General features: G+C 44.1%; 44 protein-coding genes and 1 pseudogene. 24 read left to right on the top strand and 21 right to left on the bottom strand.

Annotation, left to right across the window (positions count from 1 at the left end; translation table 11 throughout):
- Positions 1–18: 18 nt before the first annotated feature.
- The 4 genes and pseudogenes from BCT49_RS13405 to yghU all read right to left on the bottom strand — a co-directional run.
- Positions 19–273: pseudogene (locus BCT49_RS13405) on the bottom strand (metal ABC transporter permease); the annotation flags it as partial.
- Entirely contained in the window at positions 273–1,178 is a 906-nt protein-coding gene (locus BCT49_RS13400; protein ID WP_102435819.1) for a metal ABC transporter solute-binding protein, Zn/Mn family, read from the bottom strand. The gene BCT49_RS13400 and the pseudogene BCT49_RS13405, both read right to left, overlap by 1 nt.
- Before the next feature lie 16 nt (positions 1,179–1,194).
- On the bottom strand, positions 1,195–2,331 hold the full coding sequence (locus BCT49_RS13395; protein ID WP_102435817.1) for a hypothetical protein: 1,137 nt from the start codon (positions 2,329–2,331) through the stop codon (positions 1,195–1,197).
- Positions 2,332–2,712: 381 nt separating this feature from the next.
- Complete coding sequence (yghU, locus tag BCT49_RS13390; protein WP_102435815.1) at positions 2,713–3,570, bottom strand: glutathione-dependent disulfide-bond oxidoreductase; 858 nt, start codon at positions 3,568–3,570, stop codon at positions 2,713–2,715.
- A gap of 275 nt (positions 3,571–3,845) precedes the next feature.
- Between yghU and BCT49_RS13385 the strand changes: the two genes are divergently transcribed.
- Positions 3,846–4,190 (top strand): YajD family HNH nuclease, encoded by a 345-nt coding sequence (locus BCT49_RS13385; RefSeq protein WP_004730279.1) that lies wholly within the window; start codon positions 3,846–3,848, stop codon positions 4,188–4,190.
- 171 nt (positions 4,191–4,361) lie between these two features.
- Here the strand turns inward: BCT49_RS13385 and BCT49_RS13380 are convergent, their stop codons facing one another.
- Positions 4,362–4,742, bottom strand: a complete 381-nt coding sequence (locus BCT49_RS13380; RefSeq protein WP_102435813.1) for an NADH:ubiquinone oxidoreductase — start codon at positions 4,740–4,742, stop codon at positions 4,362–4,364.
- Positions 4,743–5,336: 594 nt separating this feature from the next.
- Between BCT49_RS13380 and BCT49_RS13375 the strand changes: the two genes are divergently transcribed.
- The 3 genes from BCT49_RS13375 (at position 5,337) to BCT49_RS13365 (ending at position 10,824) form a co-directional block, all read left to right on the top strand.
- Positions 5,337–6,575, top strand: coding sequence for an L-lactate MFS transporter (locus BCT49_RS13375; protein ID WP_102435811.1), 1,239 nt, complete (start codon positions 5,337–5,339; stop codon positions 6,573–6,575).
- 57 nt (positions 6,576–6,632) lie between these two features.
- The gene (locus BCT49_RS13370) at positions 6,633–8,315 is read left to right on the top strand and encodes a VRR-NUC domain-containing protein (protein WP_102435809.1); all 1,683 of its coding nucleotides are present in this window, start codon (positions 6,633–6,635) and stop codon (positions 8,313–8,315) included.
- Positions 8,316–8,469: 154 nt separating this feature from the next.
- Positions 8,470–10,824: a fatty acid cis/trans isomerase gene (locus BCT49_RS13365; RefSeq protein ID WP_102435807.1), complete on the top strand. Its 2,355-nt coding sequence runs from the start codon at positions 8,470–8,472 to the stop codon at positions 10,822–10,824.
- A 121-nt stretch (positions 10,825–10,945) separates the two neighbouring features.
- Here the strand turns inward: BCT49_RS13365 and BCT49_RS13360 are convergent, their stop codons facing one another.
- Positions 10,946–11,884, bottom strand: a complete 939-nt coding sequence (locus BCT49_RS13360) for a LysR family transcriptional regulator (protein WP_102435805.1) — start codon at positions 11,882–11,884, stop codon at positions 10,946–10,948.
- A 105-nt stretch (positions 11,885–11,989) separates the two neighbouring features.
- Here BCT49_RS13360 and BCT49_RS13355 point away from each other — a divergent pair, with 105 nt between their 5' ends.
- Genes BCT49_RS13355 through BCT49_RS13345 form a run of 3 tightly spaced genes read left to right on the top strand, consistent with a single transcriptional unit; the run spans position 11,990 to position 16,018 of the window.
- Positions 11,990–13,303 (top strand): cytosine permease, encoded by a 1,314-nt coding sequence (locus BCT49_RS13355; protein ID WP_102435803.1) that lies wholly within the window; start codon positions 11,990–11,992, stop codon positions 13,301–13,303.
- A 5-nt stretch (positions 13,304–13,308) separates the two neighbouring features.
- Positions 13,309–14,433: a DUF917 domain-containing protein gene (locus tag BCT49_RS13350; protein ID WP_102435801.1), complete on the top strand. Its 1,125-nt coding sequence runs from the start codon at positions 13,309–13,311 to the stop codon at positions 14,431–14,433.
- Between the two features lie 4 nt (positions 14,434–14,437).
- Entirely contained in the window at positions 14,438–16,018 is a 1,581-nt protein-coding gene (locus BCT49_RS13345) for a hydantoinase/oxoprolinase N-terminal domain-containing protein (protein ID WP_102435799.1), read from the top strand.
- Positions 16,019–16,169: 151 nt separating this feature from the next.
- On the opposite strand, the gene torS is transcribed toward BCT49_RS13345, so the two are convergent.
- Positions 16,170–19,175, bottom strand: a complete 3,006-nt coding sequence (gene torS, locus BCT49_RS13340) for a TMAO reductase system sensor histidine kinase/response regulator TorS (RefSeq protein WP_102435797.1) — start codon at positions 19,173–19,175, stop codon at positions 16,170–16,172.
- Between the two features lie 93 nt (positions 19,176–19,268).
- Between torS and torT the strand changes: the two genes are divergently transcribed.
- The gene (gene torT / locus BCT49_RS13335) at positions 19,269–20,297 is read left to right on the top strand and encodes a TMAO reductase system periplasmic protein TorT (RefSeq protein ID WP_102435795.1); all 1,029 of its coding nucleotides are present in this window, start codon (positions 19,269–19,271) and stop codon (positions 20,295–20,297) included.
- A gap of 60 nt (positions 20,298–20,357) precedes the next feature.
- Positions 20,358–20,813 carry a methylglyoxal synthase gene (locus BCT49_RS13330; protein WP_017105060.1) on the top strand — a complete coding sequence of 152 codons (456 nt, stop codon included), beginning with the start codon at positions 20,358–20,360 and terminating at the stop codon, positions 20,811–20,813.
- Between the two features lie 117 nt (positions 20,814–20,930).
- Here the strand turns inward: BCT49_RS13330 and BCT49_RS13325 are convergent, their stop codons facing one another.
- Together BCT49_RS13325 and helD are read right to left on the bottom strand one after the other, a co-directional pair.
- A complete protein-coding gene (locus BCT49_RS13325) occupies positions 20,931–21,281 on the bottom strand; it encodes a VOC family protein (RefSeq protein WP_102435793.1) in 351 nt (116 codons plus the stop codon).
- 87 nt (positions 21,282–21,368) lie between these two features.
- Entirely contained in the window at positions 21,369–23,444 is a 2,076-nt protein-coding gene (helD, locus tag BCT49_RS13320) for a DNA helicase IV (protein WP_102435791.1), read from the bottom strand.
- 177 nt (positions 23,445–23,621) lie between these two features.
- Between helD and yccS the strand changes: the two genes are divergently transcribed.
- From yccS to BCT49_RS13300, 5 genes are all read left to right on the top strand, one after another.
- Positions 23,622–25,826 (top strand): YccS family putative transporter, encoded by a 2,205-nt coding sequence (yccS, locus tag BCT49_RS13315; RefSeq protein WP_102435789.1) that lies wholly within the window; start codon positions 23,622–23,624, stop codon positions 25,824–25,826.
- A gap of 334 nt (positions 25,827–26,160) precedes the next feature.
- Complete coding sequence (locus BCT49_RS25890; RefSeq protein WP_198595860.1) at positions 26,161–26,322, top strand: hypothetical protein; 162 nt, start codon at positions 26,161–26,163, stop codon at positions 26,320–26,322.
- Between the two features lie 121 nt (positions 26,323–26,443).
- Positions 26,444–26,764 carry a hypothetical protein gene (locus BCT49_RS13310; RefSeq protein WP_102435787.1) on the top strand — a complete coding sequence of 107 codons (321 nt, stop codon included), beginning with the start codon at positions 26,444–26,446 and terminating at the stop codon, positions 26,762–26,764.
- A gap of 186 nt (positions 26,765–26,950) precedes the next feature.
- The gene (locus tag BCT49_RS13305) at positions 26,951–28,210 is read left to right on the top strand and encodes a hydroxymethylglutaryl-CoA reductase (protein WP_102435785.1); all 1,260 of its coding nucleotides are present in this window, start codon (positions 26,951–26,953) and stop codon (positions 28,208–28,210) included.
- A gap of 53 nt (positions 28,211–28,263) precedes the next feature.
- Positions 28,264–29,175, top strand: coding sequence for a LysR family transcriptional regulator (locus BCT49_RS13300; protein ID WP_102435783.1), 912 nt, complete (start codon positions 28,264–28,266; stop codon positions 29,173–29,175).
- 58 nt (positions 29,176–29,233) lie between these two features.
- On the opposite strand, the gene BCT49_RS13295 is transcribed toward BCT49_RS13300, so the two are convergent.
- The 3 genes from BCT49_RS13295 to BCT49_RS13285 form a co-directional block, all read right to left on the bottom strand.
- Complete coding sequence (locus BCT49_RS13295) at positions 29,234–30,148, bottom strand: YjjW family glycine radical enzyme activase (protein WP_102435781.1); 915 nt, start codon at positions 30,146–30,148, stop codon at positions 29,234–29,236.
- 47 nt (positions 30,149–30,195) lie between these two features.
- On the bottom strand, positions 30,196–31,761 hold the full coding sequence (locus BCT49_RS13290) for a YjjI family glycine radical enzyme (RefSeq protein WP_102435779.1): 1,566 nt from the start codon (positions 31,759–31,761) through the stop codon (positions 30,196–30,198).
- A 345-nt stretch (positions 31,762–32,106) separates the two neighbouring features.
- Complete coding sequence (locus BCT49_RS13285; protein WP_102291844.1) at positions 32,107–32,706, bottom strand: class I SAM-dependent DNA methyltransferase; 600 nt, start codon at positions 32,704–32,706, stop codon at positions 32,107–32,109.
- A gap of 161 nt (positions 32,707–32,867) precedes the next feature.
- Here BCT49_RS13285 and BCT49_RS13280 point away from each other — a divergent pair, with 161 nt between their 5' ends.
- The gene (locus tag BCT49_RS13280; RefSeq protein WP_009845583.1) at positions 32,868–33,746 is read left to right on the top strand and encodes a LysR family transcriptional regulator; all 879 of its coding nucleotides are present in this window, start codon (positions 32,868–32,870) and stop codon (positions 33,744–33,746) included.
- A gap of 61 nt (positions 33,747–33,807) precedes the next feature.
- On the opposite strand, the gene BCT49_RS13275 is transcribed toward BCT49_RS13280, so the two are convergent.
- A complete protein-coding gene (locus tag BCT49_RS13275) occupies positions 33,808–34,158 on the bottom strand; it encodes a hypothetical protein (RefSeq protein ID WP_102338679.1) in 351 nt (116 codons plus the stop codon).
- Positions 34,159–34,519: 361 nt separating this feature from the next.
- Between BCT49_RS13275 and BCT49_RS13270 the strand changes: the two genes are divergently transcribed.
- A complete protein-coding gene (locus tag BCT49_RS13270) occupies positions 34,520–35,416 on the top strand; it encodes a cation diffusion facilitator family transporter (protein WP_017105073.1) in 897 nt (298 codons plus the stop codon).
- Between the two features lie 25 nt (positions 35,417–35,441).
- Here BCT49_RS13270 and yddG read toward each other — a convergent pair whose 3' ends face one another.
- Both yddG and yjjG read right to left on the bottom strand, forming a co-directional pair.
- Positions 35,442–36,368, bottom strand: coding sequence for an aromatic amino acid DMT transporter YddG (yddG, locus tag BCT49_RS13265; protein ID WP_102435777.1), 927 nt, complete (start codon positions 36,366–36,368; stop codon positions 35,442–35,444).
- Positions 36,369–36,541: 173 nt separating this feature from the next.
- Positions 36,542–37,216: a pyrimidine 5'-nucleotidase gene (gene yjjG, locus BCT49_RS13260; protein WP_102435775.1), complete on the bottom strand. Its 675-nt coding sequence runs from the start codon at positions 37,214–37,216 to the stop codon at positions 36,542–36,544.
- A 223-nt stretch (positions 37,217–37,439) separates the two neighbouring features.
- Between yjjG and BCT49_RS25885 the strand changes: the two genes are divergently transcribed.
- The 3 genes from BCT49_RS25885 to BCT49_RS13250 all read left to right on the top strand — a co-directional run bounded on the left by BCT49_RS25885 (position 37,440) and on the right by BCT49_RS13250 (position 40,135).
- Complete coding sequence (locus BCT49_RS25885; RefSeq protein WP_198595859.1) at positions 37,440–37,616, top strand: hypothetical protein; 177 nt, start codon at positions 37,440–37,442, stop codon at positions 37,614–37,616.
- A gap of 238 nt (positions 37,617–37,854) precedes the next feature.
- The gene (yiaY, locus tag BCT49_RS13255) at positions 37,855–39,003 is read left to right on the top strand and encodes an L-threonine dehydrogenase (RefSeq protein WP_102435773.1); all 1,149 of its coding nucleotides are present in this window, start codon (positions 37,855–37,857) and stop codon (positions 39,001–39,003) included.
- Between the two features lie 208 nt (positions 39,004–39,211).
- On the top strand, positions 39,212–40,135 hold the full coding sequence (locus BCT49_RS13250; RefSeq protein WP_102435771.1) for a hypothetical protein: 924 nt from the start codon (positions 39,212–39,214) through the stop codon (positions 40,133–40,135).
- 120 nt (positions 40,136–40,255) lie between these two features.
- Here BCT49_RS13250 and BCT49_RS13245 read toward each other — a convergent pair whose 3' ends face one another.
- Positions 40,256–40,690: a YccF domain-containing protein gene (locus BCT49_RS13245; RefSeq protein WP_017075771.1), complete on the bottom strand. Its 435-nt coding sequence runs from the start codon at positions 40,688–40,690 to the stop codon at positions 40,256–40,258.
- A gap of 247 nt (positions 40,691–40,937) precedes the next feature.
- On the opposite strand from BCT49_RS13245, the gene BCT49_RS26290 reads away from it, so the two are divergent.
- Positions 40,938–41,063: a hypothetical protein gene (locus BCT49_RS26290; RefSeq protein WP_017060906.1), complete on the top strand. Its 126-nt coding sequence runs from the start codon at positions 40,938–40,940 to the stop codon at positions 41,061–41,063.
- A gap of 124 nt (positions 41,064–41,187) precedes the next feature.
- Here BCT49_RS26290 and BCT49_RS13240 read toward each other — a convergent pair whose 3' ends face one another.
- Positions 41,188–42,264 (bottom strand): threonine aldolase family protein, encoded by a 1,077-nt coding sequence (locus BCT49_RS13240; protein ID WP_102435769.1) that lies wholly within the window; start codon positions 42,262–42,264, stop codon positions 41,188–41,190.
- 303 nt (positions 42,265–42,567) lie between these two features.
- Between BCT49_RS13240 and BCT49_RS13235 the strand changes: the two genes are divergently transcribed.
- From BCT49_RS13235 to BCT49_RS13225, 3 genes are all read left to right on the top strand, one after another.
- A complete protein-coding gene (locus BCT49_RS13235) occupies positions 42,568–43,182 on the top strand; it encodes an NAD(P)H-dependent oxidoreductase (protein ID WP_102435767.1) in 615 nt (204 codons plus the stop codon).
- A gap of 3 nt (positions 43,183–43,185) precedes the next feature.
- Positions 43,186–45,108 carry a monovalent cation:proton antiporter-2 (CPA2) family protein gene (locus tag BCT49_RS13230; RefSeq protein WP_102435765.1) on the top strand — a complete coding sequence of 641 codons (1,923 nt, stop codon included), beginning with the start codon at positions 43,186–43,188 and terminating at the stop codon, positions 45,106–45,108.
- 528 nt (positions 45,109–45,636) lie between these two features.
- A complete protein-coding gene (locus BCT49_RS13225) occupies positions 45,637–46,860 on the top strand; it encodes a DUF819 domain-containing protein (protein ID WP_065112819.1) in 1,224 nt (407 codons plus the stop codon).
- A gap of 101 nt (positions 46,861–46,961) precedes the next feature.
- Here BCT49_RS13225 and BCT49_RS25700 read toward each other — a convergent pair whose 3' ends face one another.
- The 4 genes from BCT49_RS25700 to BCT49_RS13210 form a co-directional block, all read right to left on the bottom strand.
- Positions 46,962–47,099 carry a hypothetical protein gene (locus BCT49_RS25700; RefSeq protein ID WP_157938613.1) on the bottom strand — a complete coding sequence of 46 codons (138 nt, stop codon included), beginning with the start codon at positions 47,097–47,099 and terminating at the stop codon, positions 46,962–46,964.
- Positions 47,100–47,382: 283 nt separating this feature from the next.
- A complete protein-coding gene (locus BCT49_RS13220; protein WP_102435763.1) occupies positions 47,383–48,243 on the bottom strand; it encodes a hypothetical protein in 861 nt (286 codons plus the stop codon).
- A gap of 177 nt (positions 48,244–48,420) precedes the next feature.
- Positions 48,421–49,452 (bottom strand): L-threonine 3-dehydrogenase, encoded by a 1,032-nt coding sequence (gene tdh / locus BCT49_RS13215; protein ID WP_009845596.1) that lies wholly within the window; start codon positions 49,450–49,452, stop codon positions 48,421–48,423.
- Between the two features lie 110 nt (positions 49,453–49,562).
- Positions 49,563–50,756: a glycine C-acetyltransferase gene (locus tag BCT49_RS13210; RefSeq protein WP_017094962.1), complete on the bottom strand. Its 1,194-nt coding sequence runs from the start codon at positions 50,754–50,756 to the stop codon at positions 49,563–49,565.
- A 376-nt stretch (positions 50,757–51,132) separates the two neighbouring features.
- Between BCT49_RS13210 and BCT49_RS13205 the strand changes: the two genes are divergently transcribed.
- Complete coding sequence (locus tag BCT49_RS13205; protein ID WP_241908083.1) at positions 51,133–53,490, top strand: hybrid sensor histidine kinase/response regulator; 2,358 nt, start codon at positions 51,133–51,135, stop codon at positions 53,488–53,490.
- The last annotated feature ends 16 nt before the right edge of the window (positions 53,491–53,506 follow it).

Genomic DNA, 53,506 nt, shown 5'->3' with positions numbered 1-53,506 from the left:
CTAAGCGGAGAAGAGCCGCGCGATTAATCCGCAAAGCAATAATGACATAACCCATGGGCCAATCATTTCTGCAAGCCAAGAACCGCTAAACAACGCATACCGGCTCAACCAATATTGGCTCAATGCCGCGCCTAACGCAGCGACTTGTGCAACCGCCAGATCGATAAAGATAATCTGGCGCTTGAGAACTTGCTCCCCAAGTACAATGTTACCGATTAATGCAATTAATCCACACAACACAGCAGGTGCCAGCCAGCTATATTCCATCAACATCACGATCTCTGAGACGTATCTGAATCTACCAAGGCATCCAACAGCTCATCAATCACTTGATCGTACATCTCATCTAAGCTTTGTCCTTCAGAAACCGTAAGAGGTAACTTAATCATAGGCTTACCGGTTTGTTGGTTAAACCAATTAGCTGGACGCTGATCTTGATGTGATGAATACACAATCGCTTCAAACGAGGCAGAGTCTAATTTCGTCAGTGACTGAAGGTGTGATGTAGTTGGTGATATCCCCGGTTTAGGTTCTAAGTCAGCCACCTGTTCCATCTCTAGCCAATCAAATAGATAACGGTAGGTAGCATGGTAACCAACCACCTTCTTTCCTTGTAATGGTTCAACCTTGCTTTCCCAATCCGCAAGCTTTTGACGCCAATGAGCTCGAAACTTCATGCCACTTCGCATATAAGTATGCGCATTCTCGGGATCGATGGCTTGCAGGCGTTTAGTTACTTCTCTGGAAATAGGAATTATGTCGTTAGCAGCAAAATGTACGTGAGGGTTACCGTGTGCATGAATATCGCCCATACTCCGATCAACATGATCATGAGTATCTAACATTCGTACAAAGTCACTCGCGTACAGCATGCTCGATGCGTTATTTTGTACTGCGGGGTTACCACTTCGTATTTGCAACATCGGCAACCAACCCACTTCCAACTCAGCACCAGAACACATCGCCAAATCGGCTTGTCGCATCTTAGCAATCAGTGAAGGTCGAGCTTGCACATAATGAGGGTCTTGCTTCGCAGTGGTGGCTGAGTAAATATTAGCGTCAGGAGCGTGGCTATGTATCAGTGCCTTCCACTCTGGCTCACAGACGAAGATATTCAACGCCATCGCAGGCGAAGATACCATTATAGATGAGGATACAACGGCAACACCTGTTGCCATTGTTAGGAGTGAATTCCTAGAAAGCATGAGCACCATGTGCTCCAAAGGTCATTACGTATTGTAAAGTGAAGACATCATCAGTCTCTTTACTTTGATTTTCGACGCGAGAGTATTGTGCTCTAACTGTGCCAAAATGAGACGAATCCCAAGCGACCATTACGTCCGCTTCTTTGTCGTTCATTGCAGTAAAGTGCATGTGGTCTCCGTGTGCATGGCCATCGTAGCTTTCCGCTTCACCGTAACGTAGGCCTGCTGACCAACTAGGGCTGAATCGGTAGACACCCGATACATAGTAGCCTGCTAGCGTATCTGGTGATTCCGCGTCATTTTTGAATTTGTCATCGACGATGCCATCTAACAACATGTATTCAGCGGCGAGCGTGAAGTTTTGGTATTTGTAGTTACCGTTTGGAGCCCACTTCCATACAAAGTCAGCACCGTATAAGTTTGAGCCCGTTACCGCCGCGCCGTGGCTATGATCGTGGTCATGGTCATGCCCGTGATCATGATCTCCAAACTCACGAACTTTACCATTTTCATTGCGTAAGTAGCTCAAACCAAACTGCCAGCTTGATGACTCTGAAAAGTCGTCACCCAGTTTAAGAGTTGTAGTGTAAACACCCACATCTGATGCATCATCAACTGACGACATCTTGCTGCCGCTTAAGGCTTCAACACCAAACTTCACATACAGATCCGTAGGAAGAACGATGTTTGCACGAACACCATCATCGTAATAATGCGAACCCAAGAAAGTACGGTAAGCAGCAGGACGCTCGACAAAGCTATCGGTATGCATGTGTTGGTTATTCAGGTAACCAAAATCAGACAAGAAACGTCCGCCTCGAATGCTTAAACCATAAGGCATCGTCAGTGTTTCAATGAAAGCTTCTTCTAATAACAACTCCGTTTCATCATCATGAGTTTCAATTACCGTCGTTAACGATCCATAAAACTTATCATCAATATTCGCGGACATATTAAGTTCAGTATGACCTAGACCGAAACCTTCCTCTCTTTCAGAGTTATTGCGTTGTCCATCTTGATAATAACCATCAAGAACAACACCAATCTGAGGATTCGACAGCGTGTCGGCAAAAACAGGGGAGACAAGAATGCTACCAACCGCCAGAGAAACCAATTTCTTATTCACAACTTCTTCCTTTTTATAAGTACATAACCAACCAACTAAAGTTATGTTATAACATAACAATAATTTGTTAATCGTTGAAATGTAACAAAGTATTAGAAAGCAAAACAACCAGACGGGAAAAACAGGTTAAGGCCTAATTAATCAACAACTTAAGATAATTCAAATCAGAGGTATTGGTTAGAAATTGAGAACGATCGGAGAGGATACTTGTAGAAAAACGGATTAGAGAACGGACAAACGGAAATACAAAAACGAGCAGATTGAAAACTAGAGTCTGTTACCCGAACGAATCGAAAACAAACTCTAGTGATGTGTTATCTAGTAATGCTTTAAGTCACCAAAGGCTTAACTTTAAGTTACTACAGGCTTAGCTTTAAGTTACTAAGGGCGTAGCTTTAACACACGATCGATATCTTCTGCGCTGTGGCGCTCGGGTACTTGCTCCCACTCTTCGCCAAATGAACGGTTCACTACTCGGCCGCGCTGAAAACCTTCACGAGCTTCAAGTTGCTTCGCCCAACGAACAACATTGGTGTAAGACTCCACTTGTAAGAACTCTGCAGCGTCGTAAATTTTGCCAAGCACTAAGTTGCCGTACCAAGGCCAAATCGCGATATCTGCAATAGACAGCTCTTCGCCCGCAACGAAAGTGCTGTTCGCTAACTGTTTGTCTAACACGTCTAGTTGGCGCTTCGCTTCCATCGCAAAACGGTTAATTGGGTATTCTTGCTTTTCATCAGCGTAAGCGTAGAAGTGACCAAAACCACCACCAAGGAAAGGTGCCGAGCCTTGCGCCCAGAATAACCAGTTAATGGTTTGCGTTCTTGCCGCCCCTTCTTTCGGTAAGAAGTGACCAAATTTTTCAGCCAGATGCATCAAAATAGACGCAGATTCAAAGACATTTACATCTTCATCGCCAGACTTATCAACAAGCGCTGGAATCTTCGAGTTTGGGTTTACATCAACAAAGCCAGATGAGAATTGATCCGACTCACCAATATTGATCAAGTACGCATCATATTCAGCTTCTTTAACACCTAGTGCTAATAGCTCTTCCAGAAGAATAGTCACCTTCTGGCCATTAGGTGTTCCAAGAGAATACAGCTGTAAAGCATGCTCACCAACGGCAAGATCTTTATCAAACCGAGCGCCAGATTCAGGACTGTTGATATTCGCCCATTTGTTTCCACCATCGGTATCGTTAACCCAAACTTTTGGCGGAGTGTATTGTTCTGACATGATATTTCCTTATTAATATGGGGTAGCTTTAACTGATATTAGGTCACCGACTCCGAGTTAAAACCCCTGAATACGATTTATTTTCAAACTGTTAAGCATGGCTTATTCCAGAAAGACATAACCTGCGTGAAGAGGTTGATTACGTAAAAGACAAGTGATCGCTCAAGCCCCCAATTTAAGTTGGTTAGTGCAACGCATGATTTAGCGACGACATTCCTACAGCTTCAAGAAAGCTGTGATAAAATCGGAGGATTACAATTGATAAGGATTTGGCAATGTCTTCTGATTACACAGGCTCGAGTGCAGCGTACGCTCGCCAAGAGAAAGGCTACCGCGAAAAAGCACTAAAACTGTACCCATGGGTTTGTGGTAAGTGCGCGCGTGAGTTTGTTTACTCGAACTTAAGAGAGCTGACCGTTCACCACGTCGATCACGACCATACAAACAACCCTGAAGACGGAAGTAACTGGGAACTATTGTGCCTGTACTGTCACGATCATGAACACTCAAAATACACAGACCATGACCGTTACGGCGTTGATGCTAAAGCTCGTTTAGACGACCACCAATCAGCGACGCACAACCCTTTCGCCGATCTTGCGAAGTTGATGAAGAAGTAAACGCTTCCTTCTTTGTAAAACGAGTCGTTCGAATAATAAGAAACCCCAGTATGTCACCATACTGGGGTTTCTTTTATCTGCCGTCATAACCAAAGATAGAGTTCAGGTAGGTAGGATCAAAAAGAGCCTTCCGAAGAAAGCTCTTTTTAGAATTCTGTATTAGTACTGCAATTAAGCGGCTGCTTCCTTGCGAGAATCTTCTACCTGCTTAGCACGTTTTTTTAGAATCAACTTATCGCGGTATGTAAACCAAACGTAAGACACAACCACTAAGAAGAACAGGTATGACAATGAGAAAATGAACGGCGATTGAATAATATCGTTCGAGATACCCCAAGAAACACCGACAACCGTCACTGCAATTTTAGCGAAAAAGCCACACATCAATAGCATTAAAGCCAACTGTGGGAAACGCGTGCTACGGAAAGCTAACCAATAGCAACTACCCACTGCCAATGCAGCAATATAGAAGCCAAACAAGAAAGAGTGGATATGGTCAGCTGCCGCTAAACCACCAGAAATTGACATCAATAGAATTAAAAACAGTTTCATAATACTCGCCTCGCCATAAGTTGGAAACGCATCCTTTCAAATTTGGAATCTCAGTTTGCGTACTATTTTCCCACTTTTTCTCAACAACACAACCCCTTCAATCGAACAAAATGTAAGCAAAAGTGCCACCAAAAACCACCATTAACAACTGGTTAACATTTTGTTTTTCATAAAACTCCGTTACTCCTTGTCTCATATGGACAAAGCTCGATTTTGATTTATTTTGTTACACAAAATTAACCTTAGAAAATATTTAAAATAATTCGTAACTCTGTGATATCCGCACGGAATACGTGGCCATTCAGAAATACTTATCGAAGAATCCCTTAAAAAATAAGCCCGTCACGTGAAAAAGAACAAAATAGAAAGGTATTAAACACAATTGCAAAACCAATAAAAAACAACCCATTAACAAGTTTGAGTTTATTTACCAAAAATGGAAAAAGAGATTCCAATCACATTTTTATTGGTTATAATCCGCGCTCTTTTGCGCTGTCTGTTGATAAACGCAAACTAATTTTGAAGAAACAATCACAATAACCCGTCTTTAGTTAAGTGGCTCACCACTGACCAACGACAAAACTGAGAATAAAAATGAGCAAGATTGATAAAGCATCACGTATCCTGCTAGCAGGCTTCTGTATCAACCTTTGTCTTGGCATCCTGTATGCTTGGAGTGTATTTAACAAGGCGCTAGTCACTGAAGCTGGTTGGAGTGCTGCTGAAGCATCTTCACCTTACGCTATTGCAACTATCACATTCTCTGTTTGTCTTCTTGTTGCAGGCATCCTACAAGACCGTATGGGTCCACGTAAGATCCTTATCTTAGGTACAGCGCTTACTGGCCTTGGTATGATTGCTTCTGGTTTCGCTACCACTCCTATGATGCTAAACCTAACGTTTGGTGTGATGACAGGTGCTGGTATCGGCTTCGGTTACGCATGTCTTTCTCCATCAGCAATGAAATGGTTCCATTCTTCTAAGAAAGGTATGGTTAACGGCCTAATCGCTGCAGGCTTCGGTCTTGCTGCTATTTACCTAGCACCACTAACTTCTGCGCTTATCGATAGCATGGGTATCCAAACAAGCTTTATGATTCTTGGTGTTGGTGTACTTGCAATTGCAGTACCTCTAGCAGCAACGATCAACAACCCACCAGCGGATTACACGCCAGCTGAGCCTAAAGTAAAAGAAGGCCAAGCACCTAAAGCGGTTAAGAAGACTGAAGACCTAACTTGGAAAGTAATGCTGAAGACTCCTCAGTTCTACTCTCTATGGATCATGTACGCATTTGCTGCTTCTGTTGGTCTTATGATCATCGGTAACATCACTACGATTGCTAGCGTTCAAGCGAACCTACCAAACGCAGTTTACCTAGCGTCTATCCTTGCTGTATTCAACTCAGGCGGCCGTGTTGCTGCGGGTATGCTTGCAGATAAAATCGGTGGCGTACGTACTCTACTTCTAGCGTTCATCCTTCAAGGCGCGAACATGGCTCTATTCGCTACGTTCAACTCTGAATTCACGCTAATCATCGGTACGGCTATCGCAGCTGTTGGTTACGGTACGCTTCTAGCAGTATTCCCAACACTTACTGCTGAGTTCTACGGCCTGAAAAACTACGGTACTAACTACGGCGTGCTTTACACGGCATGGGGTATCGGCGGTGCTATCGGCGCAGCGGTTGTTGGTTACTCAATGACAAACGGCGAAGGTTACGGCCTAGCTTACACAATCTCTGCAGCTATGATGGCAGTGTGTATTGTTCTAGCAATCATCACTAAGCCTATCTCTGAAGCTAAAGTGTCTGAACTAAAAGCATCTCAAGCTTAATCGTCAGAAAAGATTGAATTTGTTACTGAAGAGCTTAACCTTAGGGTTAGGCTCTTTTTGTATCAAGCGACTAACCCATTGACGATAGAAACCAATCCTCAGCTCTCCCCTACTTATTATCTCGACAACTTCAATCGACTGATTGAACACGCTCAAACGCTCTACCCCGATCTTCTGAGTGATGATGAATGCCGTTGGTTGTCTAAATACAAACGTCTTTCAGTTGCAAGCCAGTGTCTAATGGTTCGTTTGCTTTCTCGCAAGGGCTGTTGGTTTCGAAGTGATAAACTCAGTTATGTTGAGATTCCAGATCTAAAAAGCGCCCTGCAAGAGCTAAACGCGTCGAGCTTCATTACGTTAAGTCACCCAACTGAACCACATAACCTCGTCATCAGTCAGCTCGAATTAGGATTGCATCTACTCACTAAACCAGAGCTGTTGAGCGCATTCCCATCTCTTAAGAACAATAAGACGGCAAAGAAAGACGAACTCTTGGCTTTGCTCGATCACCAACCTTTTGATCAGTTCCAAAACTTGTCGTTCGATTGTATTTACGTTGTTGAATCTGAAGTTATTGATGTGTTGCTGCTGATCTTCTTCGCCAACACTTATCAAGATCTAAGCCAATTCGTTCTTAGCGATCTTGGAATCAACACCTTCGAAAACTACCCGTTAAGCAAACAGCGCCGTTTCTTCACCTCTAGAGAACAGCTCAATCAATTGCTTCAGATGCGTGATATTCAACGCCAATATTCTGAGGGTGATCGTAAAGACCCAGAGTTTCTTGAACTCCTTTTACAATCAATACCCGCAGAATCTGAGCACAGGAGTATAGCCAGAAAACGATCGCGTTTGATCAACGATATCGCTCGCGATCTAGAAAGGCTCAACCAAAACGACCAAGCTATCTTTTGGTTCAAACAATCTGTACTTCCTCCGAGCAGAGAACGACTTGCACGCATCTATGACAAACAAGATGAGTTAGACTTGATGTGTGACATTGTCACGCAAATGAAAGCGAATCCATCGGATGTATCAGAGTTAGAGGTCGCCGCTAAGCTTGATCAGAGGCTATTTCGCAAGCAAATGTTATCTACAAAGAAAGGCCACAAAGTGCCACGCGCTTCAAAACCAAGTTGTACGCAGATAAAACTGGAGTTAGACCTAAGCCAAATGCGAGTCGAACTTGCGGTAAAGCAACACTTTGAAAGCCAAGGTTGGGATGTCTACTTCTCAGAAAACAGTTTTCTATGTGGCTTGTTTGGTTTGGCTTTCTGGGAGGTGATTTTCGCAGATGTTGAAGGCGCGTTTATCAACCGTTACCAACATCGACCGCTGGATCTGTACCACTCAGATTTCGTAGACAAACGAGCAGAGCAGATCGAAGCCGTTTTCCAAACCCTATACAAACACGGGCTCAACCAATTGCTTGATATCTACGACCAAAAAAACGGTATCGCTAATCCCTTCGTTCATTGGAGTCATTTCCCTAAGTCGCTCATCGAACATAGTTTGAATTCAATTCCAAATGCACTAGTTGTCGACCTCCTCAAGGTGATATTGAGTGACCTAAAACTATTCCGAACCGGGATGCCGGATTTGATTGCGTTCAAGAACGATGAATTTCATTGGATTGAAGTCAAAGGGCCAGGAGATAAATTGCAAGATAACCAGTGGCGATGGATCAAAGAATTTGAACGATTGTCTGTCCCTTTCTCGGTTTGCTACGTCAATCAATAGCCTTGGCTAAGCTTTCTATATCCTGATCTGAGTAAAGGGTTCACGCAACCAGTCACACCGTCCTATCAATATCTTGTCTACAAAATTGTTAGAACATGAGCATTTTCAATCATTTTCGATATAATTATAGAAAATACCTAATATTTAAATACGTATGAATTTGAAAAAACTCTTCATTTTAGCTTTAGTTAGCGTCTTCTCAGGTTGTGCCGTGTACGCGGGCTTAAACTTTGACGAGCTGTTTGGTAAGCCACAAGTACGTGATCGCCAAGCGCCGATTCTTTCAGCTCAAGCTCAGCACTTCATTAATGAAGTAAAGCCCATCATTGATAACCGATGTGTGGTTTGTCACGCCTGCTACGACGCGCCCTGCCAGTTAAAGATGTCTTCTGTGGAAGGAATCGACCGTGGTGCAAGCAAGGTACTAGTTTACCAAGGCACACGTTTGACGGCTTCTGCCCCAACTCGCCTATTTGAAGATGCGATAACCACACAAGAATGGCGTGAAGCTGACTTTCATCCGGTACTCAACGAGCGAATTCAAACTCCCACGGCTAACCTCGATGCGGGTCTTGTCTCTCGAATGTTGATTCAGAAAGAGAACCACCCTCTTCCCGATCAAACTCAGCTCGAAGGTTTCGATTTTTCAACCGACCGCGACCAACAGTGCCCGACCATCGAAGAGTATGCTCAATATGAAAGAGACTATCCGACTTGGGGAATGCCTTATGGGATGCCTAATTTGGACAAAACGGAGTACGCGACATTGATGAGTTGGTTGGAAAATGGCGCGCTCATGAATGACCACATCCCACTCAATGAAAGTGAACAAGAGCTGGTCACTATCTATGAAGATCTTCTCAATAAAAGCGACCTTAAAAGCCAACTTTCAGCTCGTTACATCTACGAGCACCTGTTTTTGTCGCATGTCTATTTCTCAGAATTAGAGCAACCGATACGTTTCTTTTCAATCGTTCGCTCAGCAACTCCTCCAGGTCAAGCCGTAGAACGTATCAGCACCCGTCGCCCTTACAGCGACCCAAAGGTTGACCGTGTTTACTACCGACTCATTCCCGAACAAGGCACAATTGTCGACAAGACACACATGCCATTTGCTCTAAACAAAGAACGACTACAGAAATGGAAAACGTGGTTTGTTGATGCAGATTATGAAGTAAAACAGCTGCCTAGCTACAAGATTGATGTCGCCGCGAACCCAATGACCTCATTTGAAGCCCTACCGGTGAATTCCCGCTTTAACTTCATGCTGGATAACGCACAGAACACCATCATGGCCTATATCAAAGGACCGGTGTGTCGTGGTCAACTTGCCTTGAACGTGATTAACGACCGTTTTTGGGTTTTCTTCATCGACCCAGAGAAAGCCGATGTCCCAGAAATTAACGCCTTCTACGCAAGCCAAAAGAAAAACTTAAAGCTACCTAGCGAACTAAAAAGCAACACGGTTCCAGTGACGCACTGGGTAAGGTATGCGAAGCAACAAGCTCGATACCTAAACGCGAAATCAGACTTCACCAACCAGTGGTTTGAGAGTGGTGTAAACCTAGACACAGGAATCATTTGGGATGGAGATGGCATCAACCAAAATGCTGCTCTCACCGTCTTTAGGCATTTCGATAGCGCATCTGTTGTACAAGGGTTAGTTGGCACACAACCTAAGACTGCGTGGATTCTTGATTATGCCCTTCTAGAACGTATTCATTACCTTCTCGTTGCGGGCTTCGATGTTTACGGTAACTTTGGCCACCAGCTGATGACTCGTATGTTTATGGATTTCTTGCGTCTTGAAGGTGAAAGTAACTTCTTAACCCTTCTTCCTAAAGACGTTCGCCACATCGAACATTCAAGTTGGTACCAAAACCAAAGCGCACAACTGAGCGACTACTTACAGCGAAACATTGCACCTTTTGATCAGCCTACCAGTGTGGTTTACAAAACGGCCGATCCTAAGCGTGAACTGTTGAATATGATCAAAGATAAACTCGAGCCTATTCTCGATAACCGCTTTGATATTGTCGAAACAGGTTTTGGTAGAAAGAATGAAGCACTGCTGAATCAAGTGAGTTTGATTAAAGGAGAAGGCCTACGTCATGTTCCTCAATTAGTAATGATCATGATTGAAGGCGAAAATGGCGAAGATCAACTGTTCACCATGATTCACAACAACGCTCACAGCAACATTTCGAGCTTGTTTAATGAAGAAGGTAACCGTGATTACGCCAACGACGACTTAACGCTCGTTCGTGGCGTTGTGGGTAGCTACCCTGCCGCTTATCTGTCATTAACCGAGAGTGAGATTCCGGCTCTAGTTAAAATACTACAAAGTTTGAACACAAAAGAAGACTACGTGGCGCTGCTGGATAAGTTTGCGGTACGACGCAGCTCTCCGGAGTTCTGGCCATTCAGTGACCGTGTTCATCGCTGGTATCGACAAAACCAACCGATTGAGTTCGGCCTGTTGGATTACAATCGATTTGAGAACCGTTAATTCTCACTCATAAAGCATAAAAGCAAAAATCCTCTGTCTTGGCAGAGGATTTTTTGTATATGGGAAAGTATCTTAAGTGCTATTGAGAAGCGAGAAGTGCTCTTGAGAAGCGAAAAGTTCTTTATATTGAATCCAGATCTTCCTGTGGATTTAGCTCATCAAAAAACGCACGAGCGGCAGGAGAAAGAGAATCCAAAGGCTGCTTTAACACCAGATAGAACTGACTTTTCAAGCTCCACTTCTCCGGTTGAAGCGGTATCAAAGCCTGATCATAATGACCACGATCGATTAAGTGGGAAGGCAGGAAACTCAAATGCGTTCCTGCTAGCGTTAGAATTACGCCCGACTCGACATGCCAGCCATCAAAAGGCTTTACCGAATCGTACTGTTCAATATTGAGCAATCGGAACATCTCATCTTTGGCATAGCCCCCCATGTTGATACGACAGCCATTAAGGGAAAAATCGTTGTCCATGATCTTCTCGGCCAGATCTTTACGCGCATATAAATAACTGTGCTCTTCAAACAGTGGGTATTTATGTTGAAAGGCTGATTTTTGATGTGACCCCAGAACGACTATCATCATATCTATCTGGTTCTTTGCCAGCTTCTCATTCAACTGGGTGAAATCGCCCACATCAACACTCACCTCAACACTGTTACTGCGTTGGTAAAATGTCTCAATCGCTTTTGGAAGTGGGTTGTAGGGTAAAGTCACCGTGTTGTCCAAACAGCCGATTCGTACGTGTCCAGAGAGTTCGGTCTGTACGCCTCGCAACTTGTAAGCAAAGTCGGTTAATGTTGATTTTAGTTGGTTCGCATATTTATACACTTGCTCACCTTCGTGGGTGAGCTTAAAACCACGTCGACCACGTTGGCATAATGTTAATTCTAAGCTTTTTTCCAAGGCAATAAGTTGATTACTGAGCACAGGTTGGCTAATTCCGGTGCTCGCGACCGCTTGATTGATGCCTCCCTGCTCAACAATTTCACAAAAAAGTTCTAATCTTCGTAGGTCTCTTTTATCTAACTTATTGTTTGGGTTCACTTTGCCACTCACATTTGGATTTTGTTATGTTTACATCTAATTATATTCATTTATTAACAATAAATACATCAGTATGCTTTATTCACACTTATGGAATAACAATGCACGGATGGCGCTATGGCGACAGAAGCTTACATGAATAAACCCGAAGCAACACGCAGCCACAAAAAGATAGATGACTTCGAGTTGGAACCTGTTCCCGAGAAAGCCAAGCGCTCTTGGTGGGTGATCAGCCTTATCTGGTTGGCTATCGGCATCGATATCTCAGGCTTGTTCCTTGGTTCGATTCTGAGCAGCGGGATTGGTTTTGAGGACGCATTGCTTGCCACGTTTATCGGCTCCGGCTTACTCGCAGTGATTGCGATGTTGTGTGCCAACATTGGTTTTCAAGCGGGTGTATCTACCCCACTCGTGAGTAGCGCAGTGTTTGGTCGTAACGGCGGTAAGATTCTTGGTTTCATCAATGGCATCTCGCTTGTAGGTTGGTTTGCTTTCCAAGCTGATTTCTTTGCTTTCATCATGGTGGATGCTCTCGCAAAATGCGACATCGTTATTTCTCACTTAACTGCTCTGATTGGCGGCAGTGTGTTAATGATGATGACCGCCATCTATGGCGTTCGTGCCTTAGGTAAACTCAGCACCTATTCTGTTCCTCTGATGGTGACGCTGATTACCATTGGTTTGTTCATGGCTGCCGACTACCAAGGCGGCGCAGCACCCACCATTGAAGATCCTCTAACACTTGGCCAAGCCATCTCTTTCGTTATGTCTATCTGGATTCTTGCAGCAGTTGCCGCACCTGATATTGCTCGCTACGCCAAAACACGTCGTGACGCAATTTTAGGGGCTGGTATCGGCTTTCTAGTCGGCAACAGTGCCATCATTCTTATCGCATTAATCTTGACCAAAATGACCGGCACCGACGATCTCGTTGAAGTCTTCTTCACGCTTGGTTTAGGTATGGCTGCCATCATCGTACTGGTGTTTGCTCAATGGACGACCAACAGTAGCAACCTCACTTCTGGTGGCTTATGTATGTCGATGGTACTGCCTAAGATTCCTCGTCCAGTGTTGGTTGTGATCATGACCATCGTAGGCATCGGCATTGCTCAACTCGGCATGGTGAACAAGTTTACTGATTTCTTAATGCTATTGAGCGTAACTATCGCACCTGCTGCGGGGGTCTACATCGTTCAATACTACGTTTTAGATTCAACAAAGATGAGCTTTGAGAACATCCAACAGGTTCCAGCTTGGATGTTCAAAGGCCTAGCTTCTTGGGCATTTGGTACTGCATTCAGCGCTTGTACCGCACCAGAGTTTTTCAACCTGTTTTCATTAACCAGCATCTCGGCATTAGACGGCATTCTTGCAGCTGGCGGTATTTACCTAGCCCTAATGAAACTTTCTCCTTCAAGTGATAAGGAATAGTAGTTGTGATTATTACTGAACAAATGATTGATGATATCGCGCTTGGTGCGACTGTATTAGGCACGGGCGGCGGTGGTGACCCATACAGCGGTGCATTGATGGCGAAGGTCGCTATCGCAACGGCAAAACAACCTGTACGCATGATCCCTCTGGAAGAGGTGCAAGACGATTGGATGACAGTGCCCTCTTCTATGATTGGCGCGCCAACCGTCGCAGTAGAAAAACTCAACTCAAAAGATCAGATGCTGGTTGCATTCGAAGCGATGGAAAAGGCGCTCGGCACGGAAGTGGCGGCGACATTTCCTATCGAAGTGGGCGGATTCAACTCACTGATTCCAATTCTCGTTGCAGCGCAAAAGAACATTCCTGTGATCGATTGTGATGCGATGGGGCGAGCGTTTCCTGAAGCTCAGATGGTGACCTTCTTCCTCGACGGTTTGCCTTCAGCACCTAACACGTTGGCCGACGAGCGTAGCAATGTAGTGACGCTTTACCCTATAGACGGTATTTGGTCTGAAAAGTTTGCTAGGCCAATTACAGAACAAATGGGTGGCTCGGCAGCAATGTGTGACTACCCAATGAACGGTAAGAACCTAAAACGCAGCGCATTGCCTGCGACACTGACCCAAGCAATGAAGATTGGTGAAGCGATCAGACTCGCGAACGACAACAACCAGAGCGGAACACAAGCCGTGTTAGACATTGTCGGCGGCCACACACTCATCAGCGGCAAGATTGTTGATATTCAACGTGAAACCGACGGTGGTTTTGCAACTGGTGGCGTCGTGATCGAGAAACTGGCTCAGTTTGAAGATACTGGCGTAGATAACGTATTCGTACAGTTCCAAAACGAATTGCTTCTGGCGCATAAAGGTACAAGCCGCGCAGACATGAACCAAGACAATCTATTGGCTTCAACACCGGATTTAATCTCAATATTGGATCATGAAACCGGTAAGCCAATCACTACCGAGCAGCTTCGCTACGGACAGCGTATCGACCTTATCGCCTACCCTTGTGACCCGAAATGGCGCACTGGCAAAGGCATCGAAGTCGCAGGGCCAGGTTACTTTGGCTACACCGTAGAATACCAAACCATTGAACAATTAAAGTCTGCATTGAAGAGGTAGTAGCATGACAAACATTACACTTGATTACTGCCGTTTAGGCATTGACGTTGGTGGCACGAATACCGATGGTGTGTTGCTCGGCGCAGACTTAAATGTGATTGCCAAAGTAAAAACCGCAACCACACATGACATTTCAACGGGTATCGATAACGCGATTTCTGCACTACTAAGCCAAGCGAACATTGACGGTAAGCAAGTAAAACACGCGATGCTTGGCACCACGCAGTGCACCAATGCAATTGTAGAGAGAAAAGGCTTAGACAGAGTTGGCATGATTCGTTTAGCCCTTCCCAGTGGTGACAGCGTCCCGCCGCTTTGTGGTTGGAGTGAAGCGTGGCAAAACCTGCTTGGTGAACACTTCTACCAAGCACACGGCGGCTATGAATACGATGGCCAATTGATTGCCGACATTCAAGAGTCTGAGATCCGCGAGCTTTGTCAGAAAATGAAAGGTCACGTCGATTCAATTGCTATTTGCGGTGTGTTCTCTCCCGTCAATGGCGACCAAGAGCTTCAAGCCGCAGAGTGGATTCAACAAGAACTTCCGGGCGTGAATCTATCGCTATCCCATAAAGTCGGCAGCTTGGGGCTTCTAGAACGTGAGAACGCCACGATTCTGAACGCAGCCTTACAAGGCACAGCAAAGCGATTCGTTGATGGTTTCTGCAATGCGCTAGTGAACCATGAGATCCACACCACACCGTACTTCGGTCAGAACGATGGAACATTAATGTCGCAGCAGTTCGCGTTGATGTACCCGATTCTCACTGTCGCTTGTGGGCCAACAAACTCGATTCGCGGTGCAAGTCACCTAACTAAGCTCAAAGACGCGGTTGTGGTCGATGTGGGCGGCACTACGTCTGATATTGGTGTGCTCACCCACGGTTATCCGAGAGAATCGAGCTTAGCGGTAGAAATTGGCGAAGTGAGAACCAACTTCCGCATGCCTGACATCCTAGCCCTAGCCATTGGTGGTGGCACAAAAGTTCGTTTTGAACAAGAGCGTATCCAACTAGGGCCAGAAAGTGTTGGCCATACCTTAACGCAAACGGCACGCAGCTTTGGTGGTGATGAACTTACGTTAACCGACATCGCACTCAAAACAGGTCAATTGCAGTGGCAAGCAGAGCATCAGCTAAGTGATGAGATTGGTATCTCGACCGAGCAAGCAAGTCAGGTTTATCAACAAATGGTGACTGACGTAGAGGAAGGCATCGATAAGATGAAGACTTCTGCAGCGAGTGTTCCAGTGATCATGGTTGGTGGTGGCAGTGCCCTATTCCCCGACCACTTTGAAGGCGTAAGCCAAGTGGTTCGCCCCGAACACTTTGAAGTGGCTAATGCGATTGGTGTTGCGCTGGGTGAAATATCAGGTCAGTTCGATAAAATCGTATCGATTGATCCGGCTTCTCGAGAGCAAACCTTAAAGGGCTTAGAAGAGCAATCCAAGCAAATGGCGGTTGAAGCTGGCGCATGCAGTGACAACGTCGCCATTATTGAACGTAGCGAGATCCCGCTAAGTTATCTTCAAGGCAACATGGTTCACGTGAAGATCAAAGCCGCTGGACACATCAAAATGATTTAAACCGAATCAGTGACAGTTGTATTCAACCAAACCCCATAACGAAAAAGCAGCCAATTTTTTCATACGAAAGCGAAGAAATTGGCTGCTTTTTTATGTTGTGACTTTTGGCTTCTAGCTCACGATATGTTTCTATCGCAACCTAAGGTTTGTTTTAGAATTGCTCTTGCAAGGCCTCAAGCGACTCTTGAACCAACGTCGACAACTCGCTATTTTTGCCTCGATATTCACCTAATGGATCGCTGCTCGCCTCTATCACTTGGCAAGCATTGTAAAGTTGCAACAACCCTAAACTGCCCGCGGAGCCCTTCAGTTTATGAGCGAGAGACTTCACCTCACGTCCATTGTCCGAATTACTCGCTTCGACCATTTCGCTTAAAGTGACGCGGCTACTCTCTTCAAACAGTCCCACAATCTGTTTCATCTTTTCTAAGCCAAGAATGGACAAGTCACCTTTGATGACATTGGAATCAATCAATTTCACAGGAGTCTCTCCTTCGTCTTCAGTTTGCGAAGCCTTGATGGCTAGATCAGAGACGACACTCGCCATCTGAGATGAGTACAACTCGTTAGCTTTATTGCGTTGAGGCTTATTGTTTTGACTGCATATAGAATCATTAGGATCAGGCTGTGGCAGTACCAAAGTCTTGCCATCAAGCTGAGTCACAATGAGTTGAGCGAGTGCCTCTTTTTCTAATGGCTTAGGTAAAAAACCATCGAACCCAGACGCTAAATAGTTTTCAACTTCCTCATTGAACACATGCGCCGATACCGCAACCATTGGCGGCGCGTACTGCTCTGGAACATCTGATGAAACCACAACAATGTCTTTTAGTTGCTGGATTAACTCCACGCCATCGCAGTCAGGAAGGTTAATATCGACCAACGCAATGTCGAAGGCCTGTTCGCTAAAAATAGTCCGAGCTTCTTGGCCCGTTGTCGCGATCACAACCTCATGCCCTAAGTTATGTAAGAACCCTTCCGCAACGATGCAGTTAACCGGATTATCTTCAATTAACAATACCTTGGCTCGAATACAGGTTTCAACAGCCACAACCTTGGTTTCAATCTTCTCACCCACTTGCAACGGTAAAGAGAACCAAAATTGACTGCCATCTCCTTCTTCTGAGTGAACACCAATATCGCCATTCATTGCCAACATAATGCTTTTACTGATCGCTAGGCCTAGCCCTGTACCGCCCGTTTTATTGCGACCGCTATCGGTTTGGCTAAACGCATCGAACAAACACTTCTGTTCAGCTTCATGGATACCAACGCCGGTATCTGACACCTCAAACATGACGCGATTTTCATCTTCGACATCCAAACTTATGAAGATATCAACAGCGCCACTGTCGGTAAATTTGATGGCGTTGCCGACGAGATTATTCAAGATCTGGCTGATTCGAGTTACGTCGCCACGCCAATAACGGTGAACATCGCTTTCAATATGGAAGTTAAAATCTAGCTTCTTCTCGGCGGCGCGACCTTCCATTAATTGATAAGTATCTTGAACCATCTGATGCAAGTCGAAGGAAGCAACACGAATCTCAAGATGCCCCGCCTCAATTTTTGAATAATCGAGTACATCATTCAGGATCGCCAGCAAGTTCTTACCACTGCGGTTAATAATATCTGCATAGCCCGACTGCAGAGGGTCTAACCCTGTGTCTTTAAGCAGTCGTGCGGTACCTAACACGCCGTTCATAGGTGTTCTAATTTCATGGCTCATGGTTGCCAAGAAAGCAGATTTAGCGCGGCTTGCTTGCTCGGCAGCACTGCGAGCTTTAGCGTGGTTCCCGACTTCAACATTCAACTTCTCGTTTATGTCTTGTAACTGGTAAGTACGCTCAGTGATCAGCTCTTCAAGGTGTTCTTTATGCTCTTCAAGTTCTCGTTTTGCTTTGGCTTCACCGACCGCGACCACTTGCAGAGCTTGAGCAGTGTTTCTCGCCGTAATAATCGCTTCGCCCATGTGCGCGAGTTCATCATTACCCTTAACAGAAATATCGATATTGAGTCGCCCTTGAGCAATCGACATCAAGGCAATCGAATACTCGCCTAAGCGTTTAACTACGGAGATGTAAACCACTCGCCACACAATAAACGCCACGATAATCAGGCCCACGATTGAGATAACCGATAGCGACCATTGAGCCAAGTTCAAGGTTGACGTTAGCTCATCAACCGCCTTTTTTGTGCTCAAGTTCGAGTCATCAACAAGCTGATTGACGGTGGTGTTAAGTTCGGAGAATAACTGCAAAGTATTCTGCATTAAGAATTCCGACTTTTGCGTGTTTTCATACTGCTCTAAAGAGATATCAAACACGACCTTACGTCGTTGTAATTCTTCAAGAAGCTGAGACATTTGAGCGGAACGAGTCGGATCTTCCACGGCTTTAACACGACGCGCCATGATTCTGAGATTCGCCTCGAATTCCGTTTGAATTTGGTGAATACGCTCAACGTTAGTTACGGTCTGAGTTTCTTCGATTTGATTGAGCATTTTGAAGGCCAACAGATGCAATTCGTGCAAGCGTTCTGACAGATCAAGATCGACTTCAACCAGCGCATCTAGCGCTTGATAAGCCTTGTCTGTTTCTTTGGTTTCCAGTAGGTCATAGATATGTGTAACATTGGCAACCGCAATTGTGGCTGTGTTCAAAACTTGTGTGCGGGTTAACTGTTCAAGTTCTTCAGCAAGCAAACGCATTTCTTCTACACGTGACGAAAGCTCCTTGGTCAGCCATAGCTTGCGTTCAACAGATACCCCTAGCTCAGCCAGTGTATTGATAACGCTCTGAACATTGTTTTCAAGTTTATGCAGCAGTTTAGAGTCGAAGCTATCGACGCCCAAATCTTTGATGTGCTGAAGAAGCGACTCAAGTTGGTCAAACAGTATCGTGCCGGCTTCCTTTCTTTCGGCTTCGTTTCTCGCGCTAGAGAGTGTTTGCACAGACGATATAATACGATTACTCAATTCAGAAACCTGACGAGCTTCAATCATCGCGGGTAACGCTGAGTCAACAACGTTTCTCTCTGTTTTTGCTACGAAACTGAATCCAGAAACACCAATCAATGCAGACAAAAGGACCAGCAATGCCATCACTAAAAATGAGGCCAGTAGCTTGCGTCCAATACTTGCTGTGGCTAACAACATAAACCCTTAACCTTAAAAACGTTCTTCTTTACCCATGCAGAATACGCTATATTTTGCAGTGTTTCTTATCTAAAACCAATAAAACGGCAATTCATGCTATCTAAACCCTTTGCTTCTAAATGTCTTCTTTCGTTACTAGCTATCATGGCTTCGTCGACGTATGCCAGTAAGCCAATAAACTCAGAAAAGCCTTCTGACTCTACACCTAAGAAAGAGAAAATCTGTGCCATTTATCCACATCTTAAAGACTCGTATTGGCTGTCGGTCAATTACGGTATGGTCTCTGAGGCTGAAAAACAGCAGGTTGAATTAAGAGTATTAGAAGCCGGCGGATACCCAAACATTGGCAAGCAAGCCTCTCAACTTGTGCTTTGTACTCAATGGGGCGCTGACGCCATTATTTTAGGTACCGTGTCCCCTGATGCTTATCACGATAATCTTTCTGATTGGGTTGGGAACACACCCATTTTTGCCACAGTAAACGAACTCACTGTGAGTAAAGAACAACAAAAAGTACTCAAAGGTACAGTCGGTGTCGATTGGCACCAGATGGGATTTCAAGTGGGCGAGTTTCTAGCTAAGCGACATCCAAAAGGTTCTGGTAAAACACCTATTGCCCTGCTGCTTGGCCCTCAGTCTAGCGGAGGCACAAAACCTGTCGCATTGGGCTTCTATGATGCAATCAAATCAAGTGACGTAGAGATTGAAATCAGCTATTGGGCCGATAACGATAAAGAGCTACAAAGAAACCTTGTACAGCAAGTGATTGAGCAGCCAGATATTCAATATATTGTGGGTAGTGCAGTCGCAATCGAAGCGGCGATCAGTGAATTAAGAGCCGCCGGAAAAACCAAAGAAATAGGTTTGATCTCAAGTTATTTGAGTCACGGAACTTATCGAGGGCTGCTGCGTAATAAGGTGTTGTTTGCGCCAACAGACAAAATGGTTGAACAAGGCCGATTATCCGTTAAACAGGCCGTCAGTTATTTGCGTGATCAGCCATACGAGAAACACAGTGCACCCACTATCGAAGCACTGACACCGGCAACGCTCAAAGATCAGATTATCGCCGACTCTTTGTCACCTTCTGAGTTTCGTCCGGTATTCAGTGTGAATCCTTAGTGCTATATTGGCTGAAGAACTCAAAACAAAAAAAACGAAACAATCATTTAGGGAACATTCATGCAAAAAACAACGCGTACTATGCCAACGCATAAGAATATCGCTTTGGTCGCTCATGACCATTTCAAACCTGAGCTACTAAGATGGGTCAAAGAGAACAAAGAAAAACTACAAAAGCACTTCCTTTATGCAACGGGCACGACGGGTTCTCTACTAAGTAAAGAAACAGGCTTAGCGATTAAGAGCATGATCAGTGGCCCTATGGGCGGTGACCAACAACTGGGCGCGCTTATCTCTGAAGGCAAGATCGATATGATGATTTTCTTCTGGGATCCATTGAATGCCGTACCACACGACCCGGACGTAAAAGCATTGCTTCGTATCGCAAGTGTTTGGAACATCCCAGTGGCAACCAACCGCGCTACCGCTAACTTCTTATTTAACTCTTCACTGCTTGAAGAAGAAGTGGTCATCGAGATCCCAGACTACGAAGCGTACCTAGCTGAGCGCACTTAAGCCTTAGTTTCGCCGACTGATCTGTTCGCTTTCTTAGCGGATAGGAAATCAAACACAAAAAAGCCTGCTTAGTTGCAGGCTTTTATTTGTCCGAAGTTTTTGAGCTCATAGCGCTGATTATTTATCGCTCCACACAGCCATCTCATTGCCACTCGGTTCAAGGAAATGGAAACGTCGTCCACCGGGAAAGCTAAATATTTCACGGTTAATCTTGCCACCAGCATCAATCACATCACGCTCAGTTTGCTCAAGATCTTGACTGTAAAACACCATCAGTGCAGCACCATTATCCGTACTAGACGCTAAATCCGCCAAATAGAAACCGCCCATTAAGCCTTTACCTTCAAAAGCAGAATACTCAGGTCCGTAGTCTTCAAAGCGCCAAGCAAACGCTTGAATAAAAAACGTTTTGGTTGCCTCAATATCGCGAGCAGGAAATTCTATGTAATTGATAGAGCCGTGTTCCATATCAGCATCCTCTGGTTAACTGTTTTTCACGTTTGGTGTTTTCAAGCTTGGTGTTCTCAAACTTGTAGTCTGAAACCTTTTTCTGGCTTATTTTTTACGAACGACAGGATAATCTGAACCATGCAGTTCTTGTACGAAGCCTGACCCGTCACCACTATGGGTAATCCAAACCTTCTCTTTTGCACGTGTCATTGCCACGTAGAACAAACGTCGCTCTTCAGCATAAGGGAAGACATCTGACGATTCCGTCAAAGCACCATCAATATGAAGTTGCTTCTTCTTCGCTGGGAATTGACCTTCGTCTACACAAAGTATAATCACAAAATCCGCTTCTTTACCCTTACTGGCGTGGCAAGTCATAAATTTCAGGTCGATCGAGGTGAAGATCTTTTTCCAATCTTCCAGAAGCTCTGGCTTGTGATAGTGATTACGACCTAACAACATAACCGACTTGTTTTGCTTGCCTTTCGCCTGCCTGTTCAGCTGATCGAGAATCTTCTCAATATCTTTGCTTGATGTGCTGTAAACCGCCTTCTGTTTCTGTTGCTTAAAGCTGTTCAGTTCTTTTGGTAATTGAATCGGGTTTTCTTGCACAAAGCGATTGGCAACCGCACCTAACTGATTGTTAAATCGATAAGTGGTATCTAAATGGTGGATCGTCGAGCTTTCAAATCTATCTTTAAAGCCAGTTGTTAAATCAACATCGGCACCCGCAAATTGATAAATAGACTGCCAGTCATCACCCACGGCAAAAATAGAGGCTTGATGCTCGGCTTTGGATTGATTACACAAGGCTTCAACCAATGCTAAACGGTCTGGAGAGATATCTTGATATTCATCGATCATGATGAACTTCCAAGGAGAGACAAATTTGCCCTTCTCGACATATTGAGTCGCACGGCTGATCATGGTCGAGAAGTCGATATGATTCTCTTCTTTTAACGCTTTCTGCCACGCGGTCACGCAAGGCCAACACAGTGATAATTCACTATTAAGACGCGTGTAGTCTCTGTGGTCGATCAGCTGCTGTTGCACTTCTTTCTTTGATAAACCCGATGCATTCAACTGCTCAAGCTGTTTCTCTAGCCAACCTATAAGCTTCAGGTTTGAAACGTGGCTTCCGAGTTCATCATCACCCGTTAAATAGGCGATTGGCCATTTAGATAAGTGCTTTTGCCAACGCTTGAAGTTGGTTGGCGTCATCCAATGTTTTTTCAGCCAATCAATGCACCACGCTTGGCGTTGATTGTCATCTAAGGCCAATGGAGAAATAACAACACGTTCGGTTTCAACCTGATTCAGGATCTTCAAACCTAACTGGTGGAAGGTATTGACTTGCACCTTCTCGGCTGACAAACCAATTTTACTATCGAGACGCTGTTTCATTTCTTGAGCCGCTTCACGACCAAAGGCGAGCAACAATAACTCTTCAGCTTGCGCTTGATGGCTTTGCAATAAGTACGCGACACGCGCTGTCAGAACACTGGTTTTCCCCGAACCCGCACCCGCAAGAATCAAGTTATGGTCATCGTTCATCAACACCGCATATTGCTGCGACAAGTTCAACGGAGACGACTCACATTGAGCAAACAACACTTCCCAGTTCTTTCTTTCAGTCTCTAGCCATTGTTGGTTTCTGTCGGCTTGCTTAATCTCGGTTTCAGATAACCATGGCTGCATTCTCGCGACACGTTTAGGCATACGCTGAGCGGCTTCTTCCAAAGTCATGTTCATGTTTTCTAAGCCTGAATTCACAATGTCGACCCAGACGTTCACTTTAGAATGAGGAAGGAAAGCAGGAAGTTGTTCAAGGCGTGTGAGTTCAGCCTCCCATTGAGGGACATGTTCTGCAAGCTGCTCACATTGAGTGTCGTGCCAACGTTGATAAGCGGCAACCGACGCACGAGCAAATTGACGACATTGATCCCAAGGTAAACCTTGCACTAACCAACTACGCTGTTGGCCATCTTGTTGATTAGCAAAGAACTGTAACGATCCCCAGAACAATCCGCGCTTTATCGCGATCTTGCCACTCCAAATAGTAAACGGAATACGTTCTTCACTGCCTACTGAAGACAACAATAGACGTGGACCATCAAGTTCAACCTGATGATATTCATTTTGAATAAAAAACTGTGCAGTCTTGTTAGCGCTTAGCTGCATTGGAGCGTGCTCTTTAATTGGGAATATTGAATTTATATCATGATGCAATGAGAATTAATAATGTCTCTCATCTTATCGACGCTTTCATGACCACCTAAGGCCAATTATGGATAAGTATCAAATTCTTGTGCTTGATTTCTGTTAGGATTATGGTTTTAGTGTGTCAAGTGAGCGACTGTGGACTTTTCAGCCAAATTACGCCTTTATTGGGCGAATAAAACCATAAATTACAGCGTGTTAATTCTCATCACCCTGCTCGGTGTTGTGATTCCAGCTTGGTATTATGAACAAAACACACTGATCACCCCATTAATTTTAGGTGTCATCGCTGCTGCACTGGCTGAAAGTGACGACAGTTTTACGGGTCGCCTAAAAGCACTCACCCTGACCTTTATCTGTTTTGCGATCGCCGCCTTTTCTATTGAGCTACTTTTCAACACACCTTGGCTGTTCGCATTAGGTCTTTTCGCATCGACTTTCTCTTTCATAATGCTTGGGGCGATTGGCCCTAAATACGCGAGCATCGCATTTGGCTCTCTACTGGTCGCTATTTACACCATGCTCGGCGCACACGAGAGCATCAACTTATGGTTTCAGCCACTACTATTATTAACCGGTGCGGCTTGGTACTACTTCATGTCAATGATTTGGCAAATTGTGTGGCCAATGCAACCTGTGCAGCAAAACCTCGCGACCGTGTTTGATCAAATCGGCACCTATATGAATTCTAAGGCTGAGTTGTTTTATCCGGTGTCTGACCTTATTCCGCAGCCACACCGTATTATCGAAGCCAAACTGAATGCCAGCACCGTGAATGCACTCAACATGTGTAAAGCGACGCTGCTTAACCGTTCTAAACGCGGGCACATCGATGGTCCGAGTGACCGATTCTTAAATACCTACTTCATCGCACAAGACATTCATGAACGCGTGAGTTCAACCCACTACCGTTATCAAGAACTGGCAAAACACTTCGAACGCTCTGATGTATTGTTCCGCTTTAAGTATCTTCTAGAGGCTCAAGCAACCGCGTGTAAAGAAGTCGCGAGTTCACTGAAGGTTGGCGCAGAATACCAACATGGTGACAAATCTGTATTGGCGCTTGATGAGTTGATGTCCTCACTCACTCACCTTCATCAGCAAAATAAGCCAGAATGGAAACCGTTATTGAACCAATTGGATTACCTGTTCAACAACCTGGCCACCGTTGAAAAGCAGCTATCGAATATCAGTAATCCAGACGCTGAGAAACTAGAAGAAGGTGTCTTAGACGATACCAACCCACATACCTTGACGGCTATGTGGCAAAAGATCAGAGCCAACCTGCACACCGACTCAATGCTGTTTCGCCACGCAATACGTATGGCCGTCACGCTGACGCTCGGTTACGGCATTATTCAAGGTTTTGATATCGAACGTGGCTATTGGATCTTGCTAACGACACTGTTTGTATGTCAGCCCAACTACAGCGCCACGCGACAAAAGCTGACAGCCCGTGTGATTGGCACAGTGGCTGGTTTGTTGATTGGCGTTCCGCTACTGACCTTCTTCCCGTCTCAAGAGAGCCAGTTGGTCTTTATTGTCATCAGTGGCGTGATGTTCTTTGCGTTCCGCATCAATAACTACGGCTTCGCAACCGGCTTTATCACCTTACTGGTGTTGTTCTGTTTCAATCAGCTCGGCGAAGGCTATGCCGTAGTACTACCAAGGCTAGCGGATACCTTCATTGGCTGTGCGCTTGCTGTTTTGGCTGTGATTTACATTCTACCTGACTGGCAATCGAAACGACTGCACAAGGTAATGGCGGACGCCCTTGATTCAAACAAGAATTATCTGGCTCAGATCATTGGCCAATATCGTGTAGGCAAAAAAGACACGCTCAATTACCGCATTTCTCGCCGTAGTGCGCACAATAACGATGCCAACTTGACCGTCGCTATCAGTAGCATGCTGGTTGAGCCCGGCAAGTATCGAACGTCTGAAGACGAGAGCTTCCGCTTTCTTACCTTAAATCACGCTTTACTGAGCTACATCTCAGCGCTGGGTGCTCACAGAACGCGTATCGATGATGAAGCGACGCACAAGCTTGTGTTAGACGCTCATAGAGTAATACACGAACACCTCGATGCACTGAACGATCAGCTTTATTCTCATCGTGAGCACTGCGAAGTCAAAAATGCTTATGACCCTGAGCTTGATAAACGTTTAAGTGAGTGGAGAGAAGAAGACGAAAGCTCTGTAAGGATGGTCCTACAGCAGTTGCATTTGATCTATCGAATGCTCCCAGAATTACACACCTTAGCCACCAAGTTTGCCGTTAAAGTGAACATCGAAAAGCCTCTCGAAAAGGCGAATTCTGCTCCAGAAGATAAAATACTGTAAAAACAGAAAGATACATAATTTGAATACATAATGATCAATAGGTGTATGTATGGTTTATTATACCAATACCTATAAGTAGGTATAGTAAACTAACTGCACGCCCCGCCAGATAAGGGATCAGAGCATTTTTACTTTGTAGGAACTTTCTGACTTTGATTAACCAAGCGTTAACTTTGCCTGACAATTCTCGGACAAAAAACAACCAGAGCAATTTATAGTTGTCTTAGTTTCAAGAACCTTCAAACATCTTTTAATATTCATTTAATGTTGGTTGATTTCTTGTATCGGTAGTCTATGCTCAATAGAGCATATGGATTTGAACTAAGGTCACACTATGAATACACAACAATTTGAAGCATTTAAGCAACAGATACAGCTTCTTAGCCCTCAGCAATTGAAAGCATTACAGGGTGAAATCGATGGTAATGTCGAGACAGAACAGTCTTCTTTACTTACTGATGAAGAGTTAAACGCTCTAAACGACCTGTTTAATTAGTAGACAGAGATCACTTTTTTAGCCTAAGTTCACCGTTTCACTGTAAATTACACCACTTCACCATTGCGCTCAAAATATCGTCAACCTAGACTCATCCCATACGTCAATTAAAGGTTCTGACATGTCGATTTCGGGGATTCAATCAGGTTATGCCATTGTTCAGCAGTCAACCAATATGGCTGAAGAAGCGGCAATTGAACTGAACCAAGCCGCTCAGCACACTCCCGAATCAAATGACTTCTCCCAATCTAGCGATCTTAGCTTTAACCAAATCGAACCTGAAAAATCTCTTTCTTTAAAAGACAAAGAACCAGAGCCTGTTTCATCCTCAACCGATTCACTAATAAAACTGACCCAAAGTGCCAGTTACAATCGCGTTGGCGCGAGTGTCGTTGATCGTCAAAACGAAGCCATTGGCAGTCTTCTCGACATCCATATCTGATCTATACTCACACTTAGTGCTTGTTTCCTATGTCCTGAATCCGTTTGATTCAACGACTTTTGATGCTTTTTGACTCTATAAGCACACAAACTGTAACTCATTATATCTGACGCTTGTTTCTGGTTTATTACTCGGTAGAATCAGCGCAAACTATTCTTGCAGCACAAACTTTACTTCGTACTACTTATGCCAAAACTAAATCTGCATCGCCGTGACTATGTTTCTATTTTAGGAGGCGACATCTCCGCAGACGAATTAGAAAAGAAGCTCCAGCCTAATTTTGAGAAGCCAGTGAATAAGCTGACTCCGAGCCCTTATCTGACGGAAAAGAACCTTACACGTCGCTGGACCGCTCTCGATAATGCAGACTCGCAGCAAGAACTGCTCGACCCTCATACTCAAAGCCAGATTCAAGCTTATGAGAAAAACATAGAGCACTTTATTGGCACGGTTAAAGTCCCTGTCGGCATCTCCGGACCTTTAAGAGTCAACGGCCTGTTTGCTAAAGGTGATTACTTAGTCCCACTTGCAACCACTGAAGCGGCGCTTGTTGCGTCTTATAACCGTGGTTCAAAGCTGATTACCGCCTGTGGTGGTGCAAGTGCAATGCTGCTCAATGAAGGCGTAACACGTACGCCTGGTTTCGCATTCCAAGGTTTGGTTGAAGCTGGACAGTTTGTTGCTTGGGCGGTGACCCAATATGACCAATTTAAAACCTTAGCGGAATCAACTACATCACACGGCAAACTTACCGACATCAATATCAACATCGAAGGCAACCATGTTTACTTGGTGTTTGAATTTCTAACCGGAGACGCTTCTGGTCAGAATATGGTGACTATCGCGACCAATGCAGTATTTGAGTACATCATTGAACATACACCAGTGAAACCCGATCACGCCTTCCTTGATGGCAACTTATCGGGCGACAAAAAAGCCAATACTCAAACCTTACGTAGCGTTCGTGGTAAGAAAGTCACAGCCGAGGTCAACATCTCTGCTGAGCTTGTCGCCAAGTACCTCCACACCACACCAGAGAAGATGGTGCAGTTCGGACAAATGACCACTGTCGGCGGCGCTCTAAGCGGTACGATTGGTATTAATGCTCATTATGCGAATGCACTTGCTGCGCTCTACATTGCTTGCGGCCAAGACGCGGCGTGTGTTGCTGAGTCTGCAATTGGTATGACTCGTATGGAGCTCAACAAAGAAGGCGGTTTATACGCGAGCGTGACGCTTCCTAACTTGATGCTAGGGACAGTCGGTGGCGGTACAGGCCTACCAAGTCAAAAAGCGTGTCTCGATTTATTAGGGCTACATGGTAACGGTAAATCACAAGCCTTAGCTGAGGTTTGTGCTGCATTATGTTTGGCGGGTGAGCTGTCGATTGTAGGCGCATTCTGTGCGGGTCATTTTTCGCGAGCTCATCACAAGTTAGCGCGCTAGTTTCTGTTATAAAACCTTAAATCGACCGTTGTCACGTATTGAGTGAGTTGTGTATGGATTACTTACATTTATCGCGAGTGAGCCTTAAACATCTCACTGCGCTTCATATTATGCTGAACACCCACAGCGTCACTCAAACCTCAGAGCAACTCTTTGTCAGCCCTTCGAGTGTGAGTAAGACATTATCTCAACTGCGTGACATTCTTAACGACGAGCTTTTCTATCGGGACGGCACCAAGCTGATCCCGACTCCCTTTGCCCTGAAAATAGCCCCCACCGTTCACGCGATTCTTTCCAGCATGAACGGGCTACTTCACCAAAAGAGTTTTACTCCTCAGGAGTATCAAGGCAGCTTTTCACTTTCGATGCGTGAAAGTACCTTCGAAGTGTTTGCCTCGAAGATCAGCAAAGTCACCACTGAACTTGCACCAAAAGCCAAACTTAATATTTATTCGAAGCAGGAGCTTGGATTCGATGCTTTGCTCAGTGGTAAGGTCAACTTGATCTTGTTGCCCCATGACATCTCCCAACCACCGACTGATAATAAAGAGCTGGTGTGGGAAACGATTCTTCCTGATGAGATGGTTTGTTTGATGGGCGCGCACCACCCTCTCGCTCAGCAAGAGCTAACGGTTGAAGGCTATTTAGATTACAAACACATTGGAATCTTAGATAACGAACTGTCTAAGCCTTACTTTGAGCAAAACTTAGTGCAATGTCATAAGCCGAGAGATATGGCGATATCGGTAGCGGATTTTGGCGCGGCGGCGGTGCTGTGTCACCACACGCCTTTCTTGTTTACTTGCTCTAAACAATGGGCTGAGCATGCCAAACAAGTACAAGGCTTGGTAAGTAAGCCGCTTCCTTTTGATTACGGTAAAGTGGCGTATAGCTTGGTGTGGAACAAGCCAAACATGAATGACCAGGCGATCAAATGGCTGCGTGACTTGTTTTTAGAAGCTTAATAATTTTAAAAATTTAACGTTCTTAAAAACTTGTCTGAGCGTCTAAACAATTTAGAAGCTAGGTATAAACCTCTGGCGTTTGCATTGGCCTTTGAACAATTGCGTAGAGCTTATCGTGAAAGCTTTGCATTTGCTGTTCTGTGCATTTAGGCCACTCTAAGGCTTCACCAATTACCCCATGATGTTGAAAGGCATTCAGCCGAATTCGAACATCACTTGGCAATCCTTTCAAGTAATACCCAACTTGCTCTATCTCGTCCTCAAGATCACTTTTATTGGGGATATGCAGCAAACGAACTTCATGTAATTTGCCTTTATCAGCTAAGTAGTTAATGGTTTCAAACACTCGATGGTTCCCTCTACCCACTAGCCATTGATGCGTTTCAGATTGCCATGATTTTAGGTCGATCATTGCGCCATCAAGGTAAGGTAACACTTTGTCCCACCCTTGCATCGACAACGAACCGTTACTATCAATAAAGCACGTTAAGTGTGCCAATTGCGGGTCGCTTTTGATCGCTTGAAACAGCTCGATGATAAACGGCAATTGCATGGTCGCCTCACCACCCGAAACGGTAACACCACTCAAGAAGAATTGATTGTGCCTAACCAGTTCAAGTACCTCGGATATTGTCATCGTGGTGATTTTTGGGCTCGACTTATGATCACAGATATCGATGCACTGATCGCAGTTAGTACACGCTACCGGATCCCACTTCACTTTGCCTTCAACAAGACTCAGAGCACTACTCGGGCAACCAGTCACGCAATCTCCACAATGGTTGCAGTGGTTGATGGTGTGAGGATTGTGACAAGTGATGCAATCGAAATTGCACCCTTGTAGGAACAGCACCATGCGGTTTCCGGGTCCATCAACACAAGAAAAGGTCAGCACACGGCTGACCTTCGTTTGTTTTTCTGTCTTATTATTATTAACCCTAGCCATTTGAGTTGTTAGATCAGAAATTTTCATAATTCACATTGTTCGCATTCGAAACGCATAACGCACGCACGTTAATGCTATTCGTATGTCGGCGACATCTCTAAGCTTGCCACGCGTGGCTTACGCTCTAGGATACCGGTATTTTTTGCAGCTTCAGCACCAAGGAAAGTGGTATTGGTGCGTGAACCTTGCTCGTCGTATTTAGCAATATCAGACAGCTTAATCATATAACCCGTCACACGAACCAAATCGTTCGATGCTACGTTAGCCGTAAACTCTCGGTAACCCGCTTGAATCGCGCCTTTACACAGGTTGAACATCGCTTCTGGGTTAGATTTCACTGTTTCGTCAATAGTCAGAATGTCGCTGATGCCCGATGTGTAGAACTTGTGGTGATCAGCCGTCGCGCGAACGTAAGAAACTGGATCCGGTTCTGTTCCATAAGGGATGCGTACACCTGGCGTCACACCTTCATCTAAACTGATACCGCCTTGAGCGTGTAACAGAGACTTACCTTCCAACCCATATTTCACTTCAGAGCTTTCAACGATTTCAGCCAGCTTTTCGGAAATACGATGACCGAGCTGGTTTGCCGACTCATCGTGACCATAGCGCCCTGCTTTGCCTTCTTTTTCCATTAAGATGTTAACCGCCTCAGCCATGCCATAAATACCAAACATTGGCGCAAAGCGATCTTCTTCAATTAAGCCTTCTTTGGTTAAGAAGCCTTCAAAGAAGTTAGACTCTTCATGTAAGAAGCGACTACGTGCATTCATCAATTCGATCATGATGCTGCTGTAGTTAGGCAAGACTTGCTGTAAGAAGTCTACGCTGTCTTCAGATTTCAGAGCCACTTGCTTAAGGTTCATACGTACTAGCGTGTTTGAACCACCCGCCAGAGGCAGAGAGTTGTAGCAACTTACGATGCCAAAACGCTTATCGCCGTACGCAGCGGCATGTGCAGGATAATTAGCAATGTGCGGCTTGCTGCATTCACAGATGTTGCTCGCCGCATGACGAAGCAGATCATCAGGCGTGACTGCTGGGTCATACATAAAGGTTAAATTAGGTGCGATCTGCTTCAATTCAGCATCCACACGTAAAATGGTGCGGCATACAATATTGTCACTAGGGCCAATATTCACGTGCATAAAGGCATCTGGCAATGTGCGGTCCAGCATGATCCAGAACAGCTTCAGCTTTTGATATACCTGCTCATCCGTCAAGTCGCCAACAAAAGGCATCAACACATCGTCCAACTGGCCCAAGTAAACCGGAATGGAAGTCACCGACGGAACGTGATGATAAAGGATGGTTAGCATGTTCAATGCTTCGTCGAAATTAGTTGCCGTGCTAAGCTCTAAATACTTGGAGCCTTGATGTAAATATTTAGAATAATCAGGAAGCACATAGCCCGGCTTAAATGGGGCGTGACCTTCAAACATGTCACACAGCACACCTTGTTGTAAGGCTTGCTCTACTTCATTGCTTACCGGCATATACGGCAGGCTGGCTTCAGCTTCTAAGGCAAGATAGCTCGACTTCTGTTTTGGGGACAGGTTGGCATCTGAAATGATATTGCTAAAGCGTTGTTGTTGCTCTGAAAGTGGTGAAGAAGTAGATGACGCAGATTGGTGGCTCATGATTAAACCCTTAATATTTTTATGGGCTTATTTTATCTCTCACACTTATATTTCCACTAATGAAATGTATGCAATGGTATATTTCCAAAATGGAAACAACCAAAGAAAAACTGCAGCTGTCGATTTATCAAATATGAGGTTGGGGTGTAGCGAGATAGAACCAAGAATCAGACAATATTAGAAACTAGCTATTTAGTTATGAGCTATTAGTTTAAAACGCAAACGCGTAAAAATAGAAAACCCACATAACGGATCCAAAGATCGTTGATGTGGGTTTAGTCAATTAAGCGTGAGTACGGTTATCTGATCAGCTATCTGCAGATACGTTAACTACAGACAAGTGAACTATAGATGAGGAACCACTTGTTTACGGCCTACACCCATCAGTACCTTCAAAGTACCTTGTGGGGTGTCGATTGAGAACGGTGTTGAGACTTCAACAATCGAAAAACCTGCTGCGCTCAATACATTCTGGGAGCGCTGTTCGCTGACCCCAAAATCTTCGCTGTCGTTTTCTAAGTACCAATCCCAGTGTACAAAAAACCCATCGTTTTCTAACAGAGTATAAATAAGGCTGACCGTGTCTTGTAGGTTCGGAATAAAGCCACATACCGAAGAGGCTACCACTAAGTCAAACTGATTTCTGAATGCTGGGTGTTGGGCTGCAAGTCCGCGCGATAAGATATCAACGACAGGCTCTACATTAGACAGCTCTTTTTTATCTAACTCTTCAATCATCCCTTCTGAGATATCGAGAGCGATGATCTCTTTTGCAAAAGGAGATATTTTCTGGCTGAGTAATCCTGTACCACAACCAAAATCAAGGACACGGGTTCCGTTCAAATCAACGAGCTGTGTTAACTGGTCAAATGCGGACTGTGCGAATACAGCAGTAGCGGGATCGTTATCCCAATCAGGTGCGTACTCGTCCCATTGTTTCGCCATCATGGCCTCCATCTTTACTTCTTGTAGGTTCGGAACGCCCCCAGAATAAACCAAATTAGTCAATTCGTCATAGAGTTATCATGCAAAGATGGACTATTTCTAAGATAGTCAGCACAATATTCAGATAATATGCACCGCCACCCGCTCAATATGGAAATGAAATGAACCTTTCTCAAGTCCAAGCCTTTTGTTCAGTTGCTGATTTAGGGTCAGTCTCTGAAGCTGCTCGACAGCTAGAATGCAACCGAACCAAACTGAGTATGTCGATCAAAGCCTTGGAAAAAGAGTTAGACGTTGAATTATTCGTACGCAGTGGCAACCACGTTGAACTTTCTGAAGCGGGCAAAGCGATTTACAAAGATTGCGAAGGAATGCTGGTGACGGCAGCGCGCATTAAACAAACCTGCTTACATGTTTCAGGTGAATTCAACGCCGAGATTTGGATCGCTCGCGACGATTCCCTACCCGATGAAATGTGGCAAAGTTTATCGCACGCCCTAAACAACAAATACCCTTCCACTTCTTTCAACTTCGTTCTCGCGTCTAGTGGCGACTTGGCTAATCTTGTCGAAACTCAACAAGTTGATTTTGCGTTTGGTGTCGATTACGAGCGTGTCGACGACCCAAGAATTATCTACAACCCACTCGGTAAGATCCGAATGATGTCGGTATGTAAGAAAGGGCATGATTTGAGTGCGATGCGAAGAGTGTCGGATGAAGTACTTAGAAATTCGATGCAAGCGACCATGGTTTATCTTAATGAAAAAGATAACCCTGAGCTTGAGCCCTTCTCTCGCCGATACATTGGTTTTTCTAGTTTCGATTTTATGTTGGATACGATTCTACGAGAAGATGCATGGGGCGTAATGCCTGAGCCATTGATACGCCATTTATTGCGTGAACAAGAACTGGCTGTGATCAAGCACACTTATGGCCTGACTCAAGAAGACTACTGTATGTTTACCGCGGCAGGTATGGCGGAACACCCAGGTATGAATTGGTTAGCGGATCAGATCAGCGATTACTTGTTTGATTTCTAAAGTGTCAGATAATGTTCAATCTCGACACTTAAATTCATCTAACAAATAAAAAGCCCTCTCTTTAGAAGACCATCACGTGATCCACTGAATAACGTCCGTCTTCTTCAACCAGCACCATTTCTGCCACAAACTCGCCTTTCGCAATGGTATACGCTTGTTTCCAAACAAAAGCGATGGAATCAGAGCGTCTGAATAGCGCAACGGGTTCACGCTCGGCAAAAAAGCCATTACTGTGCTGATAATGATGACACACCTTTTCCAGATACTCCGGCGTCACAATATCCTTCATGCGCTGCGTAAAGTCTCGGCAGTGCTGAGCATGGTCAACCTTGGTTGAACCGTCCATCAAATTGTCCATGATCGGATTAGCAATCGCCCACAACTCACTATCGTTGAGATCATCAAATTTCATCTTCATCCATTCCTTTTCAAGTTCAACTCAGCTCTACGCCCAAGGTTCAAACCGAAGTTTAAGGTATAAGGTTTCAGTGCGATTTCTGTAACCTTAACAGCCTAATCCTTTACACAGCTAGGCTATGAGACCTTCACAACCTATGTGTTTTACTAATCATAAACCATTTAACGCCAGTTTCACATTTCCCGAAAAACAGTCATCGTCAACTTTTTTGACACCTAAATTTACCGTTAAGCCATTGAATTATAGTAACTTGAATATAAAACGGGTTACCGACATATAAACGTCATCAGATAAAGTTTGTAAAGCTAGCTCAATATTAGAACAATGAAGTTATCAAAAACATCTGGAAAATATTATGTGTGACAGGAAAAGCCAAAACGAAAACCGAGTACTATTGTTCTCAGCCCTTTTAGCATCAGGCTTCGCAATTGGCGGATTGGTGCTGGGTCTTCTCGTTGGCTCTCTAGTCATAGTATTTGACGGTGTCTATTCTCTTATCAGTTTACTGTTAACTTTATTGTCACTAGCTGCTTCGAAATACATTAACCGCCCATCAGATAGGGAGTTCCCGTTCGGTCGAGCAATCATTGAGCCAATCGTAATCGCGATTAAAGCGATTGTGATTCTGCTTGTGGTCGGTTATTCGCTTTACTCTGCGATTGGTGCTCTGATGACAGGTGGTCGTGAAGTCGATGCTTCTATCGCAACTCTGTTTGGTATTTTCAACGTATTGGGTTGTGGTTACGCTTGGTGGTACATCGCCAATAAGAGCAAACGTATTTCTTCAGGTTTGATTCAAGCTGAGTCTAAACAGTGGCAAATGGATACGCTTTTGAGTGTGGCAGTTACGGCAGGTTTCGTTGTTGCTTGGTTGGTGGCTTACTCTCCGTTTTCTGAATACGCGGTATATGCCGACCCAATGATGATGTTACTGATGTCTTTTTACTTCATAAAAGTGCCGTTCGACATGCTACGTGAAGCAATGCGTGAGCTGCTAATGATGTCGGCAACCAAAGATATTTGTGACGCGGTAGATAAGAATGTTGTCGCTGTGGACAAAGATGCGGACCAAGATTTGGAGCTAATGGGTGTGACTAAAGTTGGTCCTGAATTAAGAATCAATGTTGATATTCATACCAACGACCAACAAGCGATTGCGGTCGATGATATTGAACGCACGCGCCGCCAACTTAAGCGACGCCTATCTAAGATGCCTTATGAGCTTCAATTGAACCTCAATATCGCGAGCTAAGAGCATTCTCTCTTAAGTTCAACACTCAAGACTGAACCTCTTCAGAAGCCGACGCCTTAACCGTCGGCTTTTTGTCTCTGGTTACCCACCAGCAAGCCAATGAACCGATTGTCACCATACAAACGCCCTGCCAAAAACTCATGCTCAATGACAAACCTAGAATCATAGAAGACAGTAAAGTCGCGAAGATTGGCGTAAAGTAAGACATGGTTGCAAGAAACACCATATTCCCCCCCAGAATCGCCGTGTTCCAAAGCGCGTAACCAGCCCCCATACAAGCCCCAGCAAGCACTAAGTCAATCGCAGCGCTTGAAGTCATCACCATGCCGGTTTCATCACTCAATGCGTATTTGATCCACAGAGTGACCGCAGTAGCGATAAAGAAAAGCACAATCGCATTCTGCCCTTTAGCAACGCGTTGGGTGTAGTTGCAATATACCGCCCAAATAATCGCGCCGAAGAATGCCATCGAATAGGTTTTAGGATTCGTCGCAATATTAGCCGCGATTTGAACGACAGAAAGCCCCTGATCGCCGCTGATACTCCAAGCCACGCCAAAGAACGCCAAGAAGATGCTTGGATAAACCAACCAGTTGATCTTTTTATCGCTCAGCAGCACCGCAAACAACACCGTTAGTGCAGGCCATAGATAGTTAATAACGGCCATTTCTAAGGCTTGATGTCGGCTATTTGCCATTCCTAAAGCCAGAGCCAGGAAGATCTCGTAGCAAACGAATAAGGCACCACCAATCATCAAATACGATTTAGAGAAGCGCGACAGCTTAGGTAGACCCATAACACAGACCAACAACAGCGAGCTCACTGTATAAAGACTGGCTGCACCCCCAATTGGGCCCAGTTGTTCTGATACGCTACGAGACAGTGCGATTAAGCAGCTCCAAAGTAAAATGGCAGCAATGCCGTAGCAGCTATGGCGATGAGATTTCAGCACGCCTCTTCCTTATTTTTATTGTAATTGGGTAGTCAAAGCGAGCTTAAAGCAAAGGTAGGCTTAAACACCACTATCGATAAGTTGCAGTAAGTAAAAATAAGTAGCCGAGCACATAACTGTACTCGGCTATCAATCATTTACTCAAAAATCTAAAAGCAATTAGCAATTAGCAATTATGCTAATAGAAGAGCTTGCAGATCAGCAAGAGACTTAACCTGATAGTGAGGGTTAATTCCGGCTGGCGTTACTTTCTCTTGGCTGTTCAACCAACAGGTCTCAATACCAAAATCCAAGCCACCTAAAATATCAGAGTGCGGGTTATCTCCTACCATCAATACTCGTTGCTTTGCTGGTAAGCCAACAAGCTTATGTGCATGTTCAAAAATTTCGGCATCTGGCTTAGCAACACCGACTTCCTCAGAAATAATCACATGCTCAAAGTAGTCCGTCATTCCTGTTCGTTCTAAACGGATTGACTGCAGCTCAGTGAAACCATTGGTGATGATGCCCATGTTCACTTTGCCTTTTAAAGACTCCATTAACTCTTTTGCACCAGGAAGCAGAGAACAGATGTCTGCCATTGCAGTCAAAAATGCACTGTTTAGTGCTGCTGTTGTTGTCTCTAATTTTGCTGCCCAGCTTTCAAAACGCGCGTGCTTCAGTTGATCTGCGGTAATGCGACCATCTTGGTAATCAACCCATAATGGTAAATTAACCTCTTGATAAACTGAATAATCCTGCTCACTAAAGTCCACACCAAAACGGGAGAACATCAGCTTCATTCCTTGAAAAGCGTCAAAGTGGAACAAGGTTTCATCCGCATCAAAGAATATCCAATCGTACTTCATTCTATTTCCTATTATTCGCGCTGTTGAGCATTGTCTGCATTTATTTCTGTCTTTGTTTTTATTGTGCCTCTATGGGCGGTCATCACTTTACTGCAAATTTGTGAGCCTGAATATAGTTCTAAGAATTTATAGAAAACAAGCAACAAGTCATGATGTATCGCAAATTTTGCCACATATTAAACCAATACCATACAAGAAATACACTTAAGTACCGGGAGGTACCATGAAGCACTTCTTACCGTCATCCGTCATGCTCACTCCATTCCTTGTTAAGTATTATGATGAAGAACCCGAAGACACCTCTGATGCCTTAGATACCGATGAGCCTCAAATTGAAGCTGACGATGACTCCAGTAAACCCTCGACACAAACTGAACTTGAACCGACTTTGAGTAAATAATCTTTACTTTTCATGGTTATAGATCGCCATTCTGTTCTTAAATCAATCAATAGTTCGCTTTCCATTAGTGACAATAAACACATAAGAAAACCATGAAAACGATTGCTATATGAGCCCTATCACAACGCATAGCCACAAAGTGGTAGTTCGGAATCAAAGTTGTTCCAGATCAATGGTCGACCAGTTGATTGCCGACAACATATAGGAAATTAAAAATCATAATTAACGGAGTTTTCCAATGTCTACTGCATTTTATATCCCTACAATCAACTTCATGGGTACTGGCTGTTTGAAAGATGCTGCTGATAGCATTCAGTCTCAAGGCTTCAAAAAAGGTCTGATCGTTACGGATAAGATCCTTAACCAAATCGGTGTGGTTAAACAGGTACAAGACCTACTTAGCCAACGCGGCGTGGACGCAGTTGTATTCGACGGCACTCAACCAAACCCAACCATCACGAACGTGAACGATGGTCTTGAATTACTGACTGACAACGATTGTGATTTCGTTGTTTCTCTAGGTGGCGGCTCTCCACACGATTGTGCAAAAGGTATCGCTCTGGTTGCTTCTAACGGTGGCAAGATTGCAGATTACGAAGGCGTAGATCAGTCAGAAAAACCAATGATGCCTCTAATTGCCATCAACACAACAGCAGGCACAGCTTCTGAAATGACGCGTTTCTGCATCATTACTGACGAAGCTCGTCATATTAAGATGGCTATCGTTGATAAGCACACAACACCGCTTATCTCAGTAAACGATCCTGAACTGATGCTTGCGAAGCCTGCATCACTAACGGCAGCAACAGGCATGGATGCGTTAACACACGCAATCGAGGCTTACGTTTCTATCGCAGCAACGCCAATCACAGACGCAGTAGCGATTAAAGCAATTGAACTTGTACAAGCACACCTAAGAACAGCCGTAGCGCACGGCGAAGACATTGAAGCTCGTGAGCAAATGGCTTACGCGCAGTTCATGGCTGGCATGGCGTTCAACAACGCGTCTCTTGGCTATGTTCACGCAATGGCTCACCAACTGGGTGGTTTCTACGACCTTCCACACGGTGTATGTAACGCTATCCTGCTTCCACACGTTCAACGCTACAACGCGCAAGTTTGCCCAGAGCGTCTACGTGACGTTGCAAAAGCAATGGGTGTGAATGTTGAAGGTATGACAGCAGAGCAAGGCACAGAAGCTGCGATCAACGCGATTGTTCAACTTGCAAACGACGTGAACATTCCAACGGGTATCGCACAACTTGGTGCGAAACTAGAAGACATCCCAACGCTGTCTGACAACGCACTAAAAGATGCTTGTGGTTTCACTAACCCTAAACAAGCAACTCACGAAGAAATCTCAGCGATCTTCGAAGCGGCAATGTAATTTAGATACAAGTCACTTCTTATAGTTAACACAAACGGGCTCACATTCTGAGCCCGTTTTCTTTTATCTGTTCGATATCTTTCAAATCTTTACCTTCCCCACGCCCTAGAACCGTTAATCAATAGCGACTCACCACGAAAAAGTCGCATTGTTGCGATCGCTTGGTTATAGTCAAACTATTGATATATAGAATGACAAACAGGTTCCATTGAGTCGTTGGATAGTTAGCACCTCATTATTAGCTTCACTCGTTGTCCACTCCGCCCAAGCAGAGGAACAAAATGAGTGTCACAGTCAGCCGTTAGAAGACGCCCCTGTCGAAAAGGCTTACCACTACCTAAACAGTAAATTTTGCCAACCCGCGTTGTGGTTTGACAGCTTCTTTGTCGATGACCGAATAACTGAAGATGCTAGAGCCGGCACCTCCGTTCGTTGGTACAACGATTTTATCTATTCAGAAGGTGGCGATGTTGATTACTCAACCAAGCTCAACGCACGCCTGCACCTGCCCTTTGTGAGTAAACGGCTGAAGTTAATCTATGAATCGGTTGGCGATGAAGAATTCTTGGATTTCTTTCCGCAAGATTCAGATGAATTAGAGAGCGCACTCGGCCTACGTTACGATGCTTATGCCAAGGGTTACAGTAGCTTCAATATCAAGGCGACACTGCGCCCGCGCATCGAAGCTCGTTATCGCTTTACCTACCCTCTCACCACCGATGCAGTATTCAGGCTGACCCAACGTGTGTATCAAGAGAAGCAAGAAACCGGAGAGATCACCGATATCGATTTTGATCTTTCTTTAAGTGATGACTTCTTAGCGCGATGGTCGAACTTTGCAGGTTATAACGACGACCTTAAAGGCTGGGAGTACGGTACGGGGCTGACTTTGTATCACTATCTTTCTCAAGACCAAGCTCTGCAATACAGCGCCACTATCACAGCAACCAGCGAACCGTATAACCACTACGAATATTCACAGGTGTCGATAACCTACCGAGAAAACGTTTGGAAAGAGTGGCTGTTCTACGAATTGATTCCACGCTATCAATGGGAACGAGAGCCCTATGAGAAACATACCGAAGAAGCCAACATCACCCTTAGGCTTGAAGTCTTGTTCAACAATGTCTAGTGGAACAGTATCTAGTGAGTGTTTGTGAAATCCGTACATCGTAAGATAAAAACATGGACACAAAAAAAGCACATCATGTGATGTGCTTTTTCAGTTCTATATAAGGCTTAAACTGTAGTCTTAACCTTTGTAGTTTCTTACTCGTGCCGCTTCTGCTTCACGCTTGTCGACAACGGTTTTACCGATTGGCGCCAATGAGATAACCGCAAGCTTAAGGTGCTGAATCGCAAACGGAATACCAATGATGGTAATGAAACACGCTACTGCTGACATGATGTGGCCAATCGCCAGCCAGATTCCTGCAAATAAGAACCAAATGATGTTACCAATCATACCGAGAGGGCTGGTACCGATGTCAGTTTCATTAGTCAATTCATCACGTGAAATAGCTTCTTGGCCGAATGGGAAGAATGAGAAATTACCCATTACAAAACACGCTCTACCCCATGGAATACCAACAATGGTGAGGAATGCGAGTAGTCCGAAGAACCACCAAGCCAGTCCCATAAATACGCCACCAAATAGAAACCAAATGATGTTTCCTATTGTTCTCATGTTGTCTTCTCCAAATCTTTGAATGCTGTTTATTTCATATGCCGAGTAAGGCAATACTTGTTCTAATAGGTTCATTATTATTGAGTCTTTATGAACCGCTAATGAATCGCCTACATTTTCTGTGATTGATACACACCACGAAACGCCAAATCCGCATAGGGATCATCGATTTTATTTGATACCATACTCGTAGATTTTTAGTATCACAAAGCTAGACAGCTACAACAACTAATTTAAGGCCGAACTTATGAACAACACTGAGCAACCTAAAAAGAAAATGAAAAACTGGGTGCCAATCGTCTTCTTCGGACTTCTCAGCACGGTGCCTGTATTCATGTTTTTAGTCGACGTGTACATCAACCAATACATGTAACAAGACCCCGCCATCCTATCGGCGTAAAAATGAATACAGGAAACATGTCCTGTATTCATCTCAGTTAAATCACTTCTGCTGTAATCAATTCAACTCTTCTGCGATCAAATCAACTCCTCGTTAATTAAATCAGCTCTTCGCTAATAAAATCCAATATGTCGATCAGCTCATGATCAGGTAAGTTCAATAAGTTATCACCCACATACCACTCAATTTTACATTGATTTGGTAGCTCGCTGATCGCTGGATTTCCTATCCAAACCTTATGCTTCTTAGCAATATTATCTCGCGCAATAATGCCGTCTTCATAACGCACAGGTAAATAAAGATGCAGCATATTCACTTGAGGTTGCTGCGGATTAACCGTGAATTGCGGGTAATCTTGTAATATCTGGTAAACCTGTTTGGTGCGTTCATACAGAACAGGCATCAGTTCTAATCGCTCATCAAACTGCATCGCAGCAGATACCACATAAGGCGTTCGGTGATACACGTTACCACCCTGACGCTTCATCCATGCCGATGCTTTAGCTACGAAAGCTTTACCACCTAATAGTAAAGAACCACCCAGGCCGTTTAACCCTTTATACAGCGAAACATAAGCCGTATCGAAACCCTGCGCAATCTCGCTATATGACTTTTGATAATAAGCGCCGCACTCCCACAAGCGCGCCCCATCCATATGCAGATGAATCGATTGTTCTTTGCAGTACTGCTTTATCGCTTCGAGCTCTTCCCACTCTGGCAATTGACCACCAATCTCTCGCATCGGCAACTCATACAATGCCGCGGCAATCTCATCAGGCCAAGCCTTTAAATCGTCCACATTCCAAGTACGAAATACATTACCAACCGGAAGTACGTTGAAACGGTTCTGGAGCTGATACCCTTGGCGTTCATGGCGCATAATATGGCTGGATTCATGCATCGCCACTAAAGGGTTTCTTTTTTCTTGGCAAGCAATCTCTAGTGCTGTTGGTTGGTTCATGGTGCCTGTAATCACAAACACGGCGGCCTCATAACCGAGCAAATCAGCCACTTTTTTTTCGAAACTCTCAATAAAATCGCCATCACCATAGGTATCGTGAGCCACATCATGTGCTTCGCACCATTCGGCCATTTGCGCGAAGGTTTGGGCTGGTGTTGGATCGAAGTGGCCAGAAAGCAGCAAATTACATTGTTGACGCAAGTCCGTGCTCATATCTTTTCCTTTATTCATTGTTGTTCTATGTAGGGTGATTGAATTATTTACGTTATCCGTCAACCGTGACATAAAATGCGCCTATTCGCTTTTATTATTCGCGAATAATTAGTTTTACTCAGTCATAGGCTGCGTGTGCCGGAAAAACTCAAATTGACGGGTGTTTTATATAATTAAGTCCCTAAAAACACGCGTATCTAACTAGATAAGTATGGGCTAATTCGTTGTTCTTCAATCATTCTTCTATTATTGTATATCTATAATTCCAATAAACATTATTCGTTAATGGACAAAGAGGGCTATATGTCGAAAAATCGAGTCTTGGTGCTATTCGCCCACCCTTCTCAGCATCGCTCTGAAGCTAACAAACCCTTATTTGAGCAAGCTAAGCGCATTGGTGGGGTAACCTGTGTCGATCTCTATGCTGAATATCCGACCTTCAAAATCAACATCGATCGCGAACAGAAACGCCTGTTGGACCATGACATCATCATTTTTCAGTTCCCTCTATATTGGTACTCAACACCCGCGATTCTTAAAGAGTGGCAAGATCTCGTCCTAGAATACGGATTTGCTTATGGCACCGACGGTAATGAACTTCAAGGTAAAAGCTTGTTATGCAGTATCACGGCTGGCGGCAAGAAAGATGCTTATCAGACTGACGGTTATAACCACTTCACCATACGTGAACTGCTTCATCCCATCGAACAAACGGCTTCTTTGTGCGGTATGAACTACTTGGCTCCGTTGGCTTTGTTTGGTTCACGTACTGCGTTAGAAGAAGGCCGAATTCAAGACCACGTAAACAGCTATAAAACGCTTTTAGAAGCTTTTGTTGCAGGCGAAGTCGACCTTAAAAAGGCAAGCAAGGCTGAAAAGCTAAACCATTACGTTGATGAAATGATGAGCAGAGGTTAGATCATGACAGGATATTTTCTACAAGCATTTATCTATTTGCTCGCAGCGGTCATCGCCGTCCCTATTGCCAAAAGACTTGGCCTCGGTTCTGTGCTTGGCTACCTGATTGCAGGTGTAGTGATTGGTCCAATTATCGGCTTAGTTGGCGAAGAGACCACAACCATTCAACACTTTGCTGAATTCGGCGTAGTTATGATGCTGTTCTTAGTCGGGCTGGAACTTGAGCCCAAGATGCTTTGGGCAATGAGAAACCGTCTTATGGGCCTCGGCGGCCTACAAGTCGGCGGTACAACAGCCATTGTAATGGGTATTGCATTGTTCTTCGGGCAACCTTGGACGATCGCTCTCACCATCGGCTTAATCTTCGCGCTTTCATCTACTGCTATTGTTCTTCAAACGTTTAATGAGAAAGGGCTATCAAAGACAGAAGGCGGTAAGAATGCTTTCTCGGTCTTACTGTTCCAAGATATCGCCGTCATTCCGATGTTGGCATTCATTCCCTTACTGGCTCTTCCTGAACTGGTTGCTTTGGCAGAAAGCGCAGCAGAAACCGCAGCACACCACGATGAGTTAAGTTTGGTTGCAGGCTTACCAAGTTGGGCATATGGCCTTGTTATTACCGCTTCCATCGCCATCGTAGTCGTGGGAGGACATTATCTAAGTCGTCCACTGTTCCGCTTTGTTGCAAGCTCTGGCCTACGTGAGATCTTCACCGCAACGGCACTGATGCTGGTTATTGGTATTGCCGCGCTGATGAGCCTTGTTGGTTTGTCTCCAGCGCTTGGTACATTCTTAGCGGGCGTTGTACTTGCCAACAGTGAATTCAGACACGAGCTTGAATCTAACATTGACCCATTCAAAGGGCTGTTGCTTGGTCTGTTCTTCATTACAGTAGGTGCGGGTATCGATTTTGGAGTTCTGTTTAACGACTTTGGACTCATCATCGGCTTAACGCTAGGCGTAATGGCACTCAAAGCATTGGTGCTGTTCACTCTGGCGCTGATCTTTAAAATCAAAAATAGCGACCGATGGTTATTCACATTGAGCTTGGCGCAAGCCGGTGAATTCGGTTTTGTACTACTGAGCTTCTCAGCCCAAAACCATGTGCTGCCCTCTGATATTGTTCAAACACTATCGTTGGTTGTCGCCCTTTCAATGTTCTTAACACCTGGCTTGTTCATACTGTTTGATAAAGTAATTCTGCCTCGCTACGAGCAAAAATCTAACGACCGTGAAGAAGATACTATCGAAGAGAAAGGTACGGTCATCATTGCTGGTATTGGCCGATTCGGTCAGATCGTTAACCGTTTATTGGTATCAAATGATGTCAATACTGTGGTTTTGGATCACCAAGCCAACCAAGTAGATTTATTACGCTCCATCAATATTAAATCTTACTTTGGTGATGCGACTCGTCATGACTTATTGCATACCGCAGGAATCGAAGAAGCCGCAATGCTTGTCGTCGCGATAGATAACCAAGACTCAAGCGTTGAATTGGTGAAGTACGTTAAGCACACCTACCCTAAAGTGAAAATCTTAGCGCGAGCATTCGACCGTGGTCACAGCTATCGCCTAAGAGAAGCCGGTGCAGATTTTGTGGAATCAGAAACGTACCACTCGGCGCTTGAAATGGGTGCAGAAGCCTTGCGTTCGCTAGGCCATCACCCATTCTTCGTTGAACAGCAAAAATCAACGTATCAGCGTGTTGAAAGTCGTAAGTCTGAAAAGCTCTACCAAGCTTGGTCTGAAGCGGAAGAAAACCCACGCTACGACAACAACTACCGACAAATCTTTATTCATCTAGAAGAAGCGATGAAAGAAGATATGAAAAAAGACCGCTCAGATAAGCACTCTCGCTCAGAACGAGGTTGGACACCGCCACCGAAAGGTTATGCCGACGGCTTTGAGGAAGAAGAAAGCTAAACGGAAATTCTACTAAACACTCTAAGTTACCATTCAAAAGTGGCTCTCGAGCCGCTTTTTCATTGTCTAGACACCAACAGCGCGACCAATGAAGCCAAATCACTGGACCTAAATCAGATGAACCACGAGATTTATGTGATCCAGCTATAATTTTCAATCTCAAGCTACCCGTCAAAAATGAATTCAGTTTTTACAATTATGAAACATTACCTCATTGCATAAACCACACCTTAAACATGGCTATATATGCACTCATTTTAGCAACTCACTTGCCAACTAAAATCGAAATGTCCGGTTTTAGGGGTTTGAATAACATTGCATATATCAAAACCAGCCTGTCTCGACCCAACAAAATCATTCACAAAACCAATAAATTACGCACTACATTCACAAACCTAACCCATTTGAGTTAACACAAACGTTTCAAAGTATGTCTATCGTTACAATTTGTAACGAATGGAAGTTGTCGGTATAGTCCTGCAATTCAAAAAGTGAGACCTTTGCGCTCACCTTAAAGGAGATATAATAATGATTACTAATGATGCTGTAATAATGGGCATGTTAGCTGTTATTCTTGGCGGTGTTTTTATCACGGAAAGTAGCCAAAATAGCGCACTGAAAAAATTCTACTCGTTCGTTCCGGGTCTATTGCTCTGTTACTTTGTTCCTTCGCTATTGAACAGCTTCGGCATCATCGATGCGTCAAACTCCAAGCTATACTTCGTAGCAAGTCGCTACCTACTGCCAAGTGCACTAGTTCTTCTGATCATCTCAGCTGACCTACGCAAGATTTTTGGACTAGGTTCAAAAGCCGTCATCATGTTCCTTACCGGTACTGTCGGTATTATCATTGGTGGTCCATTGGCTATCTTGATCATCGACCAAATCAACCCTGACCTTGTATCTGGTGACGTATGGCGTGGCCTAACAACCGTTGCAGGTTCTTGGATTGGCGGCGGTGCAAACCAAGCCGCAATGAAAGAAGTGTTCGAGGTTGATGACCAACTCTTCTCTGCAATGATTACAGTCGACGTTATCTGTGCAAACATTTGGATGGCTGTATTGCTTATCATGGCAGGCCGTCAGAAGAAGATTGATGCATGGTTAAAAGCGGATACTTCATCTATTGAAGAGCTAAAAGAGACCGTTTCTAAATACCAAGAAGAGAACGCTCGCCCAACAACGACAACCGATCTAATGAAGATCACGGGGATTGCATTCGGTCTTACCGGCCTAGCTCACCTATTCAGTGACCTAATCGCACCTTGGATCTCGACCAACGCACCAGAACTCGCGAAATACAGCCTTACATCAGGTTTCTTCTGGTTGATCGTAATGGTGACAACGTTCGCGCTCATCGCTTCATGCTTCAAATCAACACGCAGCCTTGAGCACAGTGGCGCATCAAAAGTAGGTTCGGCGTTCATATACATCCTAGTTGCAACCATCGGTATGCAAATGGACGTGACGGCTATCTTAGACAACCCAGGCTACTTCTTCATTGGTATCACATGGCTAACTATCCATGCCATTCTAATGATTGTGATGGCGAAGCTTATCCGTGCACCACTGTTCTTCATGGCTGTCGGTAGCCAAGCTAACGTAGGCGGCGCAGCATCGGCTCCTATCGTAGCAGCGGCATTCCACCCTGCATTAGCTCCAGTAGGTATCCTAATGGCGGTATTGGGTTACGCACTCGGTACATACGGCGCTTACATCTGTGGCCTAATAATGCAGGCTGCTGCGGGTTAATTGAGTTAACGTCGCTCAAGCCAACCATTAAACATCAAAGTCCGATATTGGTACGCCAATATCGGACTTTTTTGTGCCTTCAGGTATTGAAGAGTTTCGTTTTAGGACATCTCAACCTTCTTGTTCAAATACGACAGAGATACTGGGGCGATGTCGTTAATAGAATCTTTGAATGCTTTGGCAAGTAACACCGCCCTCTTCTCTGGAACGCCCACATCGTTCAAATTGGCTAAACACATGTTGAAAAATTCTTGATTTATCCAAACATACCTATCCAGTTATAGTGTTTGTAGAGGTGATCGACGATGAAAGAACTCGATAGATATTGTGAACAAATAAACCTAAACCTGACAAAACAACAAGTAGATCGACTTAGATGGAACAAGCCTGTGTTTAGCAAGCGTATTACTATTTTTTCAGCGATGTCTTTGTTTATTTTATGGGTAACGTATTGGTTTTAAATGAATAAAAGGTGAAACGATGTCCGTTCAGCCTCTCTTTTTGCATAATACTAAACAAAGATTAATCGAATAAAGACGCCAATTTATTTTCAACTACAGGGCTGATGTTAAAGCTCAACATAAAGTCTGGACGCGTCTTTTCATCTTTCTCGATATAGTAATTAGCTTCAATGCCAAACTTCCAAGGACGACCATTCAAAACGGTTGTTTTACTCACGCTAATATTCAATGGGATCTCCGCCTGATCGTTATTCCAATCGTAGGACAATGTCGGAGCAGAGCCTACCGTCCACCCTCCTTCCAACAACTCTACCCAAAATAACTGCGTAGAAGTCTTGTTTATACGAGTGTCAGAGTGATCCGCTCCGTTGCCAAATACGCCATAAAGGTGGCTTGGAAACACACCTACAACGCGATCGGCACTCACTTTCCCGTACATAAACTCCGGACCGACAGCAAATTGATCAGCCGTTAACTCACTGCTGCCTGTAGGTAAAGAAGCAAACAAACCAAAAGCGGCTATGGTTCCACCTTCCATTTTGGGCGCATAAGCTAGATCGAAGGAAATGTCGCTCACTCCCGACTGATTCATATGTTGGGAACTTGTCGGCGTATCCACATTGAAATCATTCTGAACATAAGAGATAGCAGGACGAAAGATGACTTTGTCGCCATTATCTATAGGGAAAGGGAGAGTTGGTTGTAACACTGTGGCGAAGCTGTCCCCTCCTCCTTCATAACCACCAGAGTATTGGAGCTTTAAGTTAAGGCTCGCGTAAGCCGTGTTGGGGTTTGCAAGTTCCTTTGCTGCCTTTTCTGCTGCTTGCTCGCTATTACCTTTCGAGATAGTGGTATTAGCCTTCGCAAAATTCGGCGTTAATAATATTCCAGTTATTATCAGTGCAAGTGATTTACAAGCCATGAGCCCTCTTTAAAAATTAAACGCAGTTTATTACGCATATTTTAAAGGCTAACGAGAAACAAAATGGCCATTCAGCGACATCGAGAATTAATCGATTCATAAAAACAAAAAATGCCCCAAATATCTTTGGGGCATTTTCAAATAATCAGGAAGCGAGGGAGTGTTTACTCCTTTAGCTTATTCCCAATCAAGAATTACTTTACCTGACATACCAGAACGCATCATGTCGAAGCCTTTCTGGAAGTCATCCACTTTGTAGTGGTGAGTAATGATTGGTGTTAGATCTAGGCCTGACTGGATTAGTGACGCCATCTTGTACCAAGTTTCGAACATCTCACGACCGTAGATACCTTTGATAACCAAGCCTTTGAAGATTACTTGGTTCCAGTCTACTGCCATGTCTGATGGTGGAATGCCTAGTAGAGAGATCTTACCGCCGTGGTTCATGTTAGTCAGCATGCTGTTGAACGCAGATGGGTTACCAGACATTTCTAGACCTACATCGAAGCCTTCCGTCATGCCAAGATCAGACATTACGTCTTCAAGCTTCTCTTCCATCACGTTTACTGCGCGAGTCACACCCATTTGACGAGCAAGGTCTAGGCGGTATTCGTTTACGTCAGTGATTACAACGTGACGAGCACCAACGTGCTTAGCAACAGCAGCAGCCATGATACCGATTGGGCCAGCACCAGTGATTAGCACGTCTTCGCCTACTAGGTCGAAAGAAAGCGCTGTGTGTACTGCGTTACCAAACGGGTCAAAGATTGATGCTAGATCGTCAGAAATTTCTGCAGGGATCTTAAATGCGTTGAACGCAGGGATCACAAGGAATTCAGAGAACGCACCAGTGCGGTTAACACCAACACCTGTTGTGTTACGACAAAGGTGAGTACGGCCGCCACGACAGTTACGACAGTGACCACATGTGATGTGACCTTCGCCAGATACACGGTCGCCGATTTCAAAACCACGAACTTCTTGGCCGATGCCAACAACTTCACCCACGTATTCGTGACCTACTACCATTGGTACTGGGATTGTGTTTTGTGACCACTCATCCCAGTTGTAGATATGTACGTCAGTACCACAAATTGCAGTTTTCTTAATACGAATAAGAAGATCATTATGACCCATTTCAGGTTTTTCAACCTCGGTCATCCAGATGCCTTCTTCAGGCTTAAGCTTAGAAAGTGCTTTAATTTTCATAATGTTATCCAGTTCATCTCGCCTAACTGTAAGGCGAGAATCAAAAATCTATATGTTCTATTGGGTGTTGCTCTATCTAATCAAAGGATGCACAAGGCACCCCTTTAAAATTAGATGATAGCCATGTCTTTACCAACTTGGATGAACGCATCGATTGCGCGATCCAGTTGCTCACGTGAGTGTGCTGCAGACATTTGCGTACGGATACGAGCTTGGCCTTTTGGTACTACTGGGAAAGAGAAACCTACCACGTAGATGCCTTTCTCTAGTGCACGCTCTGCGAATTCAGCCGCTACTTTTGCATCACCCAGCATGATTGGGATGATTGCGTGGTCAGCACCACCCATAGTGAAACCAGCTGCTTCCATGCGAGTACGGAAGTGGGCAGAGTTTTCCCATAGTTGAGTACGTAGGTCGCCAGATTCCGCTAGAAGATCTAGAACGCGAATAGAAGCAGATACGATTGCTGGTGCAACAGAGTTAGAGAATAGGTATGGACGAGAACGCTGACGTAACCAGTCGATCACTTCTTTCTTACCAGAAGTGTAACCGCCTGAAGCGCCACCCATTGCTTTACCAAGCGTACCTGTGATGATGTCGATACGGTCAACAACGTTGTGGAACTCGTGAGTACCTGCGCCGTTTTCGCCCATGAAGCCAACAGCGTGAGAGTCATCAACCATCACTAGTGCGCCGTACTTGTCAGCAAGGTCACAGATAGCAGGAAGGTTAGCGACTACGCCGTCCATTGAGAACACGCCATCAGTTACGATTAGTGTGTGACGAGCGCCTGCTTCTTTCGCTGCGATAAGTTGCTGCTCTAGCTCTTCCATGTTGTTGTTCGAGTAACGGAAACGCATTGCTTTACATAAACGAACACCATCAATGATAGATGCGTGGTTTAGAGCATCAGAAATGATTGCGTCTTCTTTGCCTAGGATAGTTTCGAATAGGCCAGCGTTTGCATCAAAGCAAGATGTGTAAAGGATAGTGTCTTCTTTACCAAGGAACGTAGATAGCTTTTGCTCTAGTTCTTTGTGAGAATCTTGAGTACCACAGATGAAACGAACAGAAGCCATACCAAAACCGTGTTGATCCATACCGTCTTTAGCAGCTTCGATAAGGTCAGGGTGGTTAGCAAGGCCTAAGTAGTTGTTTGCACAGAAGTTTAGTACTTCTTCACCAGTCGAGATAGAAACCGCTGCTTTTTGAGCAGAAGTGATAATGCGCTCAGACTTGTAAAGACCTTCTTCTTTAACTTCTTCGATTTGAGTTTGAATCTGTTGGTAAAATGCAGAAGACATTGTCTATTCCTTCCTAATTATTATTCAGCAGCATCGCGCGCCGCATTATGTAGGGGATGTAAACGATTTCAATTCGATCATTTACACTGTAAAACTTATACCCCTATTCTAGTTGAACATCCCCTTCTCGATTATCCCTTTAGTTGGAAAAACATTAATGAATCACAGGCACAAGTGCTACGAAAGGCCATACTAACTAAATCTATAGAGCAAGTGTGATTTATAAAATGTAACGATTAAAACAACATACCAGTCATAGCTTTCAAACATATAAAAAGATCTGAGAAATCCCTTTATTATCTATAAGTCGTAGATAGAATGCTGTTGTCTCTATAATAAAATACTATTTACCGCAATTGAGTTGAGTGTTGACTGCATGCCTAAACTTATCACGAACTTCAAACAGCTCTCCAAGAGCGAAAAAAAAGAAAGCCGCATTAGAGCTGTAATAACCGGGTTCGTCTTAGTCATGACACTATTAGTCGCTATTGCGATTGGTACTTGGACTGGCACAACAAAATTGTTTGATGCCCTAAACCGAATCTATACAACTGGAGAGCTCATCTTTTCTTTGGATCGAGCACGCTTGAACGCTCTTGGGTACGTACGAGATCCTAATAGCGATAGATTAGATAAAACACTTTATTACATCGAACAATCCAACTTACTCACCCAAGATCTAAATGACAGCAATGAAGACAAAATCTTAGAACTTCTTGGAGAGTACCAAGCAAGCTTTCTTGAATTCGTTGAAATAGATAAAGAACGAAAAACCATCATCAAAGAATACGCTGAACGAGCAAATACATTAAATCAAACGTTCAAAATGGTGGTTAATGTTAACTATCAACACGGCGACCCAAAAGTCATAAAATTAGTAAATAAATTGATATTTGATAGAACTTCAATCAACAAAAGAATCGTCAATTATTTAACATCGGGGAAAAGAATTAACTCTATAGATTTAGAAGAAACGATCGAGCTATTATTCGGAATTGAGCGTTCTATAGAGCAACTAATACCAATCATTGATGAAAAAGAGAATATCGACAGCTTATCGAAGCTATTGGGCGATACTAAGTTTTATATAAAACTTGTCGAAAAACTAATCGATAACAATGAAAAACTAATCAAAAACTCTCAGAAAGCTATTCCTGCGGTTTTAGAAGCAGAAGCAAGGATAATCTCAATAAGAAACGAACGCGTAGAAAAAGTTGATAGCTTAAAGTTCACGTCGTTTACCTTAACCATCTTATCCATACTCTTTGTAATTAGTTTAGTGCTGCTCGGTTATTTGATTTTTCATTCGATTACCAATTTGATAAAGCTAACAAACGAAGCAACGTATACTCGTGATAGCGCGATATCATCAAATAAAATTAAATCTCAGTTTCTAGCTAATATGAGTCATGAAATCCGAACGCCAATGAACGCAATTATGGGCATGACAGGGCTAGCTTTGAAGACTAACCTAGATGAAAAACAACAAAAATACATTGAAAGCATTGATATTGCATCTAATCAACTAATCCACATCATTAACGATATTCTTGATACATCAAAGATAGAGTCAGGAAAATTCACTATCGAGTTAAGCCAATTTAACCTCAAACAACTGTTAAACGATTGTCATAAACTCATGTCGGTGAACGCCCATCACAAAGGATTGAGTTTGAATTACCAGTGCGATGAAAATGTTCCTAAACTAGTCAAAGGTGACTCATTAAGACTAAACCAAATCTTACTGAACATTGTAGGTAATGGTATAAAATTTTGTGATAGTGGCTATGTCTCTATCGATGTTAGTTGCCTAGAAAGTGACGGCACTAGTGCTCGTGTCTTATTTGAGATTACCGACACTGGCATTGGGATATCCGACCAAGATCTAGACGATCTTTTTAAGCCTTTCGCTCAAGTAGATAACTCTACTGCTCGGTTATACGGGGGAACAGGACTAGGCTTGATGATAAGCAAACAACTTGTAGAATTAATGGGCGGGAGTTTACACGTTATAAGTACACCTAACAGAGGAAGTACTTTTTCTTTTGATATACCATTCGGCCTAACTGTGCAGGATGCCGTCAACCAAAATTCAGAGATAAAAGCAGAATCACCTAAAAACATTCATCAACTACACGGCAAAAAAATTCTACTTGTTGAAGACAACTATATTAATCAAGAGTTAGTAAAAGAACTATTATTACATGTTGTAGATCTCGAAATTTGTGGGAGCGGAGAACAAGCCTTATTGCTTTTACGTTCGAAAGAGTTCGACGGTGTGTTAATGGATTGCCAGCTTCCTGTAATGGACGGGTATCAAACGACATCAGCCATACGCAATGATCTAAAACTCTCACTCCCTATTATCGCAATGACAGCTAATGTTATGCCTCAAGACAAGCACAAAGCTATCGAATCGGGCATGAATGATCTTATAGCGAAACCTTTAAACACTGAAGACATGTACTCCAAGATGATAACATGGTTTTCTGACAGCAATACTTCACAGGATCCTATACAAACTCCATCATCACAGCCTATAGCTGAAACATCAGAGTTTGATTTACCTGAATGGCTGAAATCCGCTCCACATATTGATCATATATCAGGCTTAAAAGTAAGTGCCGGCAACGTTAACCTTTACCTTAAGCTACTTGATATATTTGCCAACGATTACGAAGGGTTTGTGGCAAGAATGGGACATGCCGATGAGATCCACAAATTAAAAGGTTGAAGTGGCATAGTGAATT

Source organism: Vibrio lentus, assembly GCF_002875945.1.
In the GTDB taxonomy this organism is placed as follows: Bacteria; Pseudomonadota; Gammaproteobacteria; order Enterobacterales; family Vibrionaceae; genus Vibrio; species Vibrio apostichopi.
The sequence above is the reverse complement of the archived record's forward strand: the minus strand, read 5'-3'. Positions and strand labels throughout refer to the sequence as shown.

Coding starts and splice junctions, on each gene's coding strand:
- BCT49_RS13235 (WP_102435767.1), top strand. CDS start 42,568: ATGTCGAAAAATCGAGTCTTGGTGCTATTCGCCCACCCTTCTCAGCAT.
- torS (WP_102435797.1), bottom strand. CDS start 19,175: ATGTTGTTAGCCACAGCAAGTATTGGACGCAAGCTACTGGCCTCATTT.
- yjjG (WP_102435775.1), bottom strand. CDS start 37,216: ATGAAGTACGATTGGATATTCTTTGATGCGGATGAAACCTTGTTCCAC.
- BCT49_RS13230 (WP_102435765.1), top strand. CDS start 43,186: ATGACAGGATATTTTCTACAAGCATTTATCTATTTGCTCGCAGCGGTC.
- BCT49_RS13375 (WP_102435811.1), top strand. CDS start 5,337: ATGAGCAAGATTGATAAAGCATCACGTATCCTGCTAGCAGGCTTCTGT.
- BCT49_RS13280 (WP_009845583.1), top strand. CDS start 32,868: ATGAACCTTTCTCAAGTCCAAGCCTTTTGTTCAGTTGCTGATTTAGGG.
- BCT49_RS13300 (WP_102435783.1), top strand. CDS start 28,264: ATGGATTACTTACATTTATCGCGAGTGAGCCTTAAACATCTCACTGCG.
- BCT49_RS13330 (WP_017105060.1), top strand. CDS start 20,358: ATGCAAAAAACAACGCGTACTATGCCAACGCATAAGAATATCGCTTTG.
- BCT49_RS13380 (WP_102435813.1), bottom strand. CDS start 4,742: ATGAAACTGTTTTTAATTCTATTGATGTCAATTTCTGGTGGTTTAGCG.
- BCT49_RS13355 (WP_102435803.1), top strand. CDS start 11,990: ATGGCGACAGAAGCTTACATGAATAAACCCGAAGCAACACGCAGCCAC.
- torT (WP_102435795.1), top strand. CDS start 19,269: ATGCTATCTAAACCCTTTGCTTCTAAATGTCTTCTTTCGTTACTAGCT.
- BCT49_RS25890 (WP_198595860.1), top strand. CDS start 26,161: ATGAATACACAACAATTTGAAGCATTTAAGCAACAGATACAGCTTCTT.
- BCT49_RS13345 (WP_102435799.1), top strand. CDS start 14,438: ATGACAAACATTACACTTGATTACTGCCGTTTAGGCATTGACGTTGGT.
- BCT49_RS13275 (WP_102338679.1), bottom strand. CDS start 34,158: ATGAAATTTGATGATCTCAACGATAGTGAGTTGTGGGCGATTGCTAAT.
- BCT49_RS25700 (WP_157938613.1), bottom strand. CDS start 47,099: ATGTGTTTAGCCAATTTGAACGATGTGGGCGTTCCAGAGAAGAGGGCG.
- BCT49_RS13245 (WP_017075771.1), bottom strand. CDS start 40,690: ATGAGAACAATAGGAAACATCATTTGGTTTCTATTTGGTGGCGTATTT.
- BCT49_RS25885 (WP_198595859.1), top strand. CDS start 37,440: ATGAAGCACTTCTTACCGTCATCCGTCATGCTCACTCCATTCCTTGTT.
- yiaY (WP_102435773.1), top strand. CDS start 37,855: ATGTCTACTGCATTTTATATCCCTACAATCAACTTCATGGGTACTGGC.
- BCT49_RS13285 (WP_102291844.1), bottom strand. CDS start 32,706: ATGGCGAAACAATGGGACGAGTACGCACCTGATTGGGATAACGATCCC.
- tdh (WP_009845596.1), bottom strand. CDS start 49,452: ATGAAAATTAAAGCACTTTCTAAGCTTAAGCCTGAAGAAGGCATCTGG.
- BCT49_RS13325 (WP_102435793.1), bottom strand. CDS start 21,281: ATGGAACACGGCTCTATCAATTACATAGAATTTCCTGCTCGCGATATT.
- BCT49_RS13210 (WP_017094962.1), bottom strand. CDS start 50,756: ATGTCTTCTGCATTTTACCAACAGATTCAAACTCAAATCGAAGAAGTT.
- BCT49_RS13240 (WP_102435769.1), bottom strand. CDS start 42,264: ATGAGCACGGACTTGCGTCAACAATGTAATTTGCTGCTTTCTGGCCAC.
- BCT49_RS13225 (WP_065112819.1), top strand. CDS start 45,637: ATGATTACTAATGATGCTGTAATAATGGGCATGTTAGCTGTTATTCTT.
- BCT49_RS13365 (WP_102435807.1), top strand. CDS start 8,470: ATGAATTTGAAAAAACTCTTCATTTTAGCTTTAGTTAGCGTCTTCTCA.
- BCT49_RS13305 (WP_102435785.1), top strand. CDS start 26,951: ATGCCAAAACTAAATCTGCATCGCCGTGACTATGTTTCTATTTTAGGA.
- BCT49_RS13205 (WP_241908083.1), top strand. CDS start 51,133: ATGCCTAAACTTATCACGAACTTCAAACAGCTCTCCAAGAGCGAAAAA.
- BCT49_RS13400 (WP_102435819.1), bottom strand. CDS start 1,178: ATGGCAACAGGTGTTGCCGTTGTATCCTCATCTATAATGGTATCTTCG.
- BCT49_RS13270 (WP_017105073.1), top strand. CDS start 34,520: ATGTGTGACAGGAAAAGCCAAAACGAAAACCGAGTACTATTGTTCTCA.
- helD (WP_102435791.1), bottom strand. CDS start 23,444: ATGCAGCTAAGCGCTAACAAGACTGCACAGTTTTTTATTCAAAATGAA.
- BCT49_RS26290 (WP_017060906.1), top strand. CDS start 40,938: ATGAACAACACTGAGCAACCTAAAAAGAAAATGAAAAACTGGGTGCCA.
- BCT49_RS13310 (WP_102435787.1), top strand. CDS start 26,444: ATGTCGATTTCGGGGATTCAATCAGGTTATGCCATTGTTCAGCAGTCA.
- BCT49_RS13295 (WP_102435781.1), bottom strand. CDS start 30,148: ATGAAAATTTCTGATCTAACAACTCAAATGGCTAGGGTTAATAATAAT.
- BCT49_RS13220 (WP_102435763.1), bottom strand. CDS start 48,243: ATGGCTTGTAAATCACTTGCACTGATAATAACTGGAATATTATTAACG.
- yghU (WP_102435815.1), bottom strand. CDS start 3,570: ATGTCAGAACAATACACTCCGCCAAAAGTTTGGGTTAACGATACCGAT.
- BCT49_RS13385 (WP_004730279.1), top strand. CDS start 3,846: ATGTCTTCTGATTACACAGGCTCGAGTGCAGCGTACGCTCGCCAAGAG.
- BCT49_RS13290 (WP_102435779.1), bottom strand. CDS start 31,761: ATGAGCCACCAATCTGCGTCATCTACTTCTTCACCACTTTCAGAGCAA.